This window comes from Candidatus Babeliales bacterium (assembly GCA_036260945.1).
GTDB lineage: Bacteria > Babelota > Babeliae > Babelales > JACPOV01 > JACPOV01.
In genome coordinates this window covers 863,706-921,376 of sequence record DATALT010000002.1, presented here as the reverse complement: position 1 = coordinate 921,376, position 57,671 = coordinate 863,706, and the positions used below count along the sequence as shown (strand labels likewise).

At 39.5% G+C, this 57,671-nt stretch carries 61 protein-coding genes and 1 other RNA gene (2 of these 62 cut by a window edge); 29 read left to right on the top strand and 33 right to left on the bottom strand.

The genetic code is table 11. From position 1 onward, the window contains the following. From VHO47_05260 to VHO47_05215, 10 genes are all read left to right on the top strand, one after another. Positions 1-193, top strand: the 3' end of a protein-coding gene (locus VHO47_05260; GenBank protein ID HEX2978501.1) for a hypothetical protein. The gene continues 1,178 nt to the left of window position 1, outside the view; the window shows 193 of its 1,371 coding nt (coding positions 1,179-1,371); its start codon lies beyond the left edge, outside the window; it ends in the stop codon at positions 191-193. Further along, positions 190-930: a polyprenol monophosphomannose synthase gene (locus VHO47_05255; protein HEX2978500.1), complete on the top strand. Its 741-nt coding sequence runs from the start codon at positions 190-192 to the stop codon at positions 928-930. The genes VHO47_05260 and VHO47_05255 overlap by 4 nt, the downstream gene beginning before the upstream one ends. A 1-nt stretch (position 931) precedes the next feature. Then, positions 932-1,969: a mannose-1-phosphate guanylyltransferase gene (locus VHO47_05250; protein HEX2978499.1), complete on the top strand. Its 1,038-nt coding sequence runs from the start codon at positions 932-934 to the stop codon at positions 1,967-1,969. 130 nt (positions 1,970-2,099) lie between these two features. Further along, positions 2,100-3,233 carry a GDP-mannose 4,6-dehydratase gene (gene gmd, locus VHO47_05245; protein ID HEX2978498.1) on the top strand — a complete coding sequence of 378 codons (1,134 nt, stop codon included), beginning with the start codon at positions 2,100-2,102 and terminating at the stop codon, positions 3,231-3,233. After that, the gene (locus VHO47_05240) at positions 3,220-4,215 is read left to right on the top strand and encodes a GDP-L-fucose synthase (protein HEX2978497.1); all 996 of its coding nucleotides are present in this window, start codon (positions 3,220-3,222) and stop codon (positions 4,213-4,215) included. Before gmd ends, VHO47_05240 begins: the two co-directional genes overlap by 14 nt. Next, positions 4,157-4,975, top strand: coding sequence for a glycosyltransferase (locus VHO47_05235; GenBank protein HEX2978496.1), 819 nt, complete (start codon positions 4,157-4,159; stop codon positions 4,973-4,975). The genes VHO47_05240 and VHO47_05235 overlap by 59 nt, the downstream gene beginning before the upstream one ends. A gap of 81 nt (positions 4,976-5,056) precedes the next feature. Further along, positions 5,057-6,688, top strand: coding sequence for a hypothetical protein (locus tag VHO47_05230; protein ID HEX2978495.1), 1,632 nt, complete (start codon positions 5,057-5,059; stop codon positions 6,686-6,688). A gap of 207 nt (positions 6,689-6,895) precedes the next feature. After that, positions 6,896-7,663 carry a hypothetical protein gene (locus VHO47_05225; GenBank protein ID HEX2978494.1) on the top strand — a complete coding sequence of 256 codons (768 nt, stop codon included), beginning with the start codon at positions 6,896-6,898 and terminating at the stop codon, positions 7,661-7,663. Between the two features lie 19 nt (positions 7,664-7,682). Further along, positions 7,683-8,387 (top strand): hypothetical protein, encoded by a 705-nt coding sequence (locus VHO47_05220; GenBank protein HEX2978493.1) that lies wholly within the window; start codon positions 7,683-7,685, stop codon positions 8,385-8,387. A 92-nt stretch (positions 8,388-8,479) separates the two neighbouring features. After that, positions 8,480-10,036 (top strand): ankyrin repeat domain-containing protein, encoded by a 1,557-nt coding sequence (locus VHO47_05215; protein ID HEX2978492.1) that lies wholly within the window; start codon positions 8,480-8,482, stop codon positions 10,034-10,036. A 57-nt stretch (positions 10,037-10,093) separates the two neighbouring features. Here VHO47_05215 and VHO47_05210 read toward each other — a convergent pair whose 3' ends face one another. Both VHO47_05210 and VHO47_05205 read right to left on the bottom strand, forming a co-directional pair. After that, the gene (locus VHO47_05210; GenBank protein HEX2978491.1) at positions 10,094-11,161 is read right to left on the bottom strand and encodes a hypothetical protein; all 1,068 of its coding nucleotides are present in this window, start codon (positions 11,159-11,161) and stop codon (positions 10,094-10,096) included. 7 nt (positions 11,162-11,168) lie between these two features. Then, complete coding sequence (locus tag VHO47_05205; protein HEX2978490.1) at positions 11,169-12,281, bottom strand: hypothetical protein; 1,113 nt, start codon at positions 12,279-12,281, stop codon at positions 11,169-11,171. Positions 12,282-12,576: 295 nt separating this feature from the next. On the opposite strand from VHO47_05205, the gene VHO47_05200 reads away from it, so the two are divergent. From VHO47_05200 to VHO47_05185, 4 genes are read left to right on the top strand one after another with little or no spacing between them, the layout of a single operon-like run. Beyond that, a complete protein-coding gene (locus VHO47_05200) occupies positions 12,577-13,347 on the top strand; it encodes a triose-phosphate isomerase family protein (protein HEX2978489.1) in 771 nt (256 codons plus the stop codon). Positions 13,348-13,373: 26 nt separating this feature from the next. Continuing rightward, the gene (gene secG, locus VHO47_05195) at positions 13,374-13,667 is read left to right on the top strand and encodes a preprotein translocase subunit SecG (protein HEX2978488.1); all 294 of its coding nucleotides are present in this window, start codon (positions 13,374-13,376) and stop codon (positions 13,665-13,667) included. A gap of 33 nt (positions 13,668-13,700) precedes the next feature. After that, positions 13,701-14,477 (top strand): ABC transporter permease, encoded by a 777-nt coding sequence (locus VHO47_05190; protein HEX2978487.1) that lies wholly within the window; start codon positions 13,701-13,703, stop codon positions 14,475-14,477. A gap of 12 nt (positions 14,478-14,489) precedes the next feature. Beyond that, entirely contained in the window at positions 14,490-15,260 is a 771-nt protein-coding gene (locus tag VHO47_05185; protein HEX2978486.1) for an ATP-binding cassette domain-containing protein, read from the top strand. 9 nt (positions 15,261-15,269) lie between these two features. On the opposite strand, the gene VHO47_05180 is transcribed toward VHO47_05185, so the two are convergent. The 4 genes from VHO47_05180 to ruvX all read right to left on the bottom strand — a co-directional run bounded on the left by VHO47_05180 (position 15,270) and on the right by ruvX (position 17,201). Further along, the gene (locus VHO47_05180; protein HEX2978485.1) at positions 15,270-15,470 is read right to left on the bottom strand and encodes a hypothetical protein; all 201 of its coding nucleotides are present in this window, start codon (positions 15,468-15,470) and stop codon (positions 15,270-15,272) included. Between the two features lie 11 nt (positions 15,471-15,481). Beyond that, positions 15,482-15,679, bottom strand: a complete 198-nt coding sequence (locus VHO47_05175) for a hypothetical protein (protein HEX2978484.1) — start codon at positions 15,677-15,679, stop codon at positions 15,482-15,484. 75 nt (positions 15,680-15,754) lie between these two features. Next, positions 15,755-16,489, bottom strand: a complete 735-nt coding sequence (gene tsaB / locus VHO47_05170; GenBank protein ID HEX2978483.1) for a tRNA (adenosine(37)-N6)-threonylcarbamoyltransferase complex dimerization subunit type 1 TsaB — start codon at positions 16,487-16,489, stop codon at positions 15,755-15,757. 301 nt (positions 16,490-16,790) lie between these two features. Then, positions 16,791-17,201 carry a Holliday junction resolvase RuvX gene (gene ruvX, locus VHO47_05165; GenBank protein HEX2978482.1) on the bottom strand — a complete coding sequence of 137 codons (411 nt, stop codon included), beginning with the start codon at positions 17,199-17,201 and terminating at the stop codon, positions 16,791-16,793. A gap of 100 nt (positions 17,202-17,301) precedes the next feature. On the opposite strand from ruvX, the gene VHO47_05160 reads away from it, so the two are divergent. From VHO47_05160 to VHO47_05145, 4 genes are all read left to right on the top strand, one after another. Continuing rightward, positions 17,302-18,624, top strand: a complete 1,323-nt coding sequence (locus VHO47_05160; protein HEX2978481.1) for an amino acid carrier protein — start codon at positions 17,302-17,304, stop codon at positions 18,622-18,624. A 207-nt stretch (positions 18,625-18,831) separates the two neighbouring features. Next, positions 18,832-20,622: a WD40 repeat domain-containing protein gene (locus tag VHO47_05155; GenBank protein ID HEX2978480.1), complete on the top strand. Its 1,791-nt coding sequence runs from the start codon at positions 18,832-18,834 to the stop codon at positions 20,620-20,622. 90 nt (positions 20,623-20,712) lie between these two features. Further along, positions 20,713-22,161 carry a UDP-N-acetylmuramoyl-L-alanyl-D-glutamate--2,6-diaminopimelate ligase gene (locus VHO47_05150; GenBank protein HEX2978479.1) on the top strand — a complete coding sequence of 483 codons (1,449 nt, stop codon included), beginning with the start codon at positions 20,713-20,715 and terminating at the stop codon, positions 22,159-22,161. Then, positions 22,158-22,778 carry a cyclase family protein gene (locus VHO47_05145; GenBank protein ID HEX2978478.1) on the top strand — a complete coding sequence of 207 codons (621 nt, stop codon included), beginning with the start codon at positions 22,158-22,160 and terminating at the stop codon, positions 22,776-22,778. The genes VHO47_05150 and VHO47_05145 overlap by 4 nt, the downstream gene beginning before the upstream one ends. Positions 22,779-22,781: 3 nt before the next feature. Here the strand turns inward: VHO47_05145 and VHO47_05140 are convergent, their stop codons facing one another. Both VHO47_05140 and VHO47_05135 read right to left on the bottom strand, forming a co-directional pair. Continuing rightward, positions 22,782-23,330 carry a DJ-1/PfpI family protein gene (locus VHO47_05140; protein ID HEX2978477.1) on the bottom strand — a complete coding sequence of 183 codons (549 nt, stop codon included), beginning with the start codon at positions 23,328-23,330 and terminating at the stop codon, positions 22,782-22,784. 38 nt (positions 23,331-23,368) lie between these two features. Further along, the gene (locus VHO47_05135) at positions 23,369-24,376 is read right to left on the bottom strand and encodes a hypothetical protein (GenBank protein HEX2978476.1); all 1,008 of its coding nucleotides are present in this window, start codon (positions 24,374-24,376) and stop codon (positions 23,369-23,371) included. A gap of 154 nt (positions 24,377-24,530) precedes the next feature. Between VHO47_05135 and VHO47_05130 the strand changes: the two genes are divergently transcribed. The 5 genes from VHO47_05130 (at position 24,531) to VHO47_05110 (ending at position 28,328) form a co-directional block, all read left to right on the top strand. After that, a complete protein-coding gene (locus VHO47_05130; GenBank protein ID HEX2978475.1) occupies positions 24,531-24,857 on the top strand; it encodes a hypothetical protein in 327 nt (108 codons plus the stop codon). Positions 24,858-25,008: 151 nt separating this feature from the next. Continuing rightward, positions 25,009-25,497 (top strand): hypothetical protein, encoded by a 489-nt coding sequence (locus tag VHO47_05125; GenBank protein ID HEX2978474.1) that lies wholly within the window; start codon positions 25,009-25,011, stop codon positions 25,495-25,497. 89 nt (positions 25,498-25,586) lie between these two features. Further along, positions 25,587-27,059, top strand: coding sequence for a hypothetical protein (locus tag VHO47_05120; protein ID HEX2978473.1), 1,473 nt, complete (start codon positions 25,587-25,589; stop codon positions 27,057-27,059). 64 nt (positions 27,060-27,123) lie between these two features. Then, a complete protein-coding gene (locus VHO47_05115; GenBank protein ID HEX2978472.1) occupies positions 27,124-27,693 on the top strand; it encodes a hypothetical protein in 570 nt (189 codons plus the stop codon). A gap of 116 nt (positions 27,694-27,809) precedes the next feature. Next, positions 27,810-28,328 (top strand): HIT domain-containing protein, encoded by a 519-nt coding sequence (locus VHO47_05110; GenBank protein HEX2978471.1) that lies wholly within the window; start codon positions 27,810-27,812, stop codon positions 28,326-28,328. A 9-nt stretch (positions 28,329-28,337) separates the two neighbouring features. Here the strand turns inward: VHO47_05110 and VHO47_05105 are convergent, their stop codons facing one another. Further along, positions 28,338-29,570: a serine hydrolase domain-containing protein gene (locus tag VHO47_05105; GenBank protein HEX2978470.1), complete on the bottom strand. Its 1,233-nt coding sequence runs from the start codon at positions 29,568-29,570 to the stop codon at positions 28,338-28,340. 264 nt (positions 29,571-29,834) lie between these two features. Between VHO47_05105 and alaS the strand changes: the two genes are divergently transcribed. Both alaS and VHO47_05095 read left to right on the top strand, forming a co-directional pair. Then, positions 29,835-32,420 (top strand): alanine--tRNA ligase, encoded by a 2,586-nt coding sequence (alaS, locus tag VHO47_05100; protein HEX2978469.1) that lies wholly within the window; start codon positions 29,835-29,837, stop codon positions 32,418-32,420. A 137-nt stretch (positions 32,421-32,557) separates the two neighbouring features. Then, the gene (locus VHO47_05095) at positions 32,558-33,442 is read left to right on the top strand and encodes a hypothetical protein (GenBank protein HEX2978468.1); all 885 of its coding nucleotides are present in this window, start codon (positions 32,558-32,560) and stop codon (positions 33,440-33,442) included. Here the strand turns inward: VHO47_05095 and pth are convergent. The 15 genes from pth to VHO47_05020 all read right to left on the bottom strand — a co-directional run bounded on the left by pth (position 33,423) and on the right by VHO47_05020 (position 46,084). Continuing rightward, the gene (gene pth, locus VHO47_05090; protein HEX2978467.1) at positions 33,423-33,968 is read right to left on the bottom strand and encodes an aminoacyl-tRNA hydrolase; all 546 of its coding nucleotides are present in this window, start codon (positions 33,966-33,968) and stop codon (positions 33,423-33,425) included. The two genes, VHO47_05095 and pth, sit on opposite strands and share 20 nt — an antisense overlap. Positions 33,969-33,971: 3 nt before the next feature. Further along, on the bottom strand, positions 33,972-34,643 hold the full coding sequence (locus VHO47_05085) for an OmpH family outer membrane protein (GenBank protein ID HEX2978466.1): 672 nt from the start codon (positions 34,641-34,643) through the stop codon (positions 33,972-33,974). A gap of 100 nt (positions 34,644-34,743) precedes the next feature. Then, on the bottom strand, positions 34,744-35,217 hold the full coding sequence (locus VHO47_05080) for a hypothetical protein (protein HEX2978465.1): 474 nt from the start codon (positions 35,215-35,217) through the stop codon (positions 34,744-34,746). Beyond that, positions 35,214-37,889: an HAD-IC family P-type ATPase gene (locus tag VHO47_05075; protein ID HEX2978464.1), complete on the bottom strand. Its 2,676-nt coding sequence runs from the start codon at positions 37,887-37,889 to the stop codon at positions 35,214-35,216. Before VHO47_05075 ends, VHO47_05080 begins: the two co-directional genes overlap by 4 nt. Next, complete coding sequence (locus tag VHO47_05070) at positions 37,886-38,875, bottom strand: NAD(P)-dependent oxidoreductase (GenBank protein HEX2978463.1); 990 nt, start codon at positions 38,873-38,875, stop codon at positions 37,886-37,888. Before VHO47_05070 ends, VHO47_05075 begins: the two co-directional genes overlap by 4 nt. 95 nt (positions 38,876-38,970) lie before the next feature. Further along, the gene (locus tag VHO47_05065) at positions 38,971-39,393 is read right to left on the bottom strand and encodes a hypothetical protein (GenBank protein ID HEX2978462.1); all 423 of its coding nucleotides are present in this window, start codon (positions 39,391-39,393) and stop codon (positions 38,971-38,973) included. A gap of 32 nt (positions 39,394-39,425) precedes the next feature. Next, on the bottom strand, positions 39,426-39,851 hold the full coding sequence (locus tag VHO47_05060; protein HEX2978461.1) for a hypothetical protein: 426 nt from the start codon (positions 39,849-39,851) through the stop codon (positions 39,426-39,428). 5 nt (positions 39,852-39,856) lie between these two features. Further along, complete coding sequence (locus VHO47_05055) at positions 39,857-40,327, bottom strand: hypothetical protein (protein ID HEX2978460.1); 471 nt, start codon at positions 40,325-40,327, stop codon at positions 39,857-39,859. A 178-nt stretch (positions 40,328-40,505) separates the two neighbouring features. After that, entirely contained in the window at positions 40,506-41,798 is a 1,293-nt protein-coding gene (locus VHO47_05050; protein ID HEX2978459.1) for a metallophosphoesterase family protein, read from the bottom strand. 131 nt (positions 41,799-41,929) lie between these two features. After that, complete coding sequence (locus VHO47_05045; GenBank protein ID HEX2978458.1) at positions 41,930-42,349, bottom strand: hypothetical protein; 420 nt, start codon at positions 42,347-42,349, stop codon at positions 41,930-41,932. Positions 42,350-42,685: 336 nt separating this feature from the next. Continuing rightward, positions 42,686-43,066: a transfer-messenger RNA gene (ssrA, locus tag VHO47_05040) on the bottom strand. 53 nt (positions 43,067-43,119) lie between these two features. After that, positions 43,120-44,067, bottom strand: coding sequence for a hypothetical protein (locus VHO47_05035; protein ID HEX2978457.1), 948 nt, complete (start codon positions 44,065-44,067; stop codon positions 43,120-43,122). Positions 44,068-44,106: 39 nt separating this feature from the next. Next, positions 44,107-45,129 (bottom strand): hypothetical protein, encoded by a 1,023-nt coding sequence (locus tag VHO47_05030; protein ID HEX2978456.1) that lies wholly within the window; start codon positions 45,127-45,129, stop codon positions 44,107-44,109. Positions 45,130-45,159: 30 nt separating this feature from the next. Next, positions 45,160-45,612 carry an SsrA-binding protein SmpB gene (gene smpB, locus VHO47_05025; GenBank protein HEX2978455.1) on the bottom strand — a complete coding sequence of 151 codons (453 nt, stop codon included), beginning with the start codon at positions 45,610-45,612 and terminating at the stop codon, positions 45,160-45,162. A gap of 13 nt (positions 45,613-45,625) precedes the next feature. After that, the gene (locus VHO47_05020; GenBank protein ID HEX2978454.1) at positions 45,626-46,084 is read right to left on the bottom strand and encodes a DUF2062 domain-containing protein; all 459 of its coding nucleotides are present in this window, start codon (positions 46,082-46,084) and stop codon (positions 45,626-45,628) included. Positions 46,085-46,174: 90 nt separating this feature from the next. Here VHO47_05020 and VHO47_05015 point away from each other — a divergent pair, with 90 nt between their 5' ends. Further along, positions 46,175-46,945, top strand: coding sequence for a hypothetical protein (locus tag VHO47_05015; GenBank protein HEX2978453.1), 771 nt, complete (start codon positions 46,175-46,177; stop codon positions 46,943-46,945). A gap of 33 nt (positions 46,946-46,978) precedes the next feature. Further along, entirely contained in the window at positions 46,979-48,001 is a 1,023-nt protein-coding gene (gene tsaD, locus VHO47_05010; protein ID HEX2978452.1) for a tRNA (adenosine(37)-N6)-threonylcarbamoyltransferase complex transferase subunit TsaD, read from the top strand. 111 nt (positions 48,002-48,112) lie between these two features. Here the strand turns inward: tsaD and VHO47_05005 are convergent, their stop codons facing one another. The 9 genes from VHO47_05005 to VHO47_04965 all read right to left on the bottom strand — a co-directional run bounded on the left by VHO47_05005 (position 48,113) and on the right by VHO47_04965 (position 56,220). Continuing rightward, positions 48,113-48,454 carry a hypothetical protein gene (locus VHO47_05005; GenBank protein ID HEX2978451.1) on the bottom strand — a complete coding sequence of 114 codons (342 nt, stop codon included), beginning with the start codon at positions 48,452-48,454 and terminating at the stop codon, positions 48,113-48,115. 80 nt (positions 48,455-48,534) lie between these two features. Continuing rightward, the gene (locus VHO47_05000) at positions 48,535-48,891 is read right to left on the bottom strand and encodes a hypothetical protein (protein ID HEX2978450.1); all 357 of its coding nucleotides are present in this window, start codon (positions 48,889-48,891) and stop codon (positions 48,535-48,537) included. 83 nt (positions 48,892-48,974) lie between these two features. Then, entirely contained in the window at positions 48,975-49,676 is a 702-nt protein-coding gene (locus tag VHO47_04995; GenBank protein ID HEX2978449.1) for a fasciclin domain-containing protein, read from the bottom strand. Positions 49,677-50,006: 330 nt separating this feature from the next. Continuing rightward, a complete protein-coding gene (locus tag VHO47_04990) occupies positions 50,007-50,957 on the bottom strand; it encodes a hypothetical protein (GenBank protein HEX2978448.1) in 951 nt (316 codons plus the stop codon). 8 nt (positions 50,958-50,965) lie between these two features. Further along, positions 50,966-52,423: an Asp-tRNA(Asn)/Glu-tRNA(Gln) amidotransferase subunit GatB gene (gene gatB / locus VHO47_04985; GenBank protein HEX2978447.1), complete on the bottom strand. Its 1,458-nt coding sequence runs from the start codon at positions 52,421-52,423 to the stop codon at positions 50,966-50,968. 188 nt (positions 52,424-52,611) lie between these two features. Next, a complete protein-coding gene (locus VHO47_04980) occupies positions 52,612-52,914 on the bottom strand; it encodes a hypothetical protein (GenBank protein ID HEX2978446.1) in 303 nt (100 codons plus the stop codon). 36 nt (positions 52,915-52,950) lie between these two features. Then, positions 52,951-53,232 (bottom strand): hypothetical protein, encoded by a 282-nt coding sequence (locus VHO47_04975; GenBank protein HEX2978445.1) that lies wholly within the window; start codon positions 53,230-53,232, stop codon positions 52,951-52,953. An 85-nt stretch (positions 53,233-53,317) separates the two neighbouring features. After that, the gene (locus tag VHO47_04970) at positions 53,318-54,691 is read right to left on the bottom strand and encodes a WD40 repeat domain-containing protein (protein HEX2978444.1); all 1,374 of its coding nucleotides are present in this window, start codon (positions 54,689-54,691) and stop codon (positions 53,318-53,320) included. A gap of 26 nt (positions 54,692-54,717) precedes the next feature. After that, positions 54,718-56,220: an Rne/Rng family ribonuclease gene (locus VHO47_04965; GenBank protein ID HEX2978443.1), complete on the bottom strand. Its 1,503-nt coding sequence runs from the start codon at positions 56,218-56,220 to the stop codon at positions 54,718-54,720. A gap of 185 nt (positions 56,221-56,405) precedes the next feature. On the opposite strand from VHO47_04965, the gene VHO47_04960 reads away from it, so the two are divergent. Both VHO47_04960 and VHO47_04955 read left to right on the top strand, forming a co-directional pair. Next, entirely contained in the window at positions 56,406-57,017 is a 612-nt protein-coding gene (locus VHO47_04960) for an OmpA family protein (protein HEX2978442.1), read from the top strand. Between the two features lie 175 nt (positions 57,018-57,192). Next, positions 57,193-57,671, top strand: the 5' portion of a protein-coding gene (locus tag VHO47_04955) for a hypothetical protein (protein HEX2978441.1). 367 nt of this gene lie beyond the right edge of the window; the window shows 479 of its 846 coding nt (coding positions 1-479); the start codon lies at positions 57,193-57,195; its stop codon lies beyond the right edge, outside the window.

Below are 57,671 nucleotides of genomic sequence, written 5' to 3'. Positions count from 1 at the left end.
GGCGCTCTTTTTTCTGGCATTTTGCGGCTATTTCATTTTTGTGACCGGGCACGATGGATGTGCGCGCTATAGGCTCGTTATTGAGCCGATGCTGACTATTTTTGCATCATTTGGCATACTTGTTTTATATAAGCTTTTTAATAAAAGCGCATATGATCAGCAAGTACTTTCTAATTTATGGATAGCTCAATGACATTAAAAAATTCAATCGTCGTCGCGGTTCCCACGTATAATGAGCGTGAAAACGTTCAAAAACTCTATCAAGAAATCAAAAATCTTAACCTGCCAATAGATTTTTATTTTATTGATGATAATTCGCCCGATGGCACTGGTGACGTACTTGCCAAAATTGCTGCGCACGATAGCGCTGTTCGTGTTATGCATCGTTCACGCAAATTAGGATTGGGCACCGCACATATTGAAGCGTTTCGCTACGCGCGTCAACGAGATTATCAGTATCTGATTACCATGGACGCAGATTTTACGCACGATCCAAAATATATTCCGCTTCTTCTTTCAAAAAAGAACGATGCAGATATTATAATCGGTTCTCGTTATACTTCTGGCGGAAAGATGAGCGGCTGGGGCAAAATTCGCCTGCCGTTTACACTTTTTTGGCGCTGGCTCATAGCAAAAGGGCTTGGTATGCCTTTTGACTGTACGGGCGCATTTCGTCTTTACCGTGTCGCTGCTCTCGATCCGAACATTTTTGAAAATCTTGATTCGCGTGGTTTCTCTTTCTGCATGGAATCGATTTATTATTTTAAAAAAGCAGGGTTAAAAATTGATGAAGTTCCTATACACGCCCAAAGCCGCTTGCACGGAAAATCAAAATTATCGATTAATATTATGGCAGAAGCGGCTAAAAAATTTCTTTCTCTTTTTTATGATCGCCTCTTTAAGCGCTCCGTTTATGTGCAGCAAAGGTGAAATGATGACGATACCAATGTACGGAATTATTTTAGCGGGCGGCAAAGGGGAACGGTTGTGGCCCCTGAGCCGGGAACACCGCCCAAAACAATTACTGCCGTTCGGAAATAACGGAAGTTCACTTTTGGATGAAACTATTGACCGATTGGCGCCGCTCATTTCGCGTGAACGACTCATGATAGTAACGACAAAGCAGCAACTTGAAGTGGTGAGTGGAGTGGCACGCGAGAAAGTGGGCACGATTGTTGCCGAGCCTATTTCGCGAAACACTGGCCCTGCAATTTTACTGACTTGCTTACAAATCGCTGAAAAAGACCCTAATGCGGTATTAATTTTTGTGCCAGCAGATCATTATATTGCTGATCCCCATATGCTACGCGAGCATTTAGCTGATGCAGCAGCGTTTGCTGTGAAGCATCCGGGAATAACACTTCTTGGATTACATCCAACGCATCCAGCAACTGGTTACGGCTACATTGAATATACGCCTGGATCACGCGCTCATTCCACAATTTATCCTGTGCAACGTTTTCATGAAAAACCAAACAAAGATACGGCGCACGATTATCTGCGCAATCAGTATATGCTTTGGAATATTGGTATTTTTTGTGGAACAGCTCGATCATTCATTGATGCATTTAAAAAATATGCGCCGGCAGTTTATGCGTGCGTGCAAGCTGCATTTAATGGTGACGAAAAAGCATATGCAAAATGCCCTAACATCTCGATTGATCATGCGGTTCTGGAAAAAAGCAAAGATGTTTTTGTAGCTCCTGTGCAATTTGGCTGGTCTGATGTTGGCAATATGGAAACGTTTTTACTTCTGAGTTCAGCGACCGAAATGCAACGAATAGTTGCGGTCGATGCACAAAATAATTTGGTCTCAGGAACAAAAAAAATTATTGGACTCGTTGGCGTGGATGATTTGTGCGTTGTAGAAACTGATGATGCGATTGTTATTATTAAACGGTCTGAAGTTGAAAAAGTAAAAGAGTTGGTGCAAAAAGTGCGGCAGGAGTTTGGCGAAGATTACTTGTGATATTTTTATCCTTCGATACAAACGCGAAGCGCGTTCACTCGGGATGAGCGGAAATCTGTATCGACCTGTCATGCATAGCTCGGAGAGCGTAGAAGGAATCATAGCGGATTAAAAAAAAGAGAGAGATGGGATGAAAAAAGCACTTATAACTGGCATTACCGGCCAGGATGGAGCCTACTTATCTGAATTACTGCTTTCAAAAGGATATGAGGTTCATGGTATTAAACGTCGCTCATCATCATTTAATACAGGACGCATTGATCATCTTCATAAAGACCGACATGAATCGCACGATGCGCCATTTATTTTGCACTATGGTGATGTTACAGATACCTCAAATTTGGTTCGTCTTATCAAAGAAATTAAACCTGACGAAGTTTATAATTTAGCGGCGCAAAGCCATGTCGCGGTTTCATTTGAAACACCAGAGTATACGGCGCAATGCGACGCGCTCGGCACATTACGACTCTTGGAAGCAATTCGGCTTTCTGATCAAGCAGATTCTACTCGTTTTTATCAAGCGTCAACGAGCGAATTATATGGTAAAGTGCAGGAAACGCCGCAAAATGAGCGAACGCCATTTTATCCGCGCTCACCGTATGCTGCAGCAAAACTTTATGCGCATTGGATTACCGTTAATTACCGAGAAGCGTATAATATTTTTGCTTGCAATGGCATTTTATTTAATCATGAATCCCCAAGGCGTGGCGAAACGTTCGTTACGCGAAAAATAACGCGAGCGGTTGCGCGCATTGCGCACGGTTTACAAACCGCATTGTATTTAGGAAATCTCGATGCAAAAAGAGATTGGGGCTATGCTGCCGATTATGTGGAAGCGATGTGGCTCATGCTTCAGCAAGAAAAAGCGGACGATTTTGTGATCGCTACCGGAAAATCGCATTCTGTTCGCGAGTTTGTTGAAACTGCTTTTGCGCATATTGGGGTTACGATTATGTGGAACGGATCCGGCATTGACGAAAAAGGGTACGATGCTGCATTTGGCGTGTTGAGCGAACCACTTATTGCGATTGATCCGCGCTATTTTCGCCCAACGGAAGTGAATGAACTTTGCGGCGATGCCTCAAAAGCACTCAAGGTTTTGGGTTGGGAGCCGAAGGTTGATTTTTCTACGCTGGTAAAAATTATGATCCAACACGATCTGCAGCAGCTTGAAGAATCAATTGAGCAAAACATTTCTTTCTTTCCTGCCCATTTAGAAAAAAACAGAGAAGCCAGGGGAAGGAAAGTTGATGCATTTGAATGAAAAAATATATATAGCAGGCCATGAAGGGCTTGTTGGCTCGGCGTTAGTTCGTTTATTGAAAACCCGGGGTTTTCAGCATCTCATCATACGCAAAAAAGACGAACTTGATTTACGCAATCAAAAAGATGTAAACAATTTTTTTCTGGAAGAAAAACCTGATTTTGTTTTTCTGGCAGCGGCGCTTGTGGGCGGTATTAAAGCAAATAACGATTTTCCCGCTTCATTTCTTTACGATAATTTGATGATTCAAACTAACGTGATGCATGCAGCTCATGCATACGGTGTGAAAAAGCTTTTATTTTTGGGATCTTCATGCATTTATCCTCGATTGTGCGAGCAGCCAATAAAAGAAGAATATTTAATGACCGGTTCTCTTGAGGCGACAAATGAGGCGTACGCGATTGCAAAAATTTCTGGAATAAAGCTCGCGCAAGCATATCACAAACAATATGGCTCAAATTTTATTTGTGCCATGCCTACTAATTTATATGGCCCTGGAGACACTTTTGATAAAGAGCGTTCGCATGTTATTCCGGCGCTCCTTATGAAAATTCATGAAGCAAAAGAGAAGAATATACCTTCGATAGCACTATGGGGAACGGGAAACGCTTTGCGTGAATTTTTATATGCGGATGATTTAGCAGTAGCACTTTTTATTCTTATGGGGCGCTACAATGGATCTGAAATAATTAATGTTGGAAGTGGTCAAGAAATATCGATCGCGCGACTGGCCACTATGATTTGCGAAATTGTTAACTATCCAGGGGTAATTACTTTTGATAGTGGGCAGCCAGATGGTACACCACGCAAAATTCTTGATAGCTCGCGCATAAATCAACTGGGCTGGCAAGCAGAGACTAATTTAAGAGATGGGCTAGAGAAAGCTTATGCGTGGTATTTAAAGAAATTAAAAGGAGAACATAATGAAACGCATAATCTTGCTCGCGAGCCTTTTATGCAGCGCGAAACTCATTGCATTTGAATGGGTAGATTTTTTTTCCTCTATGCGCTGGCACGAATTTTCGCAGGTGCATTCTCGGCAGCACATAATTTCTGATCTATCCCACTGGTATTCACTTTTTAAAAAATCTGAGCAGCTTGAGCGGGATGGCATCGTTCGTATTCCTAAAATAATTCACCAAATTTGGCTTGGAGGTAAACTTCCAGATCAATATCACGAATGGTGCGCTTCATGGAGAAGAATGAATCCTGAATGGGAGTATAGGATGTGGGGCGATGATGACGTCGCATCCTTTGGAATGATCAATAAAGATATGTTTGATGCGACGAATAATTATGGCGAGAAGTCCGATATTTGGCGCTATGAAATTCTGGAAAGATTTGGGGGCCTTTATGCCGATATTGATGAAGAATGTTTGCGCCCATTTGATGAGATTCATGAGCTTTTTGATTTTTATGTTGGATTACAGCCGCTCGATACTGCTACCTTGCAATTAGGTATTGGTATCATTGGTGCGGCAAAAAACCATCCATTACTGAGAAAAACTATTGAATTGATGCATACCCGGCGTGGTATTATTCCGATTGTGCTCAAGACGGGTCCTTTATTTTTCACTGAGATATGCCGAAACTTTGCAGGAAGTTTTGGATGGCGTGATGTGGTGCTGCCAGCATCATATTTATATCCATGCGGCTATTATCAAAAAGGAGCGCCCCGCGAGCAGTGGATTTGCCCCGAATCGTACGCGGTTCATCATTGGGCAGGAAGCTGGTTGAAATAGTTACGATAAACTAATCTTGAAAAAGGGCTGAAGTATTAGCTAATTTTGCAAATAAATTCAAAGATTAAAGAGGGAGATTTTATGAAAAGAAGTGTGTTTTTTGGGCTTATTGCGCTATGTGTTTCGCTTGGTGCGATGGAGAAAAGAATAGTGAATGAGGATGTGGCAGCGGCGCTAGCTACTGGTGACAGAGTTAAGGCGAACAGCTTACTTCTTAATGAAAATAATATCGTGGACCCAAACTATAAAAATCAAAATGTTAACTGGACCCTGTTCGAAAAAGCTCTAAGCGAGAAATACTATGATACTGTATATTATTTTGTTGACAGATACGGAGATGCGCTGACGGGGGGCGACATAGAGGATGTAAAGAAGCTGCCCAACTTTGCGCAAGATAGACAGCTTAAAAAGGCCGTTGATAAATGGGAGAGGCGGCAATCTGAGAAAGAGAGCGTCTCGGGCGACCAAACTGATGAGCTTTTGCGACTAGTTCAATTATCTAAAGATGACGAAGCAAAAGCGATTTTGCAAGATCTCAAAACTAAAATTAATTTCGGGGATCGAGATTTATTACCATTGATCGCTTCTACGGGTGATCTTGATATGGTGAAGTTGTTCCTACAAAAAGGCAAAGGCCAAATACCGGTTGAAGTTATGGAACGGGCTCTAAGCTACTCAAAAAATAATAAGCCAATAGTTGATGCGCTTAATGTTGCACTAGGTAAACCTAGTAAAGAACCAGGAGAGCTCACCCTTCAAGAAGTTAAAGACAAAATGAGCGAGCTTCTGGACAAAAAAAATATTATAGGAGCGCTCAATTTATTTAAGAAGTTTAATGCCGATATTGCAAAGCGGCCAGAGTATGCACCCGTTTGGTCCGGTGCCGCGTTCGCTGCGGCTCAATTATCCGTTGATCAAATACTTGGAACAAAGGCTGAGCAAGAAGAGCTTATTGGGAAATTAATAGATGCGGCTGGCAAGAATTTTGAATATGGCCTTACTGATCAAATAAATGGTGGGAATATCCTTCATTGGATTGTCTCTACGGGTAATTTTGATTTGCTAAAATTAGTTATTCAAAAATTAACTAATTTATTGAGTCAATCTACCATTAAAACAATAGTAAATCTAAAGGCAAAAGCTGGCGACACTCCTCTTTTTTTAGCAGCACTAAGCTACATGAGAACAGGTATTCCTGTATACAAGGAGATATATGAATTACTTATACGCAATGGTGCAGACGATCAAATAGCTGCTCTTGACCCTGATACCAACGCAGTAAGAAAGCCGAGCGAATTAATGCAAGAAAAAGATCAAGGCAAAGGCCAGCAAGGGGATATCACCGACCAATTAGTTGCTGCTATAGATCGAAACGAAGTTGCTGCGGTCTCCGATGTTCTGACGTTAAAAAGCAAAGGCATCAATTTCAATCGGCTGGTGAATGGAAATAGAAATATTCTTCAATATGCGATAGCAAAAGGCAACTTGCTCATTGTTAAACTACTTGTTAGGGCGGGTGCGCCAGTAGACGATGCTGCTTTTGCTGCGGCACTTGAAGTGGAATTGAATCATCCAACCGTTTACCAATATATAAAAGAAGAAATTGAAAAGAAAAATACGCCTATCGTGATAATACCGCCGGTAGGCAAGGGGCTAGATGGCGCCCTTAATGCATTAAGCAGAAGTTTAAGAGCGCTGGCACGGGCACTATAAAAAGCTAACGAAGCACCGATATTTTCACAGCGCTCAGGGTTTCCTGGGCGCTCTTCTTTTTACTATATCTACTCAAAATATTGACCTAGTATACAAAAATCGGGGTATTATCTTTATTAGTTCTAATGTGCGGTTTATTTTTTTTATAAAGTATGGTTTGATGAAATTTGTAGTTTGAAAATGATTCTGCAAAAAGGGAGACAGTAGATGAATAAATATAACATGGTCGCATTGGCTTTGCTCACTATCAATAGCCTAATGGCCGGCGAAATGGAAATCGGAAATAATGTTTTGCGAGCTACATTCAAAGATATTTCTGAAAGGATTAGAGAGCAAGACTTTGCGAGCGTGAAAAGGATCTTGGATAATCTTCAAGAGACGAGTGGGATATCAAAAAAGGCCGATTTAGAAAAACGTGGCCTACAAAGTTTTCAATATTTGACCGAATCTTTGGCAGGGATGGTACGCAGATACAAAAATAATCAGGAGCGGGGTACTGGGGAGAGAATAATAAAAAAATTAATTGATCTTGGGGCGGATGTGCAATATGAAGATATCACGGTTGAGGGCAAAAAAACTGGTATCACTTTATTAGATAAAGCATTATTTTTCGAAGAGCCCAGAATATTTAATAATCTTCTCATGGGGGCTCGGGAATCGCTTTCACCGGCCGCCTTTAATGCTTTGATCAATAAAAAAAATATATACGATGGCAGAACAGTAATGCATTTTGCTGTTGCATGCCAGGATTCCAATGGAGCATTGTTGAGCCCTTCAGTTTGCGCTGAGTTTTATGCTGCGCTTGTAAAAGATGGAGCACGCCAAGATATACCTGATGCTAATGGTGAAACCGCTATCGCTTTAAGGGAACGAATAATAAGAGAACGGTCCGAAAAAACTGGAACAGGCAAGATGCATCACGCTTTAATGTCGTTAAAGGTAAATCTTGATGCATTGGCCGCCAGAATAAAATAAAAATCATTAAGGAATAATAATGAAAAGAACACTATTAGCCATTATATTTTTATGTTTTGTTAGAAATTCTTTTGCGGTAGACAAAAAAGATATAATCACCGCACTGGGGCAGATTAAAAACGCTATCACGCGCGGAGCATTTGATACAAACAAAATGGATATTATTCGAGGCGCGGTCGAATCACTTAGGAATTACGGAATTAATTCTGATGCCGATCTTGAAAAATATGTAATGCCTGCAGATTTTAATATTTTGCACGAAGCTTTGAAAATGATCGTATTGAAAGACTACGCAAATCAACGAGAATTCGATAATGCAAAATCAATAATGAGCTCCCTTGTGGCCTTGGGTAGTAAAATTGAACAAATAAATGCTAATAAGCAAACTCTGCTCCATCAGCTCGTACAGAAAGACGAACCAGTTGCTCTGGAGATGGTAATCGCAGTTGCTAAGATTGCTCAACGCGATCTTCCTAAGGAAGAATTTGATCGGTTTATCAATGCTATTGATTATCAAGGAAAAACGGCACTTGATTATGTGACTGAATGCAGAACTAATGCAAATAAAATAATGGATAAAGATTTGTGCAATGCAATGAGTAAAGAATTGAAAAAAATGGGTGCTCAATTGGGTTCTCACGTAGTCAGCGATGATATGGCAGGAGGGCTCCGTGGGCTGGTTGGTAAACTTACCGGATTGAGAACTGCCCTTCTTGGTAGATAGTTTTTTACGTAGTTTAAAAAATAAAAGCGCTCGGTAATCTTGCCGGGCGCTTTATTTTTTGGGTAGTTTTATTCTCAAAAAGAGGAATGCAAATGAGAAAAAAAATAATGCTCTATTTATTACTTTTGCCCCTTACGCTTCACGCAATGGTGCCTCATTATGGGGTTTTAGATATTCTGAAACGCATGGTTAAAAATATTGTGGCCGATTCAAATTACCAAGAAGCATTTCACGAATTGCAAAACCTTGGCGATGAAAAAGTGATTGGTGGAATCAGCAGTGAGCAATTATACCCGCTTATTGGCGGTCTCAGGGTTGATCTAAAACGCTTGAATTTGATGGCAGATGTGACTGAAGTGCCCGATCTAAAAAAAGTAATTTTGGAGATTTCAAAACAAAAACCTGAAAACCAGCTTGCACCACAATTATTTGAATTTTTTGTAAAAGCTAACGCTCCACTTGGTCGCGATGATTATGGTCGAGGGCCGGCTCATTATGCAGTTCTTAATGGCAATCCGGAAATTTTGGATGTTCTTCTCAATCTTTCTCCTGAAGTGCTCAGTTCTCTATCGCCAAAAATAACAAAAAAACAATTGATTGATGATATTGATGATCGATTTGAAACACCGTTGATGTATGCAGCAAAAGGAGTTATTAAGAAAAAAAATATAGGCACGAATGCACAGGAAGTTGATGCTGAAAAAAGCTTAGGTATTATTGAAAAGCTTATAATTGCAGGTGCAAGCAAAGAGATTAAAAATGCTGACGGAAAAACTGCATTTGATCTTGCTACTCAAGTAGTCGTAAATCAAAGCGATGTGCCTGAATGGAAAAGGGTACGCGAACTTCTTGAACAAGACTTGCAAACAGGAATCTCATTTCAAGAGTTCGCTAAGTTTGAAAAGGCTATTCAAGATCGAAATTGGATCGTTGCTCGTGATCTATACCAACGAATTCCTAATCTCCTGCCGAATGCCAGTTTGAACGCGCCGCAACATTTGCAAACATTCGTAAAGAATTTCATCGCCGCAATTCCCGCAATAATTATAGAGACTGCCGATCCAGAATTGGCCAACTATCAAGCGGCCCTGTACCTTTTTGAAAAAATTTTGACTCAGCACCAAAAAAATCAATTACTTTTCGTTCCTCTCGATCAACAAAATCCTGAAGGAAAAACATTATTGATGTTGGCGATCGAAAATGGAAAATTTGATATCGTGGATATTCTTTTACAAGCAGGTTCCCGCACCGATTTAGTCGATAAAAATGGTAGGACACCAGTTATTTTGGCGGCTTTGTTTGCAAATAAAAAAAATGATAAAAAAGTTCGTGCGCGTGCTTTAGATGTTCTTGAAAAAGTAGCACAACGCTCAAAGCAATTTTTAACTAGAGTTGATATTTACGACAAAGCTCCTTTTGATTATGCACTTGAAAACGATGATGTGGGTATTTTAGAATTGCTCGTCCAGAATGGGTTGAATATTACAGCCACCATGTTAAGCGAGGCAAATCTTAAGAAAAAAAAGAATGTAGCATTATATTTAACCATGCTATTAAATAAAAACGAATCAGTAAAAAAAGCACCCGACTTAAAAAATTCTCTAGATGAGCTAGCTGGCGGATTGAATCGGTTAGCGCAGGAATTATAGGAGCATATCTTAGTGGCAAAAGCGCTCTATCGTGAACGCTTTTGCCATCGACAATTTTTAGTTGCAAAACAGACTAGCTTCCGCTTGGTCGTAGGCGTTTCCAATTTTTTCAAGCTGGGTATGGTCGAGCTTTTTAAGCAACGATGGATTATAATAAACACTGCCATATAATTTTTCTAAAAAAGATCTGCCCGATTTTGGTTGAGCGTCTTCTCCTGCTTCTTTGGCCAAATTTAAAAGACCGCTTATGCTGTCTGCTACTGTTTGTTTTATTGCTTCTTGATTTTTATTAAAAAAATCCTGAGCGGGCTGCTTCCAGTCTAATTCAAGGTCACAGAGACCAAGCTCTTTTGTTTTTGGGTTGAACAAAAGATTTACGGTGATATCGAATATTGGCCCAACTTCAATGAGCTTTATCAAATCATCCACCGTTTTCTGGCTGATGGTTTCGAGTTCTTTTGTTTGGAGATAAAGCGGCTTGAAGCCCACCATTTCTTCTTGTACAAGGATTGTGTTATAATCGTGTGCAACCGGTGCTAGGCGATCGCGTATGATACCTAAATAGGTTTTTGGTATTTTAATGCCGGTAATTTTTTCTTTTTGAATGCATTCTTTTAGGCGCAAGATGACTGGGATTTGGGTTACCGTCTGGAATGTCAGAACTTCATCGCTTTGCTTGAGCGATGTATCACGCTTAAGTGTTGCCTCCAGATTCCATGCTCTGCGAAGTAAACCCGCGTATTTGAAATAGAATTTTTCTGTCGAAATCATAATTGGTAATGCAGCATTCAGTTCTGACTCGTTTAAGTAGCCAAAATTACGTATGTCAGACTGGAAGAGGGTAGTGTAGCGGCTATCGTTTTTTTTCGAAATATCAATTTTGCTATTTGGTGGTAACGTTTTATCCAGAAAATTTTTATTATCGTTCGTCCATTCATCAAAGAAGCTTTGAATGTTTTTTGGCATCGGATCGGCAAGTTCGAGAATACTTTCAGGATTGAGCTCTTTTCCGCAATACTGCTGATAGATGCTTGGGTCGAGCATTGATTCTTTATTTTGCCAATCCATTGCGTTTATTTTGGCAAACGAAAAAATAATAAGAACAGTGTAAAAAACTTTATGCATAATTTAGTTACTCGCTTTTGAGAGATTTATTTTTTAATGATACATCTTCGTCAAAAATTTCTTCGATCGCCGATCGCTTGAGCGCAATTCCGATATCTTGATTAAACTCCCTGCTGATTTCGCTGTACTTATCGAGCTCCGTGCAAAAGGTGTTATAAGTTTTTTTAAGATTTTCTGAGGGGTAGCGCTCGGAGCCTCTAAGCAACAAAGATAAAAATCCTAAAATACTTTGGCCAATCTTTTTCCTGATCATTGCATCATTTCTTTGAAAAAAGAAATACCCAGACTCTCCCCATGATTGCTCCAGGTCTACCATAATAAAATTTTTTGTAGAACGATTAAAAGCCAAATTGTGTTCTAAATCGAAGAGCGGACCTTTAACCATAAGAGTTAGCAGATTTTTTATAGCAGCTTCAGGAATGTGATGTAAATCGTCGAGATTATTCTTCAGAAGTGAAAAATATTTAACCTCTTTTTGAACGATAAAGCAATTCTCATCAGAAACACCTTCCTGTAAGGGTGGACGGCCTGGCACGTGCGCAAGGTATGTTGGCGGAAGTTCTACGTGCTCTATTTTTTCCTGTTGGAATATTTTTTGATAGTGAAGGTTGTAGGCGGCGCTACTGGGTGTTTGATAGGTTATCAATTTTTCAACCGGCACTTCTTTTTGGCAGCAGATTGCGGTCGCATTAAGCGTTTGCCATCTGCGTAACGGGCCTGCAAATTTAATAAACCAATTCTCGTTTTCAAATTGCACAGGAATAATCACATTTTCTGCAGATTTATTTTCAAATTTACAGTGAGCTAGAAGTTTAGAAAGCTCTTGGAGAGTTTGCTCAGATGGAGGATTTTTTAAATCAAATTCTTTATTAAGTCGAATTGCAATCTGTAGAAAACCCTTATTCTTTGTTGCCCATTCGAAGACACTTTTTTCAAGCGCTTCTGGCATTTTTTCAGAAAGATCATAGAGAGTCAAACCGTTAATCGGAGTTTCATGATAGGTAGAATAATTTTCAAGATTTTTTGCTATGTAATCGTCTAAGGAAGTTTTATTCCCTTCCATCGAGTTAAGCGAAAAAAACGATATGATCGAAAGCAGTAGGAATAGTTGACTGATCATTGTGATTCCATTAATAACAATAAATTTTGCCTATTAATAATAGCTGGATGGATCAAAAAAACTATTGTTTATTAAGGTTTTTTAAAAAAATAAGCGCTTAGAATTTTCCAAGCGCTTATTTAGGGGTCAAGTAGTTAGAGTTTATTATAGTGTTGGTAAAGCATTCTCTAATTGTTTAATATGCCCAGAAGTAAATTCTTTCTGTATATTAGATATTTGTCAATTTTCTAAGTTGGATTTTTTGTTAGCTAACTGTTATTTTTGCCAAAGAAGACATTTCAAAAAAAGGTAAAATATGAAGCGGAATGCTGCGCGTATTGTTGTCGCAAATTGGAAAATGTATCTTTCATGTAGCGAAGTTAAAGATCGTATAGAAAAAAACACTGAGATTTTGCAGGCGCTCTCCGCTTTTGTTGATTGCAAAGCAGTTATTTGTCCATCAGCCGAAAGCTTGAGCCTTGTTCATTCAGTAATACAAAAATCAAATGTGCTTCTTGGTGCGCAAACATGCGCCGCATTTTATTCCGGTGCGTATACGGGCCAAATTTCGGCACGCTCACTGGCAGAGATTGGGTGTAGTTACTGCATTATAGCGCACAGCGAAGAAAGAGCTCGATCACACGAAAACGATCAACTGTTGCAACACAAAATTGAACAGGCATTCGCCAATAATCTTATACCGATCTTTTGCATCGGCGAAACAAACGAGCAGTTTAATGCAGGATCGGTGCAAGAGGTTTTAGAGCACCAGTTAGGCCCCGTTTTGGCCGCGCTGCAAAAAATAGAAGGCAGCAAAACTATCTATATTGCCTATGAACCAATTTGGGCCATTGGTACCGGAAAAATTCCTCAAGCAGATTATATTCAAACTATTTTTGAGCGCCTCGATGCGTTTTTTGTTTCATTGTCGGCTCAGCATACTATCGGGTTTTTATATGGCGGAAGTGTTGACGAGGGCAACGCCAGCAAATTCTGGAAAATCGCATTGTTACGGGGATTGCTCGTCGGTAAAGCGAGTACCGATTTTCAAACGCTCAAAAAAATAGTATTATCGTCTGTAGAATAACTTTCATTACCGGTTTGAGGTTTCTTATGATTTTCGGTTTGCTCGTCTCCCTTTACGTTTTTTGTTGCCTATTTTTGATGCTTTTGGTGCTCATACAAAAAGGGAAAGGCAGCATGGGCCTTGGTAACTTGGGCGGCGGTACCCAACTTCTTTTTGGTGGTTCTGGCGGCCAAGATATGTTTCAAAAAATGACCTGGGTGCTGGGTGCGATTTTTATGGGCGGTTCACTTTTCCTTTCGCTGTATAAATCGAGTGAAGTTCGTTCAGCGCGTTATTTAACCGGCGCACAATCGGTTAGCTGGCAGCAACCTTCGTTATAATTATCCTTTTTTGCTGATAAATTTGGATCGTGCATGGCCTTTATAAAGGTAGTTGACGAAATTGGCCGGTACGTGCTTAATGTTTGCAATCGATTTGGTTCCTTTATTATTTTTTTTGCTATTTGCGCAAAAACTCTATTTACCACTCGTTTGAAAATCGGAAAAACGTTTGCTCAAATGCAAACAATCGGCGTGGATTCACTCAGCATTGTCGTGCTTACGGGAACGTTTGGCGGGGCAGTGATAGCATTCCAAACCTATATCGGATTTAAACGATTTGGCGGCCACGAGTTTATGGGGCCAATCGTTGCTCTTTCTCTTTCAAGAGAACTAGCGCCCGTACTTACTGGATTGATGGTAACCGGCAGAGCCGGTTCTGCAATCGCTGCAGAAATTGGCACTATGCGAATTACGGAACAAATTGACGCACTTCGTACTCTTTGCATTAATACGTGGCAATACTTAGTGGTGCCTCGCATTGTTGCAAGCACTCTAATGCTTCCCTTTCTTACGCTGTTTGCTTTTGTATTTGGGACCCTTGGCGGATATGCAATTGCGGTGTATGTGCTTGGGCTTAATGGTCATCAATATTTGAACGGCATTGCGCGCCATTTGCAGCTGCAAGATGTTATAAAGGGGCTTTTTAAATCGAGTGTTTTTGGGCTCATTCTTGCATGGGTTGGTGCATACAAGGGGTATAACACCAAAGGCGGAGCGCGCGGCGTTGGCCGTGCAACGACTCAAAGCGTTGTGGTTGCATCGATAATGATCTTGATCGCAAACTATTTTTTGACCGCATTTTTGTTTTGAGTGAGGAATAGAATGATTGAGATCAAAGATTTAAGAAAAGAGTTTGACGGCCGCTTGATTACACGCGGCGTTAATTTAAAAATCCCAGATCATCAAATGACCGTTATTATTGGTCGCTCTGGTGAAGGCAAATCTGTTTTGCTCAAGCAAATTATTGGGCTGATCGCCCCCACTTCTGGCGCGATTGTTGTGGATGGACGGGATATTACACAACTCGATGGCGAGCAATTAGAATCTGTTTTTAAAGAGTTTGGTTATGTTTTTCAGTTTGCAGCGCTACTCGATTCATTGAATGTTTTTGAAAATATTGGCATTTCGTTGCTTGAAGCGGGAATTGCGATTGATCAAGTGCTGCCTATTGTTCGCGAAAAGTTGGCACTCGTTAATTTGCCCCAAGATGTACTTTATAAATATCCTTCAGAACTTTCTGGCGGTATGAAAAAGCGTGTCGGTTTGGCTCGCACTCTTATAATGCAGCCCAAAGTGATTCTTTATGATGAACCGACAACCGGGCTTGATCCTGTTACTTCACGCGTTATTCATGAACTGATGTACGATATGCAATGCCGCCTTTCTATTACTTCGATCGTTATTTCGCACGATGTTGAAATATTCAAATTTGCGGATAACGTCGCGCTCTTGCATGAAGGGGAGATTCGGTATTTTGGGGACGCAAAAACGATTTGGGATTGTGATAATCCCTATGTGTATCAATTCATTCGCGGCCTTTCTCGGGGCCCGATCACTACTGAGATACCAGATGCAAATCAAAATGAAGATTGATTTATAATCTTAGCTAAAAAAAGCAATGAGATGCGCAACAGCTGCAAAGGCGACACATACCCATCCAATCAATGGCGGCACAAAAGAATTACCTTTTTTGTAATATTGCAGCAAAACTGCGATTCCAAATCCTGCAGCCAAATGGGTTAGGTTTGCAAAAATAATATGTTGACCGAAAAAAGACATTATTTTTAAATGAATCTCAGACATAATACACCTCTTTATGCAAATGGAAGAATATGAGCAGCGAGTGAAATTGCTAAAAGTACCCAGCCTACAACGGGGGGTAAAAATGCGCTTCCTTGCACATAATATTGCAAGAGTAATGCAAGGCCAAATCCACCGGCAAAGTGAACTGTATGCCCGAGCATCACGTGATGAGAAAAATAATTGACCGCTTTTTTATATAATTTATGCATTGAGCTGCCCTTTTTAATAACTATCGATTTTTAAAATAGTAAAAAGTATGACAATAATGCAATAATAGGTTTTTTCTAGTTGTGATTTAGAGCGCTTTTTTTGTAGTGCGTTTCTTTTAAATAAAGCGGAAGCGCTCGATCGATAATTAATGCTTTTTTTTGCCACGATGAAAAGGCTGCGTGAGCAACCGATAGCAATGAAGGATAGATTGGTTCTGTTTCGATCGTGCTCTTTTTAAACAGAGAATCGATTTTTTCTTTAAAAAGTATTGCTCCATTGCCCATAAAGCGCCAATGATGCGCATCTTTTTTTGAGATCTGTGACAAAACATCATCTATCGGAGCACATCCGATTTCAAGTTCTGTATTTGGCAATTTAACCGCATAATAAACATCGTTATTAAACGCGTTTAATAGAAAGGCGGTTGGCGGAAAATCTGGAGCGCTTTCTGCTTGCGCGAAGGTGCGCAAACCGTCGACGCCTACAAGTTTAATGCCAGAACTGAAAGCTATCCCGTTGACGGTTGCAAGAGCAACGCGCAGCGAGGTAAAAGGAGCCGGTCCTCTATTTACTGCGATAAATGCGAGATTTATTAGCGAAAGATTCTGTTGTTTCAGAAGTGCAGCAATGGTATCAATTAATAAATTACTCGAAGTTTTTTCAAGTTGCTTAATTGCAAGCTGTTGTTGGTCGCGATAAATCCCAACTTCTAGTGAGGTGTACGTAGCTTGCACGGCTAAAAAAAATAAACTCATTCTATTTTCGGTTTTTGCATTTTTGTTGCTGATGGAAGATGCTAAACGCATCATATTCAAGTGTCTTTTCTTTTTTGGCAATTACTTTGCCACAATTTAAACACTTCCATCCTTCAAAATTTAAAAAATGATCAAAAAAAGATTGCAGAACCATAAGCCCTGCGCATTTTTTGCACCGCATAACCACTCCTTTTTTTATCCCATCTATTTTCTTAAGAAAACAAATGGGAACCCTCAAGAATACCAGCTTTTTTAAATGGTATGCTGTTGGATGCTTGCTTCGATTACTCTCGTCTCTTTTTTAACCAGCATATCATATTAGTATAACAAATTGAGTATTTTAGGAACTCTTTTTTTATATATTTTTCTGGTATTGCAAATAATCGAGGTAGGACTGCAAAATAAACGCTGCGGCGATTGCATGCCTATGCAATTTTTCTTCTTTATTGCGAACTGGCTTTAATTCTGCCGCCTGTTTACTGGTCAATCGTTCGTCCCATAAGATAAAACTTATTTCGGGAAACGCTTTTTCCAGTTTTTCTTTCATTACACGTACTTTAGTAGTTTGCTCACTTTCACGCGCTTTGAGCGTTATGGGCAGCCCGATAATAATTGTTTTAATAGATTCTTTTGCAATTATTTGAGCGAGCGTTTTATTGAGCGCAGTTGTAGCAATAGCCTGATCTGGCTTTGCGGTATATAAAAGAGAATCGGAAATAGCGATGCCGGTCCATTGGTCGCCAAGATCAAGAGCTAGGAGTTTCATTTTAGGATCGCTTTATAATGGATAAAAATATTCTTGCGTTATAGACTGCACAGTCAATAACCTACACCGATGTTAGTTTAGAAACAAGGAGACTTTTTCAGTGGATATCAATAGCAGTATAGCATATATAAACGATTATTTGTGGCACTGGCCGCTCCTACTTTTTATCTTTTTTGCGGCTACCACAATAACGGTGGCCTGCCAGTTTGTTCAATTTCGCCATTTTTTTACCGCGTGGCGGCTCACTCTTAAAAAAGAAATGAATCGAAGTAAGGGGGATATGACTCCGCTTGAAGCGCTTTTTAATGCGCTGAGCATCAGTACCGGAAATGGCAGTATTGCCGGAATGGCGACAGCGGTCGCTTCTGGTGGCCCGGGAGCAGCATTATGGGTTTTTATTTTTGGTTTTTTAGGAATGGGTTTGCGGTTTGCGGAGGTTTTTTTAGGTTCTTATTTTAAACCTGAACATCAAGCAGATTTAACAGTCGGCGGCCCGATGATTTATTTACAGCGGCTTCCTTTAGGGCATTTTTTTTCTCGTATGTATGCGCTTTTGCTCCTTTTTCTTGGCCTTGCAGCTAGCGCTGGAATGCAATCAAATTCGATGTGCGTGGGATGCGTTTATCTTTTTGGTGTTCCTGCATGGTTGGTGGGTTTAGCTTTATTTAGCTTTGCGTTTTATGTAATTACCGGCGGAGCGGAGCGAATTGTTAGCATTGTCGATGCGGTGGTTCCTTTTAAGGTATTAGCTTTTTTTAGCACGGCGCTTGTCATTATTGTTTATCATTATGATAAATTCGTTCCTGCGCTTTCGCTCATTATTAGATCTGGATTTAGCTCAGCGGCAATTGCTGGGGGCGCTGCAGGATTTGGTGTGCAACAAGCGATGCGCTATGGTTTTTCTCGCTCAATTAACGCATCCGAGGCGGGCCTGGGTTCAGCTGCCGTATTTTTTGGAGGCACTAATATTGCTGAGCCAAGAAAAAACGGGATTTTATCTATGCTCAGCGTTTTCATGAGCGCAAATCTTGTGTGTTTTTTGGTGGCTTTAATTATTGTAATGACGGGTGTCGCCCATTCAGGCCAAACAGGATTGGCGTTGACTATCGCCGCCTATGAAACAGTTTTTGGATCTTTTGGTGGATTAATCGTTACGATTTTATCGCTTGTTTTTGGGCTTGGCGTGATGATTTCATACGCTTACGTTTCGCTTTCTTGTTGGCTTTTTGTGACAAACGGCCGATTTGAGCGGCTTTTCAAAATCATTTTTCCACTCTCCGCATTTTTTGGTTCGATTAGTAGGGTCGATTTAGTTTGGAATTTGAGTGACCTGGTAAATGCAGGGTTGCTAATAATTAATATTTTAGGATTATTGTGGCTATTGCCACTTATTGCCAAAGAGATGCGAAAATCAAGCTATTAGCTTTTTTTGAAACAAACATATTAAAAAAAAGATTATTGTTCGGGTTCCAGGTCTTGCAGATGCTTCAGTTGCGGCGATAAAAGCGTTTAAAAAATTTAGATCGATTAGCTCCGTAACCAGTAGCTTAATTTTTCAAAGCTCTATACTTGATTTAGATTAACGCATTTCGTTAAAATTTTTTATAGCGTTTATTCAAGGGGGTCAATTATGAATGTGCTATCTAAAATATTTTTCGTCTTAGTGCAGATTTTGTTTTGCTTTTCATCAAACTGCATGCAGAAACCGGTCGAATGCCCTCTAGGTATGAAAATTCAAATTACTGGAGATAAAGGACTTGAGACAAAAATTTTATCAAGCGAAATTGATACCACTAGCTTTTCTAAAGTCGCTCTAGCCTCTCCGGTTATTCAGGAACTCATGGCGCAAGATAAATCAACTATCGATTTGAGTGTTTTATCGAAGGCTCAATATTTGGTGCTGACGAACTTAGCCGACCAACTGGATAAGCCAAAAGAACTGAAACAACAAATCGAGGGTTACTATGCATCTCCGTATGTGCTTGTTCGTATTGTGCAGGCGGCAATCGATTTGAAAATGCAACTGCTCAAAGACATCGCTCTTTCAGTTCTTGCAAAAAAATTGAGTGGGCAAGAAGATATAAAAATTACTGAAAAAATGATGGAAAAAGAGCAGATTCTGGATCCACTTTTAGAGTTTATGTCCTGGTTTTCCACCGCAAAATATTCAAAAGAAATTAAGGCCGCACTTCGAGGCAGTTTAATAGAAAGTTATAATCAAATAGTGGGTTGGATTAGTTCGAGAGTTTTTGCATTTGATGGCAACCAAGATGCGCGAGCATTGGTATTTAAAAACAATGCCCAACAAGATCTTATTGCCTCCAATGGTAATGGTAATCTTGCGGTTTGGAATTTTAAAACGGGAAGCAAGTTAAAAGAGATGCGTGAGCAGGGAGTTATTTATTCTTCGCTTGCGCTGGGAGATAATCAGAATTTACTCGTTGGCGCATCAGCAACCGATCTTCAGCTTATAGAGACAAAAAATTTTAATGTTCAGCGAAAAATCCAGACGCAGGCAATTATTAATGGGGTTGCTGTTCATCCTTTCGCGCAAGAGGGAGTTGCTACTCAATTTGGAGACGCAGTATATTTCGATGCAAAAACAAATCAGCAGAAAGATCTTGCAACCCAACCAGCCACCATATTTCGCGGAGCTGCTTTTGCTTCTTCAGGTAAATTATATGCAATAGCTGGGGATGATAAAAAGCTCCGTTTATTTTCAAACGATAGTAAAAAAGAAGAATTTTCTTTCGGAGAAAAATTATTTTCAGTCGCTTTTAACCAAAAAAACGATTATCAACTCATTATTGGCGGAGAAACGGTAATTTATCTTCTGGATTTAAATAAGAGGACCTATCAAACTTCTGAAAAAATTGGTGCGCGGTTGAATTCGGTAGCTTTTAGCTCAGATGGAAAAAAGTTCGTGGCCGGAAACGAGAGTAAAATTTTTGTTGGTCACGTAAATAGTAAGATCGAGATCAAACATACGATTTCCATCCCGGGTGTTAATGCAGTGCTTTTCAGTCCCGATAACCGAATGATAGTTGCGGCTACACAGCAGGGTATACGGGTAGTTGATCTTTTTGCGTTCGAAAACGGTTATATCGATACCGAAACACTTATATACTTGGGCGTTATTGAGCAAGTCGCGAGTAACGCGAATGCACAAAAACCATTCTCGCTAATGATACCTAATGATATAAAGATAAGTATGCGGGCAAAACTGCCACCGTTTTTACATAATTATTTAGAAAATCCTTTACTGTTTACTGCTGCTAGATCAAAACAAGCAAAAAATGAAGAAGCGGTAGAGAAAGAAGTATCAGAATTCGAAAAAATTGACCTGCCGCTCTCTGAAAAAAAACAGTCAGAAGAACCAACAACTTGGTGGCAAACTATTAGACAAAAAGTCGGTTACTGATTTTTTATGTAATCAGTTGCTAGGGATATTTCGCGCAAAAAAAAATAATCGGCTAGAATAGTTTTCATACAGTCTTTCCGTGGAGTCTTTATGAATCATTCACCGTTTTTGCCAAACATATTTCCGGTTGCATGCCACACCAATAATGTTGGTACATCTTCTATTTTTGTCGCCGTAAAAGGTATGAAAGACGATGGGGTTAATCATATTCCTGAAGCTTTATCACGCGGTGCGCGCATTATTGTTGTTGCGCAAGATGCGCATATTCCGGATGATATTCAATCTTTGATTCAAAGATCAAACGTGCTTTTATTGCGCACCGATAATACGCGGCGTGCACTGGCGCAATTGAGTCAGCATGAGCTTAATTATCCTGCCAAGTCGTTGAAAATACTGGCTATTACTGGCACTAAAGGAAAAACAACTACCGCTTTTTTACTTGCGCATCTGTTGCGCAGTGCAGGAAAAAAAGTAGCGCTGCTGAGTTCCGTGTACAATATGATCGACACCGAAATTCTGCCAACTGAGCTCACTACTCAGCATCCTGATTATTTGCACCTCTTTTTTGATGCGTGTAAAAAAAATAGTATTGAATATGTCGTGATGGAAACCGCTGCGCAGGCGTTTTCACTCGATCGTGTTTTTGATTTGTCTTTTGATGGGGTTATATTTACGAATTTCTCAAACGAGCATGCCGAGTTTTATCCAACTCAGGAAGCTTATTTTCAAGCAAAGTGTCAGATTTTTGCTCAATCAAAAGAAAATGCACCGATTTTTATCAATGCTGACGACGCGCACTTTGAAGAACTCAAGAAAAGATGTGCTATTGCGGAATCGTTTTCTTTGCGTGTCGCTAGCTCGATTAAGGGTGAAATTATTTCAAATGATTGGAATGGGCTAAAACTAAAAATTGTGCTCGATGGTGCAGATTATAATTTTTTTTGCCCCGCACTTTTGGGTGAATTTAATGCGTATAATATTTTAGCAGCAATAAGTATGGCCCATGGCATTGGGGTTGATATTGAAACCATTTTTAAAGGTTGCGCATCGTTTAACGGAGTTCCCGGGCGGCTTGAATTGTACAAACTGCCTAACGGCGCGCGCGGCATTATTGATAAGGCGCACAATCAATCATCATTTGAAGCGGTACTTTCCGCGTTGCGGCCATTAACTACTCAATTAATCGTGGTGTTTGGCGCGGGGGGCGATCGAGATGCAACAAAGCGTCCATTAATGGGCGCTGTTGCCGCTAACTATGCCGATTTAGTAATTATTACTTCAGATAATCCTCGGTCGGAAAAATTGCAGATAATTATTGAACAAATTATGGCGGGAATTAGCGAACAGAGCATTGAAAAAACGATTATTATTGAGAATCGGGAAAAAGCAATTCTGCATGCGTATCAAAATTCTACCAGAGGCTCAATTATTGCATTACTGGGCAAAGGGCCTGATGAATATGAGTTGGTGAGTGGTGTAAAAACTTATTTTAGTGAGCGATCAATTTTACAATCGCTCCCGATAAAGGAAGCGTTGTGAATATTATCGATATCAGTTGGCCAATTGCACCGGGCATGACCGAATATAAAAATCGTGCCAGCGTGCATCTCAAAAAAATAAAAAACGTTTTAGATAACGGCGCGGCTGAATCGGAGATTTGTTTGCATAGCCACACTGGCACGCATATCGATGCGCCATCTCATTTTTTAAGTGATGGTAAAACTATAGAAAACGTATCACTCGATTCATTGATTGGTACATGCCGCGTTATCGATTTAACGCATGTTGATGATGCAATTACCCGACAGGATATTGAAGCGCATATAGTTAATGCTGGCGAACGGATTTTATTGAAAACAAAAAATAGTGCGCGTTCAATTAGCGAGCCATTTGATCCTTCATTTATTTATCTACGTGCCGATGCTGCCCGCTTTTTAGTAGATAAAAAAATAAAAACAATCGGCATCGATTATTTAGGAATTGAACGCAATCAACCTAAGCACGATACGCACGAACTTCTCATGAAAGCTGATATCACTATTATTGAAGGGTTACGCTTGCAGGGTGTATCCGCCGGAAATTATGAACTCTATTGTTTACCACTTTTAATACCAGGGATTGATGCAGCTCCTGCACGTGCAATTTTGATGAAGTGATTGCTATCCTAATTCTTTTTTTGTGAGCACTCGAATTATTCCTTGTGCAAATTCTTTTGCGTCGTTGGGGCCTGCTGCAGTAACCACTAACCCATCAGTAACAATTGTTTTTTCTTTTTGGTAATCCACGCCGTGCAATTTATATATAACATCCAATGCATTATCGCCATTCCATCCGGTCGCTTTTTTTCCGGTGAGTGCACCAGCTTTTGCAAGAATTCGTGTGGAAATGCAAATCGCTCCATAGGGAGTGTCACTGTGTTTTGCTTGCGTGATCAAGTGAGCTGTTGTGGAATTATCCAAACACTCAAGTGCGCCTGAACCACCGATTAAAAAAATGCCATCATATTGATTGCCATCAAGTTGATCGATCGTGCTGTCTACCGGTGCAGTTGAGGTATCGGTCGCAATTGCGCCGCCCTCTCTATCGCTTGCGGTGAGCACTTTTATACCTTGCGCTTCAAGTTGTTTTTTTGTTTCCAAATATTCAATTGGTTGGAAACCTTCACTTGCGATAATCAATACTACTTCTTTATCTTTTACTACGTTCATTACTCATCCTTAAGGTGTCATAAAACTTTGGCGTCATCTTAGTTTGTAGAAGATTGGTTGTCAATGGAGCGCAGTTTAAGCGAATTGATTCGTATTTTTTGATTAAGGATCGACAACTCTACCTGATATGCCGGGTACGAAATCGTTTCATAGGCAATCGATGATTTTGTTGGCACTAAAGATGCGCACGCATTGGAGCCGATCCGTAACTGCGTCGGTTTTTTTCCAAGTCGTTCGATAGTTGTTTCGTGTTCATTAACTGCTGCGCGGAGCATACCATAACTGCGCATGAAATTTTTTGGTGCATCACCATGCCAATACGGAAGATATATGTTTTTAATGGTGCAGCATTGCGCGAGTCTTGCCACGGCGCTTAACGTACAACTATTTGGCTGGAGGATGATAAGATGATCTATCGTGCTCGTACCATATGAACTAATCAGATGTGAAACAAGTGTATATTCTACCCAGCTAATAGATGAAGCCCGTTTTCCTAATGCGCCGGGATCGATAATAACCGTTTTTGCATTTGCACGCATGATCGTTAATTCATTTTCATTGCAGGCTATCTTTTCAATTGATGGCTTGGTTTGCGTATTGTATTTGAGCAATGCGGTAAAGAAAATAAGGGTTGCTGTAAATCCAGCAATTCGTTTAAGGGGATGGTTAAAAATTTTCGAGTGCAAGATAAAAAAAGAAAAAAGCGGCATTGCAAGCAAAATCAACGGATGAATAGTTGGCAATTCGATCAGCCACGATGAGTTGCCCCAAGAAAATACAATACTCGATAGTTGTGATATTTTTTCTAAGCAGGTAATCAAAAAAGTGTTTGGCAGAAAAAAAAGTTCGCTAAAAAAAATGAGAGACGAAAGAAAAAGTAAAATAAAAAGAAATGGATTAAAAAATAGATTACTTACCGGAGTCATAAGGCTAAAGGGAAGACCCCAAGCAATGAGCAACGGAAGGGAAGCAAGATTGAGGAAAAGCTGAACCTCAAGATAAGTAATGAGTGATGAAAAAATGCGGTATAAAATTGGCCGAATCATGTTATTTTTTACTCTAGCGTTTTTTTTGGCGTTTGTCATACTTGACGGGAGTATTAATCGTTCGCAAACCACGATCTGTTGACATTTTTTTGCAAATAGGCTATTATAAAAGGTGTATAATATGATTGAAAGTTTGCACTCAAGGAGTTGAATTATGAATTACAAAATTATCATGCTCATGGCTGTGCTTGTTGCAGGCATGAACGCTTTTGCAGAGGAATCTACCTATCCTGTGCCGCATTCGCAAGAAACAATTGAAGAATTTGGTGAGCTAAAAGTAGAAATACCAAGCGATATTGATAGAGAACTTGAAGAGCTACAAAAGAAACATGCTCTAGCGCGCGAAGAGGCTTTAGGCCCAGTCGCTGTTCCAACTCCTGCAAACGCACAACCGGCAACCCAGCACGATGTTGAAGGTGGTCAAACCGGTGAGCAAATTCAGCAAACAGAAGAACAAGCAGAAAAAGCTATAAACGGCTAAGTTGCCCAAAAAATACTAAGAAGATCGGTGTAAAAACCGATCTTTTTTTTGTTCTTTTTTCTGCGGCATCAAACTAATTTGATCGCATTATTGCTTGTCAGATATGCAAAGAAGTAGAATAAGTGAAAATATGGTTATGGGGGAGATGGGGATGAAAAGGTTATTTAAATATTTTCTTATTAGTTTTTGCATTCAGCTTCACGCAATTAACTTTACGGTGACCGATGTCGCCGCAATAAAAAAAGATCATCGTGATCAAATAAATTCAACCATTAAAGCGACGCATGATCAACCATCGGTACCAATAAAATTTGAGCAATTACAACGCCTGGCACTCATACAAACCGGTAATAAAACGATGGATGAATATTTTTATCAATTAGGAACATGGCTTGGAAATTTATCGTATCAGCGTGATGCGCTAACGCTTATTAATGATACGGGAAAACGTCTACAGGAACTTCTTGCTCCATTAAAAAAAGCTGTTGATGCAAGCACTACAGCAAACGCAACTAAAGTTGCTTTTAGAAATCTTTATAATCAAATAGCGGTGCTTATGCTTGAATATGCAGATCGATTAAAGGCCGATGGAGCTCTAGAGATTCAATTAGCTCCAGTTAAGATTCCTACCCTGCGATAATTCGAGGCTATTCACAACTTACTACTTCTATTTTATGATAACCACCAAAACTTACCCTAAATTTTGGGGTAAATAAAAGGAAGTATGTCATGTCGATCGCTTTATCTCAATCGTCATCTTTTTCGTTTCGTGAACTATTAGGGATGAACCTAATTATTCTTTTTTTATGTGCGCTTGCTTTGCGAGCTTTATTTTTTTATTCGTACGGACAGCACGAGCAACGGCATTGGCAAGCGGATAGTATGGATTATCATGTGTGCGCTGTTGGCATTGCACATGGAACGGGAATGCATCGCGTCGACGATAACAAACCTATTTTTTGGCGCACGCCCGGATATCCTTATTTTATTTCACTTTTTTATAAATGGTACGGCCTTTTTAGCCCGGCGTTTGAAGCAAATATGCCGGCACAAAAAGCGGTTATTTTGGCCCAAGTTGCTTTTTCTTCGCTTACGCCCCTCCTGATTTTTTTTCTCGCCTTTTTAATAACGGGATCGTTGAGTTTAGCGCAGATTGCAGGGTGGATTTTTGCGTTCCATCCAGGATTTATAGTTGCACCGAGCTATTTATTAACCGAAGCAATAGCTCTTCTTTTCTTTTTTGGATTTCTTCTTTGCCTATTTTCTATCGCACTGCCTTCCAGTAAGCATGCGCAAGAATCTTGGGTGCTCTCAAGAATTTTTTTTGGCGGCATACTGCTAGGCCTTTACACTTGGATGCGCCCGAATGGGGAATTCATTTCAGTTCTGGCCTGCGTTATCCTGCTATTAAGCGCCGTTTCTTGGCCAAGAAAAATAATGAGAATTGTTCTTTTCTTATGCGTTTTTTTTGCATCGCTTTCTCCGTGGTACGTTCGTAATCATAATCTTACGGGGCGTTGGTTTTTTTGCCCGATGTCTGGTGCTTATTTATGTGCGTTCTCCGTGCCGAAATTAATTCGTCGTGCAGCAAACCAGCCGCTTGATTTGTGCCTTAAATATATGTTTGTTCAAGCGCAAAATGAAACTGCATCGCAAGAAGAAATCTATCGTGCGATTAAATCGCCGTATGTTGTAACACGCGAACTCTTTTGTATGCAGTTAGCGCTTCCTTGGATTCAGCAATTTCCTAAATATTTTGTACTCGATTGGATGACCGAGGTACTTAAAACGACCTTCGATTTATATAGTAGCCAATTGGTTTCTTTGGCAAAAAATACGTTTAAATGGGATCAAATTGAGGAAGTATTGAGCAAAAAAGTTGCTGCATGTTTATATGCCGAATCAATCCCTTGGTGGATGCGCATTATTGCTTGGATTGAATTTTTCTATTCGATTCTTTTGTGGATTGGATTTTTTGCAGGGTGTTGGCTCTTTTTAGTGCGCAATGCGTATGGGTTTCTAAAAAAACGCGCTTATGATAATCAAATGCTGATGCTTTGGGTTTTTTCGGGTATATTAATTGGCGGCCTTCTTTTTATGACCGGTGGTTTTGGGTATGCCCGTTTGCGCATGCCGGCCGAGCCGCTTCTGGTTATTCTTTCACTCATTTTTTGGTTTTGGGTATTTGCTAGAGATAAGTAATACCTTGATGTCGCATAATCCAAACTAATAAATTATGTATTAACAATCATAGGTAAAGGATGTTATGAAGTTAATGCATATAATAGTTTATTTAATGTTTGTTTCAAATTCGTCTGCTCAGATGCATCAGCATGTTCTTAAAATAGTGAATGGAGTGCCAGAGGATTATGGAATTCATAAATCTTCCTATTTGGTTATGAGTGAAATAGAGCCACTCTCAAAGAAAACATTTCATGAACTCTCGCAGGATGGGATCCCGCCTGTTATTCAAACGTTTTCAAAATTAGATACAAAGCGTATAGTTCAACTTTATACCAAACAAAATTTTTCAGATCTTTGTTTTAAAAAAGATAGCACGCTTGATGAGATACATAATGATTTTTACTATTCTCGAGAAATAAAAGACGAAAAAGGGTTGCCTATAGAATCATTTGCTCTCTATACAAGAAATGAGGCTCAAATTGAGGGCGGCCCCTTAATGATCAGAAAGTGGTATGGTGAATATCAGCCTAAAGAAAAAAAATGCTGTACGCCTATGCGTGCACTTTTCACAGGGACAACAGTCGTAGGCCTTACTACATTGGCATTAATCTTTAGTAATTGGCAAAATATACAAAAATGTTGCCCGCAATAGATCTTTTTTTGCAACAGGCTAATGCTTACTTATTATTAATGATTTTTAGGGACATAAGAGAAAATATAATATGATTAATTAATTCTAACATTTCAATATAGAAAAATTGGAAAAGTATGGAAAAATTATATTCTCCGTGGCGTAATTCGTACGTTCGTGGCGTCCATGGTGAGAAAAAAGATGGAAACGAAAATGACTGTCCTTTTTGCGCCCAATATGCGGCACATAATGACGCTTATTATGGTATTTTGCTCAGAGCGAAACATCATTTTGTAATGATGAACGCGTATCCATATTCTGGTGGACATCTGCTTATCACATCAAACGAACATACCCCAGGAATCGAAGAATTTAGCAAAGAGTCGCGGGCAGAATTAATGGAACTTGCATCATTTGCGTCAGCAGTATTGAAAAAAGAGCTCAACGCTCAAGGAGTTAATTTAGGAGCAAATTTAGGAAAAGCGGCAGGCGCCGGCATTCCTGCCCATTTTCATTTTCATGTGCTTCCACGTTGGATTGGTGATACTAATTTTTTCCCCTTAATTGGAGAAACTAAACAAGTAGGCACCGATTTGAAAAAGATTTATGAACAACTACTGCCAGAATTTGGTGCATTCTTGCAGAAGCGGGTATAGTTTGAATTATTATTTAAAAAAATTGCGCCGGTGCATTGAAAAGAACAGTATTATGATCAAAAAAGCAATGACTGCAACAAGTAATGTCGTTTTGCCTGTGCCTGGTGATTGTTTTCCTAAGTATTCATTAACCAAATCTTGTATTTTATAAACTAGTTCATCTGGGTTTGATCCCAATGCATTGCTCAAGCCGACAATAGTTAGTTTATGCTTTGGTTGATAGAGCAAAGAACTTTGGTAGCCGTTTATCATCCCATCATGTTTATAAAAAAATTCTTCAGGACTTTTGTATATGAGAACGCCGTAGCCGGTAGCCATATTTTTATAGTTTGTTTGCAGGTGAGGAGTCAGCATAAGCTCGAGGCTTTTTGCAGAAATAATTTTTCCTGCGTAAAGAGCTAAATTCCATGCGTGCAAATCATCAGTATTTGAAATAATTGAGGCCTCAGCAAAAGCTGTCGTCATGTTAACATTATCGCCTGGTTGCAATTCTTTTGTTTGCTCATCGAGATTATAGCCTATGCTCAATTCTGGATGAATTTTCTGTACGCAGCTTAGCATTTCACGATGTGCAGCATAGGTACTCTTCATATTAAGTGGTTTAAATAATTCCTTGGCCAAAAATGATCCATAATCAATTCCAGTGACCGATTCAATAATAATTCCTAAAATATTGTAGCCCGTGCCGCTGTATTCATATTTGCTCCCGGGTTCAAAAGAAAGTTGTTGATCGCTGATGAAAGTAATAAACTCTTTGGATGATCGCGGTTTTTTGTAAAAATCACCAAAGCCTTCAAGGCGAACATATTCAGGAAGTCCTGAACTGTGGATGAGCAAATGATGAATCGTGATCGTGTTTGCCCATTCTTGAAAATTGCCGCACCAAATAGGATGATGATGCGGCAAATAAGTGCTGATTGGTTTATGCAGATCTATGTTGCCTTGATCAACCAATTTTAAAATAGCGACCGCCGTGAATTGTTTAGTAATAGAGCCAATGAGATACTGGCTCTTTGAGCTGTTTTTAATTTTTCGTTCTTTATCTGCCCAGCCAAAACCTTCATTAAATATACCATCGGCCCCATGTGCGACTAAAAAAGTACCATTAATGATACGATTTTTACCCCTTGTTGCAAAAAGGTTTTTTATACTTTGGAAAAGTGCGGAAGAATTAGGATTACTTGTAATGGTGAATGGCATGAGAAAGAAAAGAATAACTACCACTGTTATTTTATGCTTCATTAAGACCTCTGGTTTAAATGTGCTTAAATTATAAAAAATTAACCAAAAATTTCTATAAAATAGGCAAAAAAGGTCACAACGGGCCGTTGACCCCAATAGGAACTTTTTATTGATTTAAAGGTACCGATTTGAAAAAGATTTATGAGCAGCCCCGCATTTAGCGAGTTCAAATAACGAATCCATTTTTGAGATGGTCTCGACGCCCAAAATGGTTTGTGCTAGAGTAAAATACATCGATTCTGCTCGTCTTATAAGGATAAATCAATGCAATCGCTTGAAATTCGTAAACTCTTTTTCGATTTCTTTGTTAGCCGCGGGCACACGCAAGTGCCAAGTTCTTCGCTTATTCCAGCACAAGATCCAACGATTCTTTTTACCAATGCTGGGATGAATCAGTTTAAGGATCTCTTTTTGGGTAAAGAAACGCGCAGCTATAAACGAGCGGTAAGCATTCAAAAATGTATGCGCGCAGGTGGCAAGCACAACGATCTTGATAATGTTGGCTTTACAGCACGCCATCTAACTTTTTTTGAAATGATGGGGAATTTCTCTTTCGGGGATTATTTTAAAAAAGAGGCGATTCAGTTTGCTTGGGATTTTCTGACCGGTTCGATGAAATTTAAGCCGGAAGTAATGCATGCATCAGTTTATTATAAAGACGAAGAAGCGTTTGAAATTTGGAATAAGCAGGTAGGCCTTCCTGCAGAGCGCATTCATAAATTAGGCGAAGCTGATAACTTTTGGCAAATGGGCGATACCGGCCCGTGCGGCCCATGCTCTGAAATTTATATTGATCGGGGCTCCAACTATGGTTGTAAAAAACCTGATTGCAAGCCGGGATGTTCATGCGATCGTTATCTAGAAGTATGGAATTTGGTTTTCATGCAATTTGATCGTCAACCTGATGGCAGTGATAAATCGCTCAAATCACCCGGCGTTGATACTGGCATGGGGCTTGAGCGGCTCGCATTGCTTCTAGAAGGAAAAGATACGGTTTATGAAACCGACGTTTTTGCGCATGTTATTTCTCGTATTGAGCAATTAACCGGCAAAAAATATGCGCAGCAAGATAAAGAAAAAAAAGCGGCATTTCATGTACTTGCAGACCACATTCGCGCATCAACTTTTTTAATTGCAGACGGCGCGACTCCATCCAATGATGGCCGTGGTTATGTTCTGCGCAAGGTAATCCGCCGTGCTGCATTATTTTCTAAAAAATTAATCGAAAAACCGATTTTCCCTTTACTTGTTGATGCGGTAATTGAAGATATGGGTTCAGTATATCCTGAACTGGCTCAGCACCGCTCACGCATCATTATGCTTCTTGAACAAGAAGTAGAAAAATTTGATGCGAATTTGACTAAAGGTCAAGAAATGCTTGCCGATTATTTTAAGCATGCAAAAAATAAAATAGTTTCGGGGCCTCAGGCGTTTAAACTTTACGATACGTATGGATTCCCTCTTGAAATAACCCGCATTATTGCTCAAGAAAAAGGGTTTGAAGTAGATATTCTTGCATACGAAAAAGAGATGGAGCAGCAACGCGAACGCTCAGGAAAAAAAGAGACGGTTCATGAAATTCAATTGGGCGAAAATATTAAAACAGATTTTACCGGTTATACCGATCTTGAGACCCCTTCAAAAATTACTGCGCTGATTGTCGATAATCATGAAGTGGAAAAAGCCCCTGCGGGAAGTGATGTGTGGGTGATTGCATCAAAATCTCCATTTTATGTGGAGAAGGGCGGGCAAGTGAGCGATCAAGGCTCTCTTAAAATCGATGGGTTTCAAGCGCCGCTGATTGGTTTAAAAAGAATAGATAATGCAATCGCTGCGCGTATTAAAACCATCAAACCAATTTCAGTTGGTGATGCAATTACATCTGTTGTTGATAAACAAGTGCGGTTGAATACTATGTACAATCATACCGCAACGCATTTGCTCCAAGCAGCCCTTATTAAATTACTGGGAAGCGAAGTTCGCCAAGCTGGTTCATTGGTAGATCCTGATTATTTGCGTTTCGATTTTACGTACCATAATCCGATCTCTGCCGAGCAAATTAAACAAGTCGAAGATTTAGTAAACGATAAAATTAGAGAAAATATTCCCGTTTCTGTTACTGAAACTAATTATAACGATGCAATTAAACGCGGCGTGATGGCGATATTTGGCGAAAAATATAATCCTGAAAAAGTGCGCGTGATCGATGTTCCAGGTTTTTCTGCAGAACTTTGCGGTGGCACGCACGTACGCCAAACCGGCGATATTGGATGCTTCAAAATTACTGAATTAACATCTCTTGCTGCAGGGCAAAAGCGCATTGTCGCGCTTACAGGCCCCAAAGCTATAGAAACGTATCAGCAGACATTTGCGATTTCAAAAAAGTTGAGCACCGATTTTAAAGTGCCGGTTGAGCAAGTGATGGATGCGATTGCAAAGCATCGTGAGCAATTAAAAGCTGCAAACGATTCAATACGGAATCTAAAAAAACAAATGATGCATTTGCAGCTTCCGCAGTGGCGCGAACGCATTGAAAATATTAACGGGATTCCATTTTTATTCTTGTCATTTAATGATGCGTCGGTTGATGAACTGCGCGAAATTGGGCACGAATTAATGCGCGCAAAACAAGGATTTTACTTCTTATTCAACTCTGCACAGCAAAGTTCATTTGTCGCACTTCTTTCGCCAACGATAAAAACGTTTGTGCTTAAGGATATTTCAGAATGGCTCAAAACATCGTTCAATATGCACGGCGGCGGTAAGGCAGAATTGCTTCAAGGCGGCGGGCCAGCGGTTGACGCACATAAATTTGCCGCTGAGCTTAAGAAATGGGTTTCGAGTAAGTAATCGGAGCGATTTAGAGAATTATTCAGCAGATTTTTTTGCAAATTGCTCTATTTATAGAACGCTATAAAACAGCCAAATTTGACTATTTGAAATAATAATACTAGGCTGATACATTATAATTTAATTTGGGGATCATTATGATGTATTTATTATGGGTAATATTATTTTTCTTAAGCGGTGTAAGCTCTGCCATGGAGCAGCGCTCAACCAACAACAATAATACTCCCGCAAGCACTGGTTATTTTTTACAGTTTAAAGATCAGATTTATTATGATTGGGACGAGTACACAATAGAAAAATTTATTCGAAAAGCCCCTTACCTGCGCCAAGTGCTTAGAAAAGATTATAACCCTAATCCTGATGATTATTTTAATGACGAATTGACGGATCAGGAACTTTCTGCATTAGAGTCAGCTGGCCGCACAGAAAAGAATCCTTTATATTTGTCTGGCATCACAGAAAAGCAATTTGCATTGTTTATGGCGGGACACAACGATCTTGCTCTTATCGAGTTGGTTGAGTATCTTAAATGTTGTGATTATTTAGCAAATAAAAGTGATTCATTTTTAGCAAAGATTCATTTATCAGCAAAATGGAGAACTCTTAGTTTTTTGCATCTACTCGAACGAGATGCTTCTGTTATTAATTTGCTTGATAAGGGTTATATGAAAATGGTTACGGATGAGATGTCCGAAGCTTATAAAACTTCTAAGCTTTCTATCCAACAGTGCTTATTAATAAATTTACTCGAGAAGTCTTACAATGAATCAGTGCGTAAAGTTGATTTAAATAAAGGCTCTAGGTGGCGCGCAATATTTGATACATTTACTGCAGACCAGCGAGATCAGTTGATAAAAATTCATGATTTACGATTAGACTACCAACCTCATCTAAGACCAATTAAATTTGATGAATGGAAAAAGGCTAAGAAATTATATGAGCGCCACACGACGCTGTATCCTAATAGTGTTGCATTAGTACCTAAAGAGAATAAAAAATCTTCTATGTGCACACTTCTCTAATTTTTTTTATAGCCTGATTAATCATTTCGTCAAGTGCCTCTGCACTTTCAGAAAAATTTTGCAATACATAATCCGGCACCTCTTCCCGATTTACCGGACGATCAATACCGACTGATAAGCGTGCAAATTCTGGGCCTATTATTTCGATAATAGATTTCAATCCATTATGCCCTTTGGCGCTGCCGCCTGCACGCACTTTTAGTTTACCAAATGGTAATTCTAACTCGTCGTGGATAACCAGAATATTTTCTTTTTTGATTCCTTGCTTGGCAAGTTCCGGCAGCACTCTTCCCGACACATTCATAAATGTTTGCGGTTTAATCAGAAGAACTTTGTTGCCATTGATATCGATCGAGGCAACTTCCATGTTCCCTTTGGTGTGCCACGGAGCACTTGATTGATCTGCCAGCGCATCAATGATCATAAAACCGATATTATGCCGCGTACGGGCAAATTTCGGGCCAGGATTTCCTAGCCCGATAATTGCTTTAATATCTTTTAACGCTGTTATTGGAGCGAGTTGCATGAGTTATTTTGGTGCTGTTGGCAAAGAAGATGGTTGCGCAGCTGGAGTTATTACTGGTTTCATGCTCTTGCGTTTTTCTTCGCCATATTTTTTATTCATGCGAGCTGAAACTTTATCAGAAATGTTGAGTGCTTTAGAACCATATACAATGCCGGCGCCTTGAACAAGGATAATTCCTTCTTCATTTGCAATTTCTTCAGCAGCTTCTTGGATTTTTTTCAAGAAACGCATTTCAAGTTCTTGCTGAGCTTGTTGCATGAACGCTTGCAAGCCTTCTAGTTTTGTTTGTCCTTGTGCGCGCAAGCTCATAATATCGGATTGATATTTTTCACGGGCATCGGGGCTCAGCGCGGGAGCCTTTGCTTGAAACTCTGCCTCTTTTTGTTTGATCTTATTTTGAATATCTACAATTTGGCGCTCTTTTGCTTCAAGATCCGCTTTGAGTTTTTGCTCAGCATCTTTTACTTCATCAAGTTTTTGTAAAATTGAATAAGGATCCACAAATGCAAGTAAACTTTGAATCGTATCCTTAATCATTTGTTGTAAATCTTTCACTGAAAGATCGGCAACTTTCTTATCTGAAGGCATTTGAGCAGTTCCTGCCATTGAATACATTTTGGGGCAGAGCAGCAATGTAAAGAGTGTAAGATATGTTTTGATGCAGACCGATTTCATGGGCTCATCCTTTTGCAAAATAGAAGTTTTAAAATGTTATTTTAGTCTATCCCATTTGGATGAGCAGTCAAATGGGCAGAATTCAAAGAAATTAAAGCTGTTACTGACTTTGTTTGTTCGTATTGGCAGGGTCATGTTTATTTGTTTGATTAAATTGCGACCAGTCAATGGTTGAATTGGAAAAGTTGATAGCCGTATCTGAATATTTAATCCGGTTTATGGTATTGAATACTTCGATCACTTCGCAAAGATCATCGGTGTATTTGTTCTGCTCTGGAGGGAATTCGTATCGTTCAAGCATTTTTGCAGCCTCTTTTGAAATAGTACATTGCTGCCCTGAGCTCAACTTGATTAAAAGTTGATACGCTGCTTTCGATGGTGCATTCGAAATGTCCTTATGAATTTTTTGCAGGCGCGGCCAATATTCGTTATACGTCTGTTTGTCTATTAGATAATCGGTCTCATCATCTGATATTAAAATGGTTTGCCTTTGTTTTTTGCCATCATTATGGGAATTTTCCATGCATGAAGTTAATGGAAAAGCAAATAATAGCGTCAAAAATAATAGCATCATTCTATTTCCTTTTTTTCCAAAAATTGTGCGATGAGTTTGCGTGTCTCTTCGGTAATTACTAAGGAACTAGTAATCAGAAAAATTAAAATCCATTGGTTTAACGTTAAAGGTACGGTATGAAAGAACCGTTGCATAAACGGCACGTACACGAGCAATAGCTGCAAGAATAAAACGAACGAGGTTGCTGCGATCAGCCAATGGTTACTAAAAAAACCTATTTGGAAGTTAGTTAAATACTGTGATCGGCAATTCCACGCATTCATCCATTGAAACATAGCCATAGTAATCAGTGTCATTGTTCGCGCGAGCGGAACAGATATGGGGAGATACCAGAGAAAAATTGCTAACGAGCCAACCGCCATGGGTAAAGCTAGATAAAATGTTTTTAAAAGGAGCTCTGTGTCGACAAGCTTTTGTTTTTTTGAAAAGTGCTTATATATTTGAGTTGAGTTTGGTTCGAATGCCAGCGCGACATTTAAAAAACCATCAGTAACTAAATTAAGCCAAAAAATTTGCACAGCAGTTAAAGGAAGTATGGCAATATTGATGCTGAGGGCAAATAAGATTAAAAGCACTTCGGCTAAATTGGTTGCAAAAAAGTATAAAATGACGCGCCGCAGAGTGGTAAAAATATGACGGCTATAGCTAATTGCGTCAACAATAGTTTTGAATGAATCATCAAGCAGAATAATATCTGCAACTTCTTTTGCTACCTCAGTTCCAATTTTTCCCATAGCAATTCCAATATCTGCGGCCACCAGAGATGGCGCATCGTTAACGCCATCACCGGTCATGGCAACAATTTCTCCGCGCGCATGATATAATTCAATCAAACGCAATTTATGTTCCGGGGTGAGGCGAGAAAACACAGTGGCGTTGGGCAGCTTTAGATTTAATTCTTGGTTTGTCATCTGCTCAAATTCAGCACCGTCAATAACAATATTTTTTTCGGTATAGATGCCGACTTTTTTTGCTACAAACAACGCAGTTCCTTTATGATCGCCCGTAGCCATAACAATTTTAAAACCAGCAGTTCGGGCTTGATCAATCATACGCTCAATTTCTGGGCGAATCGTATCTTGTAAACCAAAAAAACCTAGAAAATTAAGATCGCTTGCGAGCATATTTTTTAATTGATCATCAGAAAGAGGACCATCTTTGAGTATGCTTGCGTCAAATTCTTTAAAGCCTGCACCGATGACACGTAAACCTTCATTCAGCATCGATTCAAGTGACACGCGATCTGCTTGAGTATAATTTGATGCACGGTTCATAACAAATTCGGGTGAACAGATAATCAGAGCAATAAGCTTATTATTGTGAAGATAAAAATCTGCTGCGTAACGCAGATCTGCCTGAAAAGGAATTTCATCAACAAACGTATACATCTTACGCAACTGTGCAGAATCAAGACCTATCTTTTGCGAAAAAATAAATAGTGCGGCTTGTGTAGGATCCCCTTTAATGAGAAAAAGTCCTGTTTGAGGCTCGACTTTTATTTGAGTGCGGTTCAATAATGATGCAGCATGAGCCATGAGTTCCAAAGATTGATGATCTTGGAGGGAAGTCACGATAGCTCCATTGTGCAAAAGAGCGCCTTTAGGATGATATCCTTCTCCGGTAACGGTGTACCAATTATTGTGAGTATAAATATCGGAAACCATCATCTCATTTTTTGTGAGCGTACCGGTTTTATCAAGAACAATTATGGTGGTGCGCCCGAGCCCTTCTGCCGCTTGTAATTTTTTTACGACAACGTTTTTCTTTGCCATTTGATAAGCGCCATTTACGAGTGATAGCGTAAAAACCACCGGCAGCCCCTCAGGTACTACGCAAATAAAAAGAGCGCTTAAAGTGATGAGTAAATCGCGCCATGATCTGCCATGCCAGATTCCGATTGCAAATAAAGAAATACAGGTGAGAATAATAAATATCAAAACAACATGGGAAATAAAATCTAGATCTTTTTTGAGCGGTATTTCTGTATGAATAGTTTCAGCCAGAGCACCAATTTTGCCCAGCTCTGTTGCCGCTCCTGTTGAAGTAACAAGTGCGATACCCGTGCCCGATAAAATATACGTACCCTTAAAAACCATGTTGGTTTGATGCGCTAATGAGGATTCTTGCGCCAGATCACTAACAGCTTTTTCCACGCCGATTGATTCTCCCGTAAGAATGGATTCATCGACCATTAAAAGATGCGCCTGCACTAAACGAGCGTCAGCAGCAACCCGTTCTCCTTGTTGTAAAAGAAGTAAATCCCCTGGAACCAGTGTTTGCACTGGAACAATCTGCTGCTTTCCGTCACGCACGATAAGAGCATCTGCTTTTAAATATTTTCTTAAACTTTCAAGAAGGCGATGTGTGCGTCCTTCTTGGATAGTTCCGATTGCGGCGTTGAAAAATAAGATGACACTAATAATGAGGGCATCAAGCGTGTCGCCAACTACCATAATAATAATTGCAGCTGCTAAAAGAACATAAATCAAAGGGCTTTCAAACTGTCTCAAAAAAATAGAGAAGTATGAAGGTATCGGTTTTTCAGCGAGTTGATTGAGTCCGAAAATAGAAAGACGTTTTTTGGCTTCGTTTTGAGTGAGGCCAGATGAAAGATTTGTATTAATGTTGGCCGCAAGCGAGTCGATCGATCCTTGATAGGAAAATTTGCTCATCCATTCCCTTTTTTAAATTTTTCAATTTCGGCGATTGTTTCTCGCGTGAGTCGTTCGAGGGCCTCTTTACTATTAAAAGCATTATGCGGCGTGATAATAACGTTTGGGTGATTTAAAAGGTAATTATTTTCCAGTGCAATTTTCAATCGTTTTTCGTCGGGATGCGATTGAGAAAGCAGACGGGATGGATCGTGCGTAAGGCATTCTTCTTCAAGGACATCTAATGCTGCTCCGGCTATGATATTTTTTTGGAGCGCTTCTATAAGGGCATCAGTGTCAATGATTCCCCCCCGAGCAGTATTAATTAAGTACGCACCAATTTTTATGAGTGAAATATTTTTTTTATTTATTAAATGAAAGGTTTTTTCATTCAAAGGAACGTGAATGGAAATAATATCCGCATTTTGCAGGAGCTTTTCAAGCGATAGATAGTTAGTGCCGCATTCTTTGATGAGAATGTCATTCTGTTTTACATCAAATGCGATGGTTTTCATTCCAATGCAATGAGCAATCCGTATAACATTACTTCCAATATTTCCCGTACCGATCACGCCGATTGTTTTTCCCCAAAGATCAAAACCGCGCAGGACATCAATAGAATGGGAATGCTCTTGCGAAACTTTTATTGCAAGATTAATTTTTCTTGCAAGATTAAATATAAGAGCGAATGTATATTCAGCAACCGATCGATCGGCATAATGCGGGATGTAGGCAAAAGCAATAGTGCGTTTTTTAAGTTCACTCAAGTCAACGTGATCGTATCCCGTTGAGCGAGTAATTAAGAATTTTAGATTTGGAAAATGGTTTAAAATATTTGGGTTGATGCAAGAGCATGTAAAAATTGAAATAATTTCTGCATCGAGATGATTTTGCGGGATAGTATTTTGCGTTAAGGGATGAGGGGAAAAGAATAATTGATTTTTTGTAAAAGCTTTTCTAAAAAGAGTTTCTTGCCAAGGCTCGCATTCAAAAAATAACATTTTCATACCATATTCCTTTTTTATGAGTATGAAATGACGCATATCGACAGGTCAAGTAGCTTACAAAAAACAAAACGTAGACTTGTAAAATTCCAGAAATATTATTTAGGTGGGTTGGCTTTTTGGATTACTTCATCAGCAGTCATTTCATTCAATAAGACTTCCAGTCCTGTTTCAGGAATAAAAACTTCAAATCTTTTCTTGTGATCATCTAATTTTACAAATTCTAATGTCAGAGTTGTAAAATTCATTTGGTATGACTTATTTACATACTCTTTTATATGTGTAGACAGCTGACCATTTTCTAATAGGCCAAGTTGTTCTAATTTTGGGAGATTTTTTTCATGTTCTGGATCAACTTTTTCTTCTTGAGCCAAGCCTACGAGTGTTTGTACTAGATTCTTTTTCTCTGGGTGGTTTTTTAATTGTTCAATTTTTTTCCAAATGGCTTCATCGTCATGGTCTATTTCCATAGAAAAAATTGCTTGAGAAAGTATAAGTGAAACATATAGAGCTGCACGCATTCTATTCCTTCGTGATAGTTGATTGGAAATGATTAATCCCACGGGTCTTCTATAAATCCTACGCATGGGTCTGCTGGATCAATAAATTCTAAATTATATTCAGAGCCGAGCTTCTTCTTATATTCTTGGGAGAGAGATAGAGAGTTAGTAGCTAAAATTATTTTTTTCAGATCATCAGTGTATTCATCTGGCGTTGTTGGAAAACCGAGCGATTTTAGTACTTCTAGATTATTTGATTTCAATTCTGGGCTCGTGCCGCAGCACAAAGAATAAAGAGTATATTGTGCGCCGTTGTTTAGGTGGCCCTCACGTGCGAGTTTTTCTAATTTTTGCCATGTATCTTTATAAGTTTTTTTAGACACTGTGGATCCGGTATGTAGTGATATCTTTTCGTCTTGGTTCATTCCCAAAATATTAAGAGTAAGATTGAATAGTAAAAAATAAATTAAAATAAGCATTTCTTTTATCCAAGCAAGGCCGTCAGTGTGTAAAAATGTATGATCTCACTTGTGACAGAATCGATAAAATCACATCCGTAACCAGGATTTTTTTGATAGACCAGTTTTTTTGTTGCTAGAATAATTTTTTTTGCTTCTTCGGGTATTTCTGATTGTTTTGTTGGTAGACCATATTTTTTCAAAAGAGCGGCACGCGATTCTGATTGTGCTCTTCCGCCTTCAGCTACAGCATAAAGATCATGGTGGAGTCCATTTTGAATGTTATCTTCTGTACCGAAATTTTTTAGTTTTTCCCACACTTCGCTGTATGTTTTTAGGGAAACCGTTGAGCCAGTATTAAGTCGAATCTGATCTTGTTTGGGTGAATGGTCAATTCGAGAAGTTTGATTGTCTTCTCGTTGAGCTGATGTAGATGATTGATCCATAGAATGGGTTAATGTAGGAAAAAGTACGATCGCTGCAAAAATATATTTCATTAATGTCTCCTCAATCATGATTTACCTACTGAGGACAGTGTAGCGATAATATAAGAAGAGTTCAATCAAGCTGAAGTCATTTGAGAAGTAGTTGATATCAACTGAGATATGCCAGAAAAAATAGCGGAGCCGCAATTCATACGCATAAGCTTTCTTTTGAAAATTATCTCGCCTTGAATTAGTTCAGTAGCCTTGGGATTTCTGTATAGCTCGTCCCGGTTTTTGTAATAACACAATGCTTCATTTTCCACTCGTCAAACGATTTACCGATTTTTAGGATACCATACGAATCGAACTGTATGTGCATCGCAGTAATCGGAGATGAAACAAACGTATAAACTAATCCGTTCCACAGCGGAACGATTCCCTGGCCTTCCTTGATCATTTCAAGCATCGTACCATGATGCTGATGAGCACGAAAAATTGTTCTTATATAAGCATTTTGAGTACTGTGTGCACCCAAAAAATGTTTCGTCATCATTTTGCCCAAAACCCACCCACGATCTTCCTTATAGCCAATCGCAGATGATGTATACAAGTTATCTTTTTCAATAAAGTCGTTCCACAGAAATCCAAGATGGGTTGGCGACGTTGGAGCAGAAATAGAGCAACTGCATATTTCTTCAGCAGGAAGCGCATCAAGAATAGGCTTTTTTAGTCCTTGAGGCAATGCACGAATCGCGCTTGCTCTTTCAAGGCGATCAATCGATTGAAAAGCTTTATACGATGTATGTTCAAGTAGTTTTTGAGGATTGAATCCGATTTCAATGCCACCATGGCAGCATTGGATGATATCTAAACGATTATTTTCGCCTGCGCCTAGATAAAGAACTGAGGGCATCAAGTCAAATAAGCGGTAAATAAGCGAACTGTCGCCGGCTGCCATTTCCGGAAATTTAGTGGCAAGTTCTTGGCCAAATCCGAATGAGCGATTCATCATTTCATCTTCATGATTGCCGCGTAATAAAATAACTTTGCCCGGATTTTTTATCGCAAACTGCAAAAGAGTGTTGAGTGTTTCTACACTATAAAAACCGCGATCTACATAATCTCCCAGAAAGACAAAATAGGTATCCGGTTGCGTGATGACAAGCTGATCGTTCAGAATGCCTTTTTTCGTGCAAGAATCAAGCATTCGTACAATCGAATGTATTGATCCATGGATATCGCCAAAGAAAAGTACGGTGCTATTTTGAGGCACGATTAATTTTTGGGCGAAAAGGCCATTTGATGGTCGTGTTGATATCCATGCCGCATTTCGTTGCTCGATCATACGCTGTGCTCTATAGGTCGCTATAGAGGCGCGAAGCTGGTCCAGCGTAAGATAGGTTGGCATGAACCTTAAGGTTTTTTCTGGTAGGACCGAAATTTGGCGTTCCAAAAGAGAGAGAGATTCCAAAGAAGGTGCTGCGCTTGCTAAGTGAGCGATCGATGCTACGGGCAATGCTATTTTTAAAAATAGTCTGTTCATAATAAATACCTCCCGGTTTTGCTTTTTTAGGGTGAACCCCAAATACAGCATGAAACAAACCCTTATTAGTTAACCTAGCATAAAAGGATAGGATTGAAAAAAGGGTGTGGACAAATTATATAGCAGTGGCCCTAATGTTTATCTTCCTGTTTAAGTGTGAACTGGCAAGTTAGATCTTGAGGGTCTGATGGATTGATGAGTAAATTATTACTTGCAAAGGCTGCCATAATAATAGAGCGCTTGTGTACATCCATTTCTTCAACGCTTGTAGGAAGCATATGTTTTTTGAGTGTTTGCTTGTGGTGTTCTGGTAGCTCCTTGCCTTCTTTGCAGAGAGCAAAAAGTGAAATATGTACGTCCTGTGAGTAATCCCCACTTCTTGCCGCTCGCTGTATATGGCCCCAAAGGTTTTTGAATGCGTATGCAAAAACTGTTTCGCCTGTGTGTAATGAAACGTAGGTCTCGATTTGCATTCGTGTAGGGCTGTTGCGATCCATAGAGAAAAGCGTGCTCATGATTGAAAGCGGAATCAATATAAAAAATAACTTCATAGCTCTCCCTTAAAAATGATTAAGGAAAGTATAAGAGCTTATGGTTTCCAGATCAATTACTTGTAGTTAGTTGGTGAGTGGCAATGGTGTGGAATTTTTGATAGTTGCGCCGGGTCAAAATAGGCCCAGTCTTCGCTTATCCAGGGCTTGCGCCTTACACTATTTGTTTGAAAAAATTGTCTTGATAATTGGCCTGCAAGTCCAGGTTTTGTTAATCTGGGCTATTAGGCTCGGCTAACTACGCCGGATACGCTTCTTATTGCTCTTGCGTGTTTATTTAGTATAGATAGTCCACAGCATAATGGCTGCGCCACGCGTAGTTCGAAGAACAAAGCGTGGTGGAGGCGATGGGAATCGAACCCATGTCCGCAAAATAAAAAACGTAAAACGCTACATGCTTATTTTTCGAATATACTCATACGCCCCTCGAAAACACAGGAATGCGCATAAGCCAGTTTCGTGATACTGATGCGCTACGCAACGGAAAAATCTACTGCATCAGTTCTATCTGATTAATACGTGTCAGTTCAACTGATAGACACGCCTTACTGACAAGTGTCTTCTAACGATTAAGCGAAAGCAACACCTTCGTTGTGAGCGTTAGAATTCGAATTGAATGCGTTTGCATTTCTGTTTTTGACCAATTTTGTACGAGTCTCAGTCAAACTCGGCATGCTTTCTACGATGTTTATAGTACGTCGAAGCCAGTACGCCCCCAAAAATTTCAAAGATTTCGTCTATTCAAATAGTAACAAAAATTTAAGTTTTCGTCAATTTTTACGATGTTTCCCTCTGTGCTTGGTCTTGCTTTTAGTCGAAGGCTTTTTGCACGAGACCTCATAATAAAATGGCTCACCAGGCTTTCGTGTCATTGTTTGAATCATTCCATTGCATTTTTCGCTTAACAGTATCGATTCGGCTTTTTGGTTTGCAAGAAGAGTACGAACAGACAATTCGTGGAAGGCTAGCAACGCATTTTTTGGGCCTGAAGACATAGGTTGATATTCTATATCTGCTGCGCAGAAAATATCGGGTACAATGAATTCATCATTGGTTTCAGCATCACTCAAATAATGTTCCACGCCACTAAAGCTCGATAATCTCAAATTTGCATCAGGGAACATCTTTTTTAGCCCGTTTATTAATTGACAGTTTTGCTCTGTCGTTTCAAAAAGGCTTACGATTGGGGATTCTTTTTTCAGGCAACCTAGTTCATAGCCGATGTTAATAACATCAATAGCAATTGACGCTTTTGGTTTTTTTTCAAGAGTATGAACTAGGATCTCTAAGTCAGAAAAACGACCTCGGTTGCCAAATGTTGCATATTTAACCGTGCCTTTTGCAGTTTTGATCTTGGCTAAAAGAGCCAGGCTCACTGTTTTAGAATATTCATTTCTGAGAATTTTATTTGTAAACCTGTCAAATGGGCAGGGCGCATGCCCGTGTCCTGAGCATTCATCAATTAAAAAAAAGGGTTCTTTCGCAGCCGTTTTTTCAATAAGCGCTTGGCGCGATTCATGGCCATACGGCTCATTATTTTCCAGAGCGGCGCGAGTCAGTCGATTAGCGCTTAGTTGATCTTTGGGCGTCAACAGAATTCTGGTTTTTATTTCGTTAAAATCTGAACTATCTGCAGGAGGTGTATTTGATGACTCCATCGAGAAAACTGAACGACTAAAAACAAAAAAAAATAATGTTACTAACGATAAAGGATTCATGTGTTTGTTTCCAGATTAATTTTAAATGCGGTTTATGTATTATGGAAAAAGATATACCTGCGCTATAGGAGTTTTATCATTCTTTTTTTTCAAAACGAGCAACTGAGCTTGGTCAGATGATGAATCATTAGCGCGCGCCAATAAAAAAGTAGCGGCGCTCGGGTTTTCAAATGCTTTTTTAGAGATGTCAGCATAAGCAATGGTGCTTCCATACTTAATCTCTTGCGCGTCGTCTATGTCGCAAGCGGTAACAATAGTAGGAGGACTGAGCTTTTCACGTTTTATATATTGTAAATAACTTTCTGCCGATTGGTGGGCATACAAGGAGATCGTCGCCTGAGGGAATGCATTTTTAAGGAAATCAAGCATGCTGTTATTTTTTAATGACGTGTAGAGCAGACTGGATAGAACAATATTTCGTGCCGCTTCATTTGATGGCGGTTGCTTAGACTTAATTTGTAACGATTTTGAAATGAACTCGATGGCAAAATTTTCTGAAAAGTCCTCGTGTTCAATTTGACGCTTTTTGCCAGTCAGATCGGAATAAGGTGTATTATATCTATACGTTAGATCAATGTTATGAATAGTGAGTTTTGGATGATCGGTCACCTTATCAAGCGCTTTGGTGTACACAATCAGATCTTGCGAAAGATCGCCCGAGCCAAAGCTTGCAAGGTGCACTTCTTTGCCCGTTTGCAATTGTGCTATTAATTCTTTTGAAACCTCTTGCTCGTATGCATTTCGTAACGCGGGAAAGAGCATTCGATCAAGAGGGCAATCATTTCCAGAGATTCCTGGGCATTCGCCGAGCTGAATAAGTGGCATGATTGCTTGATGTTTTTTTATAATTTCGATGCTTGCGGGCCAGTTGTTTACGGTATCAAGATTTTTTGTTTTTATTTCACCCATCATTTTTTTCTGATGAGTTCTTATTGTTTGTATCAACGATAGGGGATCTTTAATAATAGCTTGGCGGATTTCTTGAGTTGTAAACGATTTGTTTTGCTCCATGGAATGGGCATATGAGCTAATAAGAAAAAACAAAGAATAAAATATGATCACGAAAAACCCTCGATGTAAAAACTTGATGCTTTAATATTTATTGCGTAATTCGCGTTGCGATTCGCGCTTAAGATCTTTTTCTTTAATTGCTTCTCGTTTATCGCCCGCTTTTTTGTGTTTACCGATCCCCAAATCCACCTTAATGAGATTTTTTTCATTGAGATAAATTTTGAGCGCTAAAATAGTGACCCCTTTGCGAGAAATATCGCCCGCGATTCGATTAAGTTCCCGGCGATGAACCAGAAGTTTTCGTGAACGCGTTTTTGTTTCATCGTTTTTTAGATACGCCTGTGCATAGGGAGCAATAGTACAATTGATTAAAAAAAGTTCTCCACGATAAATTGTCGCATAAGCGCCGACGAGCGAAATGTGGCCTGCGCGAATAGATTTTACTTCGTCCCCAGTTAGTACAATTCCTGCTTCGATATGATCGAGAATTTCATAATCAAAAAAAGCTTTTTTATTTTGCGCTAAAATTTTCATAACGATATTCCGATTAATGCTTAGAGAAATACAACAAAAAGCGCTTAACAAATGGATAAGACACGCAACTAATAATAAAAGCTAAAATTGTTCCACCGACCAAAAAAGGCCATAAACTGGGTGTGGGTATTCCAAGTCGAGTTTGAAGCCATACCTCTATTGGCGCAAAAAGCACCGGATTTTTTGGCGGTGTTCGATGAAGAATTTTTTCAAACAGAAAGAGACCAAAATTGTAATTTGCTAACGATATGGGAATAACGGTCCAAATATTATTAATTATAAATGAGGCGGTCAGGGTAATCGATGCTTTGAGTGAAAAAAGATAAGAAAGAATAATCGCTAATATCGTTTGCAGCCCGAGAAAGGGTGACCATGCTACAAACATACCAACGCACCACGAGCGGGCGGCCAGCTGAGCTGATATCGAAGGAGTAACGGTCTGTTTAATAAATAGTAGAAAACGTTGTATCATGGTACGCTGCTAGAGTTCTTTTCACCTTGTAAACATTAGTATAAACTAAGAAAAAAAATAAAAATACACAATATAACTTAAGGAGCAATCATGAAAAAGGGATTTAGAACTTTTTTGTTGATGGTTCTTGCCGCTTCTGGCCTCTTTATAGTTTTTCCAACGATGCAGGTAAGCGCGGGTAGCCAGGCAACCAAACAGGTAACAATTTTTGGGTTTATTAGTAGTCCAAATGGCACTGAGGATCTTGGGGGATTGCCAGTGTGCTATAAGGGTGGGTTATATAGCGTTTCTGTTGATAAAGAGAGCGAAATTAGAAAAGCTGCGTTTGAAATTTACGAGGATGAAAAACCAAATCAAATACATATTCTTATCATGAGCTCTGAAGATCTAAAAATTCCTGATGCCAATCATATTGAGCATTTAGAGCTGGCGACTAAAGCTTCCTATAAGCTTTATAAATTGAGTAAATATACGGTTGATATGCCTCAAATCGATCCACTCGAACTTTTGCAAAACAAGAAGTCTATAGAATGGCGCGATTCATGGCGGGTGCAAGAAATTCGCTTTAAAGACGCCGAGATGACTGTTCCCGATAACACCGTTATTATTTTCATGAACCCTGAGTATGTCGATCGTCTTGATGTTCGCGAATGGGCAAGCGGGGGCACCAGCATTTATTTGCCCACCATTGCAATAAAAGACTCTGTTACCAAAGGAATGATCAGAGCGATGCGAGACCGTATGGTTATTGGGGGAATCAATCTTCGCTCATTTCACAAAAAACCGTTTAAGGCTATTGTGCAATGCGCCTCAAATAGACTTATCTCAATACCGTTCAATGCGCGTGGGTATAGCGCATAGGAAAAACTAATTTATATATAACGGAGGGAGCGCATGGCGGGACGATTGATTTTAGGGATAGAAACTTCGTGTGATGAAACAGCAGCAGCTGTATATTCAAGCGATGATGGCCTTCGTTCAAATGTTTTATATTCCCAAACGGAAATCCACAAAGAATACGGCGGCGTTATCCCTGAACTTGCATCTCGCTCTCATTTGGAGAAAATAAATAGCATTGTGCATCGCGCGCTTGAACATGGCGGCGTAACGCTTGATGCTATCGATGCGATTGCGGTAACGGTAAAACCAGGATTGCCCGGATCACTTCTTGTTGGGCTTTCGTTTGCAAAGGCGATTGCTTGGGCCAAAAAAAAACCGATCATCGGAATCGATCATCTTGAAGGACATATTTTTTCGTCATTTTTAGAAAAAACGTTGCCATTTCCCTATCTTTGTTTATCAGCATCGGGCGGGCATACGGCGCTCTATATTGTAAAAAATTTTGGTGAATTTCAGATAATTGGGCAAACGCTTGACGATGCAGCGGGCGAAGCGTTTGATAAAATCGCAAAATTAATGGGGCTTGGATATCCTGGGGGCCCTTTAATAGAAAAATATGCTCAAGAAATTTCGTTTCAAGATTTTTTTCATTATCCAAGCGGTAATCCACACACACTCGACTTTAGTTTTTCAGGATTAAAAACGGCAGTTCTTTACGATTTAGTAAAACGCGGCTGGTACGATTTACAATCAAAATCACTTTTGGCCACCATGAGTTCGGGAAACAAAAAGCAGGTTGCGAGTTCACTTCTTGTTTGTATTAATAAAATGTTTGAACAAAAGATTGAACTCGCGTTGAAAGAGTTTTCGTATGTGCGGGGTATTTCTTTTGTTGGTGGCGTCGCGTGTAATCGTTTCATAAAAGGCCAACTTGCGCAGTTAGCAATTAAACATAGTGTGCCATTTGCATCGCCCTCACCAGCATTCTGTACTGATAACGCAGCTATGATTGCATTCGTGGGAAATTATAAGGCTGAGCAAAATAAATTTGATACCTATTCTCTCGATATTTTTTAAGAAAAATAGATTTTCTTTTTTTGCAAAGTTGCTATTGAATCAAAAATAAAAGGCCATGGAATTCCATGGCCTCTATTAATCTTTTTGCAAGATTTATTCTCTATCGTTTTTTTAGAATCCTATACCGATGCCACCTGAGCCGACACCAACGCCAACGCCGTCAACGCCGACAGATACTCCGTCGTTACTAACGTAACCGCCATCGTCGTAATAAGTGCCGTAATCATCATAATCGTTGTAGTAACCAGGGCCACCATAAAAACCTATTCCGGTGCCGCCATAGAATCCTCTATCGTAACCACGACCATAACCACGACCGCCATATCCGCCCCAGTGACCGCCACCTCCACCAAAATGACCTCCGCCGCCGTGACCGCCGCCGCCTCTACCCTGCGCCATAGGAACCATGAGCACTAATGACAGGGTTATGAGTATTAATTTTTTTAACTTCATAATTCTCTCCTTAAAATAATCAAAGCCAGGTTTTTAAATCGTAGAGATCTAAAACTGAGGATTTAATCATTTAAAAATTATTACCAATTTAGATTTCTATTTATTGCCCCAGAAACACCTGTTTGGGTGTTGGTATTTACAACGCCCTGCCTATATCGAGAAGGGTTGTAGCCAGTAGGCTGGGTTGAGTTATTCGCAAAAGGCTTATTTCCATAATAACCTTCGGCGTTATATTTATCGTTATAATCGCCAGTTTGCCAATAGTTGCCGTTAGTCGGATTTGAATAGTTAGCAGACGAGCGGTATGAGCCCAACGCTGCTCTACCAGTTGCAGGGGTGTTATTTGCAGCTGGGCCGTATGATCGCCAACTGGCTTGTGCCACAGGTATTGCTAACGTGATTGAAAGCGCTATAAGCATAAGTTTTTGTATCTTCATATGCATCCTTTTTTATTCATTAAATAAGAGGCTCTACAATTTTTAGAGCCTCTTATTTAATCTTTGCATGACAAAATTATTAATTACTTAGGTAATAAAACTGTATCTACAACGTGTATAACACCGTTTGATGCATTTATATCAGCTTTGACTATTTGCGCGTCATCAACAAATACTTTGCCGTAGTTCGTCGCAAATTTTAACGAACCACCCTGAGCTGTTTTTGCGTTTCCAAGAGATAAAACCTGATTAGATAAGACTTTACCTGGAACCACGTGGTTTGAAAGTACTTCTATTAATTTAGTTTTGTCTTTAAGCAATGCATCAAGATCTGCTTTTGGAATTTTAGCAAAAGCTGCGTTTGTTGGGGCAAAGACAGTGAAAGGTCCTTTGCCAGACAATAATTCTACTAAACCTGCTGCCTTAAGTGCAGTAACTAATGTACTAAAGTTAGGGTCTGTAAGCGCGATCTGAACGATTGTTTTTTCTTTAACTGGCTCAGAGATGATGCCACCATGTCTATATCGCGTTTGAGCGCCATGTGTATAGTTCGTTTCTGTACTGTACACATTAGGATGTATATAGTTTTGATCAGCTATACTTGAAACTCCTGCGTTTGTATAACCAATTGCAGTTGTTCCAACGTTAGAACTAGTCGGATAAGCGGTAGGGTTTGTGTAAACGCGGTTACCATAATACGTAGTTGTTGTCCCGACTCCTGCTTGAGCAACTGGAACGACAACGAGAAGTGATAAGGCAAAGAATGCTATATTTTTTAACATCATATGTTCTCCTTTAAGAGTGTTTTTTGTTTTCTGTTCCACCCATTATTAACTATAAAAATGGAAGAACTTTTTTGGGGCGAATTGAGCAAGAAGTGGTTTAAAATTTTGAGTATACGATTCGCCCGACATTTTTTTGAGGCGATAACTCATTTGACCATTTCAATTTGTTCAAATTGCCTATAATCAATTACCAGAATAGCCTATCTTTAAGCGGAAAATCAATGCTATTTGAAAATATGGGAATGCGTATTTTTTTTGAAAAAAATTCTAAAAATTGGCTCAGTATAATTGCTCAATTTTATAGATGACAATTTTATATAATGTATATAATTAGTCTTTAATAAAGCCCAATTTGTTAATTATCTTGTCCCAAAATCCAGGCAACGGTTTTGTGCCATTATCTTCAATTTTAGATTTTTCAAAAGGAGGGGTTTGCGCGTTAAACCTCGGTTTCAATTCTGAAATACGAAATTCTTCATCTAGTGCGCAGATAAGTAATGAATCGTCTGCGTTAAAAACTACTTGATGGATTGGTGTTGGGCTAGCATAATCAATTCTTGCTATTATTTCGAGGTTAGTAGAATCAAGCAGAAAAGCTTTCCCGTGCGTGCTTCCTGCCGCCAATCTTTGATCGTCATTACTGAACGATAATGCAAGCACGTGCCCCAAAAGTTTGGTGGATTTCTTTTTCCAACTATGAGTATCCCATATAAAAAGTTCGCCACCGTGCGCTCCTGATGCCAATAGCGATCCTTCTTGATTAAATGCGAGGGATGTAACTGAGCCTGATGTATGATAAAGCGAATTTTTATTGTTTTTCTTATTATTAACGCGATCTAAACAAAAAATGCGGATTTGCAGATCATGGTACGATTCAGCTATCAATGATTTTTTATAAGAGAATGCACGCGGCTCATCGTATCCTTCATTATATGTTAAATTTCTTAGCGGGTAGTGCTGAGAAGGATTCCAAAAACTCAGGGTTGATTCGTCAAAATAGACCGTTTTGAAAAAATAATCAGGTACGTTAATGCTCGCCGTTGATACAACTTTTGATGCATCTTTATTTAAGCTAAGCAGCTCTCCCGTATTGTAGCGAGTAAGAAACGCGATGTATTTGGTATCATCACTGATTGTAAAGCAAAATGGATAGTTTTCTAATTTTATCGTTAACAGCTCTGGAAAAGAATATTCTCTTTTTCCATTTTTGAATTCTACCAATTCCAAGGCGTTGGCAACGCAGCATAAAATTGATGCCAAAGCAATTAAATTAATAAACATCGCAATTTTTAGCTTAAATATTTTTTCAGCAGTTCTTGTATGACCTTTGGATTTCCTTTGCCTTGCGTTTTTTGCATCGCAACGCCGACAAAGAAGCCAAATAATTTTTGTTGGCCCGCTTTGTATTGCGCCGTTTGTTCAGGATGAGCTGCGACCAGTTCTTTGATCATCGATTCAAGCTCTGCAGAAGCACCTACTTGTTCTAGCCCCAATTCTTTAACGAGTGCGGTAGGGTTTTTTCCAGATTGTGCGACGTGGATAAAAATTTCTTGCGCTGCACGATTATTAATCGTGCCTCTATCGATCAGAGAAACGAGCTCCGCTAATTTCTCAGGGGTTACTTTGCTCGCTTCTAATTCAATTTTTTCCTCTTTTAAATAACTTAAAAGATCGCGCAAGATCCAGTTGATAATCTGTTTGCTTGGATTGATCGAATATGCTTTTTCAAAATAATTGGCGAGTTCTGGTGCATCGACTAAAATCTCTGCTTCGTACGTAGAGAGATTTTTATCTCTCATGAGTCGCTCTAGTTTTTGTGCGGGAAGTTCAGGAAGAACAGCTTTGATAGCATCAATTCTTTTTTGATCGATAGCAACGATAGGCAAATCGGGCTCACTAAAATAGCGATAATCAGCAAGTTCTTCTTTGCTTCGCATCGGAACTGATTTACGTTCTTTTGTATCCCAAAGGCGCGTTTCTTGTTTTACGCGGCCACCATCTTCAAGCAATTCGATTTGGCGTTCGATTTCATATTCGATAGCATCGCCAATGAATTTAAACGAGTTAATATTTTTAAGCTCTACTTTGGTGCCCAGGTTTGGATCTTCTTTTTTGCGCACCGAAATGTTGGTATCGGCCCGAAATGCTCCCTCTTCCATGTTTCCGGTAGAAACGTTTAAATATTTCACGGTTTTATGGAGCATTTGCAGATATGCTCGCGCTTCATAGGCGCTGTTAATATCTGGGTAGCTGACGATTTCAAGAAGCGGAGTTCCTGCGCGATTTAGATCGACAAAGCTTTCGCCTGTTTGTGCATGAATATTTTTTCCTGCATCCTCTTCCATATGAATACGTATAAGACGAATATTTTTCTTGGTACCATCTTCTAGATGAATGGTAACGAATCCGTCTGTGCAAATAGGCAGATCGTTTTGGGTAATTTGAAAATCTTTTGGTAGATCTGGATAAAAATAATGTTTGCGATCAAATTTTGACTCGGGGCTAATAGCACAGTTGGTGGCAAGGCCGGTCATAATTGCGTATTCAACTACTTGAGCATTGAGGCGGGGTAAAGCTCCCGGTTGGCCTGAGCAGGTTTCGCAAATATTGATATTTGGCTCTGTTGCAAACCCATTTGAGCAGGTGCAGAAAATTTTACTTTTGGTGGTAAGCTGCACGTGAACTTCTATACCAATATCAACGCGGTAAGCAGGGTATGCATCAAGAACCGAAGTTTTGCCAGACACGGGTAATCCTTTGCCGAATGAGTCTTTTTATTTATCCCCAGAAAACCTCGGCTTTGAAGCCGTGGATGAATGCGTAAAATATTTTCCGGGGTCCCCGCAAACCACAGCCTTCGGGCTGTGTGTGGGGTTGGTTGAATCAGTATAACAAAAAAAGACCAATCGTAAAATTGACCTATACTATACCTTGCCTAAGTATTTCCTTTTGAATCTCTGCGAGAAGAATTGGCAATTCTTCCCATACAAAACTTTTTTAAATCTTCTCGCTTTTCGAGCAATCTCTCTTTTGTTGTTGGGATCAGAATCGAGGCTACTTCAAGTGCGCTATTGCATTCGATATAGATTTTAGTTATTTCTTTCTTTTCTTCTACAGAAAGGCTTTCTGTGAGATTCTCAAGGCTAGATGAGCGTTCAATATTTTTGGTAAATTTTTCCATTGCCCGAATCGAAAATGCGGTGAGCATTAATAGTATTATACCTATCTTTTTTTTCATAAAAACTCCATATGATCTCTACGTAATAATTTGTCATTAATGTTGTTTTTTATTGTTTAAAATTCTATCTTTTCCCGTTTTATAGGTCTTATAAAGCCTTTGTGCTTGAGAATCGAAGTTGGCAAAATCAATTTGTTGATCAAAATGTCTATCAATCAACAGTTGTAGATTGTTTGTGTACCATAGCTCCAAAGCATAAAATTGGCTTACTTGCGCGCTCCTATAGGTTCGTCCTTTAGTTTCGTCGAGGGGCGTTTCCATCCCATGTGCGGCTGTCACCGAATATCCAATAATAACGGCCAATATAATTTTTTTCATGGCTAAATATCCGATAGTTTTAAATTAAATTTACTAATCAGATTTTAAACAGAACGGTAAAGAGTGCAAGTAAAAGAAGTATTGGTCATTGAGATTGGGGAGTTGGCTCGGGATTTTTTCCGCTCAGTAAGAATTTATCAAGATCGGTTAGCTTAGACCATACCCGTAAACCAATTTCAGCATAGAGAGATTTTTGATTCCATTTTAGTGTTCGTACTATATTATTTTTACACATATCCCCGAGCGGCGATGAACCAATGCTTTCTTTTGATCTGGTATCCACAAAATGAATAGTGCCCGATGCTGCGACCGCTAGAAGATATTCGATTTCTGGGTGAAAGGCGATGGAGTTTATTTTTTCTGGAAATTCAAAAGTCGCACTCTCTCTACCATGCATTGCTAAGTCCCAGAGACGAACCGTTTTATCTGCAGAACCGGAAGCAAGTGAAAATTCACTTCGTGATAATGATAAGCTGGAGATCGGTTTTGAATGTTTTACTATTGTTTTTGTCGACGCAGTAAGTTTGCCAGGATTTTCAACTATTCGTATCTTGTTTCCTTTTGTATCGATCAACTTGCCCGCCGCAAGGAGCGCTAATTCAATATTAACCTCATTGGGGCTCAGTTCAGTAAACGTGCCCGCGTCGACATCCCACAAATAGAGGAGGCCGCCTTTTTCTTTGTTTGTAGTTGTTACGGTTGATCTATAAAGTGTTAAGAGTTTATTATTGTTGAGGCCTTTAACCGTAATGGGATAAGGTTTTTTTCCTTCAGAAATAAGTTCTGGACCAGAAACTCCCTGGGGAATTTCATAGGTGGAAGTATTGTAGTCGATTACTTTAAAATCTGTGCATTTGAGATGTTTTCCGGTGGGGACTTCTACAACGCAGACCGCGCTTTCAGGTTTCGTTATATAGGCAATATTTGTTGCACTGGCAAAAGTTGTATGCGTTTTCCAAGGCGCACCGTTCAAAGTGAGAAGTTCTTTGTCTTCGTCAAGATCATGAATCGCAAAAACACCCTGCGCGGGATACGTAATTGCGTAGGCCTTGGAGGATAGCTCAGAAAAGCTTCGGGTTAGTTGTTGCTTTTTTGAGGTATATGGTTTGATAACCGGCTCTTGAATTGCGATCTTTGGCGCACTAACTGATCTGCGGAATGGATCGTGCCTTTTCATCATTTTCTCGAAAGAATTCTCAGTTATTTGAGTCATTGAAGCGGGGTTCAACTCAGTAACTTCTTCTTTGGAATTGTTGTTATTATTGCTAGCCAAAGGCTGTTTTGGTGATTGTTCGAACGTTTTGTTACTGAACGGATCTTCCTCGAGGAGTTTTTTTAAATCGCGACAACTATTCGTTCGTCGCATCTCCGGTTTTTTTTCATTATGGATTTGGGAATAAGTAGGCAGCGCAATCACAGAACAAAATAAATAGCCGATTATTTTTTTTAAGTTCCCCATTTTTACTTACTCCCCATTTGCCACAATTACTTTATATGGAACTCCCCAATAGGCATCTCTTGATTGCTCATCAGTGTAATTTTAAGTCCCAACTCTTTTTCAAAAGCTAAAATAGCGTTGTATTCGATCGTCGTTATATAATCAAAAATTGTTGGATTGAAGGTTATTTCGACGTGTTTAGTGCCCCGCATTTTCTGTAATTTTTCTCGGATTTCGGAAAGAATTGCATAGCATTGCATTTGTGTCGATTTTACAAAACCAAGACCATGGCAGCAACTGCAAGCGCGCGTTAATTCTTGCAATAATGTTTTGCCAGAACGTTTACGCGTCATCTGCACAAGCCCGAATTCAGAAACTTTAAGGACGACCGATTGAAATTTATCACGCTCTTTGAGTGTTTTTTCCAAGAAGCGCATGAGTTTTTGTTGATTGCCTGAAGATGCCATATCGATAAAGTCGATAACGATCAAGCCACCAATATTGCGCAAACGCAGTTGGCGCACAACTTCTTCAGCCGCTTCCAGGTTTGTTTTGAGAATCGTATCTTCAAGGTTCGCTTTACCAATATATTTGCCTGTGTTTACATCGACTACCGTCATCGCTTCGGTGGTTTCAATAATGAGCGATCCGCCAGATCTGAGTGGTACTTTGTGCGAAAGTGCTTGTTCGATTTGTTTATCGATCTGATATTTTTCAAAAATATTTTGCGGGCCAGAATAGAGTTTTACTTTGTACATATATTCTGGGGCTATTTTTTTTACAAATTTGTACACATCCGCCTGTGTCTGCTTATCGTCAACGATAACTTCTTCGACATCATCATCAAGATGATCACGAATCATTCGTAATGGCAGCGGAAGATCTTCATGAATTTTTTGTTGCGGCTTGGCTTTTTGATATTCGTGCATAATCGTTTGCCAGATGTCGGTTAAATACTGAACATCTTGAACTATCTCTTTTTCTGTTCGATTTTGTGAAGTGGTGCGAATAATTGCGCCCATTCCCTCAGGAAGATTTTTCATTAAAATTTCTTTGAGTCGGATGCGTTCTTCCCGCTCTTCAATTTTTTTTGAGATAGCAATCCGCGGAATATTCGGCATTAAAACGATAAATCTGCCGGGCAACGTAAAGCAGGTGGTTAATTTGGCGCCTTTTTCATAGACCGGTTCTTTACTTACCTGAACCAAAATATGTTCGCCTTCTTTAAGAATCTTACCAATATCCATCGTTTGGCGGTGGTGTGATTCTCTCTGTTGCGGTCCATCATCAAGATCAACTGTTGAGCTCATTCTATCTATAGCGAGCTCCCGATCTATTTCGGAAATGTGAAGAAATCCCGCTTTTTCCTGCCCAATATCGACAAACGCGGTTTGGATTCCAGGTAGAATAGTCGTAACGACGCCTTTAAAATACGACTGTTCGAGCGTCGTACTTACTGGCGAAGAGAAGTAAATATTTTGCAGTTGTCCATCGCGCAGAATTGCAACTCGCGTCTGCCACGCGGCAACATTAATTATAATTTTTTTCATGAATCGTCCCCACCCTAAGGTGCTGGAAAAACGTGTTGTAAAATACCTTATAACCTTAAGTATACCGTATCCGATCGCCAAATAGTAGAAAAACTCGCGAAAACTAATAGAAAAGAGGAGAAAAATATGGTAAATTGCCCACCGTTGCTTGAGAAACATAACCCATTTTTGGTGATGGAGAGCCTATGCAAAAAAAGATATTACTATTCGTTACTCTTTTCATAATTGCCCTGTCCGGGTGCGGGAAAAAGAAAGTAAAACGGGAACATCCTGCAAATTTAGCAGCCGCAGTCGATATGCCGGTGCCATCTAAAGGGGGCCAGCCAAAAGTGAGCTTCTTTGATGAAGATCTAGGGGCATTTGAAGATGTAGAAACGCTCGTTTTAGATGAAGAAAATGCTCAAAAGGTTGAAAAGAGTGATGTTTTAGCGCTTGATGAGCCTGATCAAAGTGATGAAGATGTTCTTGTTGTTTATTTTGATTACGATAGTGCAAAAGTGCGAGACGATCAAAAAGCGAAACTTGCTTCAGTAAAAAAACAGGTGGATGAATGGGTTGATGAAGGAAAAAAAGTTGTAGTTAAAGGGCATTCATGCACTTGGCACGGCACAAAAGATTATAACTTAGCGCTTTCAAATCAACGCGCGAGTGATTTAGCTCAAACGTTGGTGGGCGATTCGGCTAAAGGGAATATTAAAGTATTTGGCGTAGGCAACGAAGAACTTGCTGCCTTCGAAAATACCTTTGAAGGGCAGGCGCCAAATCGCCGTGTAGAAATTTATGCGATTAATGCCTAGTTGATTTTATTTAGATTTCTAAAAGGCTCGGTCCAACCGAGCCTTTATTCTTTATATAAGGCTCAATCTATTCAGGAATATTTATAAGTGGACTATAAGCTTTGTCTTGTTGTTTCAAGTTGACATTTTTCGCCAAAATAGTACTCTATTAAAAGTACCTTTAAATGGAGAAATCATGATAAAACAATTAACAATTACTATGCTTATAGTGCTGGGTTCGTTCAATGTCCTATCAATGGATCATAAGAAACCAGTTTTTGCATTTTCTACGGAAGTAATCAGCGGTAATGGTGTAAACCTGGGCGCTGTTGGTAATATTCAAAAGCTTGCAACCGAAACAATTCCGCAAGCTAGCTCAATTATCGCAAATCACCCCAAGATGCTTTTCCATGCGTATAAAATTACTCAAATGGGTGTCGATATTGCAAAAACGACAGATAAAACAAAACAGGGGATTGGTAACTTAGTTGATGAGCTAAATCGTCAATTAACTGATCAAAAGATTGGAACCTTCTCAGATGCTGAAAAGAAAGTCATCATGAAGTTTGCAGTCAAACCGACTCCAAAACAAGAATCGATTGAAAAAATACAAGAAACGAGAAAAATTACACCTGTTCTTTTCGCAACCAATCAAGATCTGGCAGAACATACTTT

Coding starts and splice junctions, on each gene's coding strand:
- VHO47_05070 (HEX2978463.1), bottom strand. CDS start 38,875: ATGAAAATGTTATTTTTTGAATGCGAGCCTTGGCAAGAAACTCTTTTT.
- VHO47_04990 (HEX2978448.1), bottom strand. CDS start 50,957: ATGTTTATTAATTTAATTGCTTTGGCATCAATTTTATGCTGCGTTGCC.
- pth (HEX2978467.1), bottom strand. CDS start 33,968: ATGCAACTCGCTCCAATAACAGCGTTAAAAGATATTAAAGCAATTATC.
- VHO47_04980 (HEX2978446.1), bottom strand. CDS start 52,914: ATGAAAAAAAAGATAGGTATAATACTATTAATGCTCACCGCATTTTCG.
- VHO47_05015 (HEX2978453.1), top strand. CDS start 46,175: ATGAAAAAGGGATTTAGAACTTTTTTGTTGATGGTTCTTGCCGCTTCT.
- VHO47_05005 (HEX2978451.1), bottom strand. CDS start 48,454: ATGAAGTTAAAAAAATTAATACTCATAACCCTGTCATTAGTGCTCATG.
- VHO47_04960 (HEX2978442.1), top strand. CDS start 56,406: ATGCAAAAAAAGATATTACTATTCGTTACTCTTTTCATAATTGCCCTG.
- VHO47_05095 (HEX2978468.1), top strand. CDS start 32,558: ATGATGTATTTATTATGGGTAATATTATTTTTCTTAAGCGGTGTAAGC.
- VHO47_05230 (HEX2978495.1), top strand. CDS start 5,057: ATGAAAAGAAGTGTGTTTTTTGGGCTTATTGCGCTATGTGTTTCGCTT.
- VHO47_04975 (HEX2978445.1), bottom strand. CDS start 53,232: ATGAAAAAAATTATATTGGCCGTTATTATTGGATATTCGGTGACAGCC.
- VHO47_05200 (HEX2978489.1), top strand. CDS start 12,577: ATGAAGCGGAATGCTGCGCGTATTGTTGTCGCAAATTGGAAAATGTAT.
- VHO47_05075 (HEX2978464.1), bottom strand. CDS start 37,889: ATGAGCAAATTTTCCTATCAAGGATCGATCGACTCGCTTGCGGCCAAC.
- secG (HEX2978488.1), top strand. CDS start 13,374: ATGATTTTCGGTTTGCTCGTCTCCCTTTACGTTTTTTGTTGCCTATTT.
- VHO47_05045 (HEX2978458.1), bottom strand. CDS start 42,349: ATGAAGTTATTTTTTATATTGATTCCGCTTTCAATCATGAGCACGCTT.
- VHO47_05085 (HEX2978466.1), bottom strand. CDS start 34,643: ATGAAATCGGTCTGCATCAAAACATATCTTACACTCTTTACATTGCTG.
- VHO47_05125 (HEX2978474.1), top strand. CDS start 25,009: ATGAAAAGGTTATTTAAATATTTTCTTATTAGTTTTTGCATTCAGCTT.
- VHO47_04965 (HEX2978443.1), bottom strand. CDS start 56,220: ATGAAAAAAATTATAATTAATGTTGCCGCGTGGCAGACGCGAGTTGCA.
- gmd (HEX2978498.1), top strand. CDS start 2,100: ATGAAAAAAGCACTTATAACTGGCATTACCGGCCAGGATGGAGCCTAC.
- VHO47_05150 (HEX2978479.1), top strand. CDS start 20,713: ATGAATCATTCACCGTTTTTGCCAAACATATTTCCGGTTGCATGCCAC.
- VHO47_05210 (HEX2978491.1), bottom strand. CDS start 11,161: ATGCATAAAGTTTTTTACACTGTTCTTATTATTTTTTCGTTTGCCAAA.
- VHO47_05055 (HEX2978460.1), bottom strand. CDS start 40,327: ATGAAATATATTTTTGCAGCGATCGTACTTTTTCCTACATTAACCCAT.
- VHO47_05180 (HEX2978485.1), bottom strand. CDS start 15,470: ATGTCTGAGATTCATTTAAAAATAATGTCTTTTTTCGGTCAACATATT.
- VHO47_05065 (HEX2978462.1), bottom strand. CDS start 39,393: ATGCGTGCAGCTCTATATGTTTCACTTATACTTTCTCAAGCAATTTTT.
- VHO47_05205 (HEX2978490.1), bottom strand. CDS start 12,281: ATGATCAGTCAACTATTCCTACTGCTTTCGATCATATCGTTTTTTTCG.
- VHO47_05250 (HEX2978499.1), top strand. CDS start 932: ATGATGACGATACCAATGTACGGAATTATTTTAGCGGGCGGCAAAGGG.
- VHO47_05215 (HEX2978492.1), top strand. CDS start 8,480: ATGAGAAAAAAAATAATGCTCTATTTATTACTTTTGCCCCTTACGCTT.
- VHO47_05020 (HEX2978454.1), bottom strand. CDS start 46,084: ATGATACAACGTTTTCTACTATTTATTAAACAGACCGTTACTCCTTCG.
- tsaD (HEX2978452.1), top strand. CDS start 46,979: ATGGCGGGACGATTGATTTTAGGGATAGAAACTTCGTGTGATGAAACA.
- VHO47_05035 (HEX2978457.1), bottom strand. CDS start 44,067: ATGAATCCTTTATCGTTAGTAACATTATTTTTTTTTGTTTTTAGTCGT.
- VHO47_05185 (HEX2978486.1), top strand. CDS start 14,490: ATGATTGAGATCAAAGATTTAAGAAAAGAGTTTGACGGCCGCTTGATT.
- VHO47_05240 (HEX2978497.1), top strand. CDS start 3,220: ATGCATTTGAATGAAAAAATATATATAGCAGGCCATGAAGGGCTTGTT.
- VHO47_05225 (HEX2978494.1), top strand. CDS start 6,896: ATGAATAAATATAACATGGTCGCATTGGCTTTGCTCACTATCAATAGC.
- VHO47_05115 (HEX2978472.1), top strand. CDS start 27,124: ATGAAGTTAATGCATATAATAGTTTATTTAATGTTTGTTTCAAATTCG.
- ruvX (HEX2978482.1), bottom strand. CDS start 17,201: ATGAAACTCCTAGCTCTTGATCTTGGCGACCAATGGACCGGCATCGCT.
- VHO47_05110 (HEX2978471.1), top strand. CDS start 27,810: ATGGAAAAATTATATTCTCCGTGGCGTAATTCGTACGTTCGTGGCGTC.
- smpB (HEX2978455.1), bottom strand. CDS start 45,612: ATGAAAATTTTAGCGCAAAATAAAAAAGCTTTTTTTGATTATGAAATT.
- VHO47_05000 (HEX2978450.1), bottom strand. CDS start 48,891: ATGAAGATACAAAAACTTATGCTTATAGCGCTTTCAATCACGTTAGCA.
- VHO47_05060 (HEX2978461.1), bottom strand. CDS start 39,851: ATGCTTATTTTAATTTATTTTTTACTATTCAATCTTACTCTTAATATT.
- VHO47_05080 (HEX2978465.1), bottom strand. CDS start 35,217: ATGATGCTATTATTTTTGACGCTATTATTTGCTTTTCCATTAACTTCA.
- VHO47_05190 (HEX2978487.1), top strand. CDS start 13,701: ATGGCCTTTATAAAGGTAGTTGACGAAATTGGCCGGTACGTGCTTAAT.
- VHO47_05140 (HEX2978477.1), bottom strand. CDS start 23,330: ATGAACGTAGTAAAAGATAAAGAAGTAGTATTGATTATCGCAAGTGAA.
- alaS (HEX2978469.1), top strand. CDS start 29,835: ATGCAATCGCTTGAAATTCGTAAACTCTTTTTCGATTTCTTTGTTAGC.
- VHO47_05050 (HEX2978459.1), bottom strand. CDS start 41,798: ATGAACAGACTATTTTTAAAAATAGCATTGCCCGTAGCATCGATCGCT.
- VHO47_05130 (HEX2978475.1), top strand. CDS start 24,531: ATGAATTACAAAATTATCATGCTCATGGCTGTGCTTGTTGCAGGCATG.
- VHO47_05105 (HEX2978470.1), bottom strand. CDS start 29,570: ATGAAGCATAAAATAACAGTGGTAGTTATTCTTTTCTTTCTCATGCCA.
- VHO47_04970 (HEX2978444.1), bottom strand. CDS start 54,691: ATGGGGAACTTAAAAAAAATAATCGGCTATTTATTTTGTTCTGTGATT.
- tsaB (HEX2978483.1), bottom strand. CDS start 16,489: ATGATGCGTTTAGCATCTTCCATCAGCAACAAAAATGCAAAAACCGAA.
- VHO47_04995 (HEX2978449.1), bottom strand. CDS start 49,676: ATGATGTTAAAAAATATAGCATTCTTTGCCTTATCACTTCTCGTTGTC.
- VHO47_05120 (HEX2978473.1), top strand. CDS start 25,587: ATGTCGATCGCTTTATCTCAATCGTCATCTTTTTCGTTTCGTGAACTA.
- VHO47_05135 (HEX2978476.1), bottom strand. CDS start 24,376: ATGATTCGGCCAATTTTATACCGCATTTTTTCATCACTCATTACTTAT.
- VHO47_05155 (HEX2978480.1), top strand. CDS start 18,832: ATGAATGTGCTATCTAAAATATTTTTCGTCTTAGTGCAGATTTTGTTT.
- VHO47_05255 (HEX2978500.1), top strand. CDS start 190: ATGACATTAAAAAATTCAATCGTCGTCGCGGTTCCCACGTATAATGAG.
- VHO47_05220 (HEX2978493.1), top strand. CDS start 7,683: ATGAAAAGAACACTATTAGCCATTATATTTTTATGTTTTGTTAGAAAT.
- VHO47_05235 (HEX2978496.1), top strand. CDS start 4,157: ATGAAACGCATAATCTTGCTCGCGAGCCTTTTATGCAGCGCGAAACTC.
- VHO47_05175 (HEX2978484.1), bottom strand. CDS start 15,679: ATGCATAAATTATATAAAAAAGCGGTCAATTATTTTTCTCATCACGTG.